The organism is Robertmurraya massiliosenegalensis JC6 (assembly GCF_000311725.1).
In the GTDB taxonomy this organism is placed as follows: Bacteria; Bacillota; Bacilli; order Bacillales; family Cytobacillaceae; genus Robertmurraya; species Robertmurraya massiliosenegalensis.
This window is the reverse complement of record NZ_HE978512.1, coordinates 137,893-195,563: the sequence shown is the minus strand read 5'-3', so window position 1 is coordinate 195,563 and position 57,671 is coordinate 137,893. Positions and strand designations below refer to the sequence as shown.

Here is a 57,671-nt window from a genome sequence, read left to right as displayed (position 1 = left end):
CTTCTTAGAACTAGAAATTGTTTTTAATGCGACCGATCAGGTGCAAAAGGCGATTGCGGAAACACTACAAGGGGACTTACTTAAGGTGGGAATTAAACTAAATCTTGTTGGAGAAGAAAATCAATCCTACCTACAGAGGCAAAAAGATGGTGATTTCAATCTCATTTTTAATAACACATGGGGTGCGCCTTATGAGCCTCACACATTATTTTCTTCGATGAGAAAGCCAGCTCATGCAGATTATCAAGCACAATTGGGATTACCGATGAAGGAAGAAATTGATGCGCTGATTGGTGAAGTACTAGTTACGACTGATGAAGAGAAAAGACAAGAAATTTACAGCTATATTATGGGGACATTGCATGAACAAGCGATTTATTTACCTATTTCATACTCAGCAGACATCGCAGTATTTCATCATGATATTCGTGGTGTGGAGTTTCCAAACATGAACTACACATTACCGTTGAATAAAATTTCCATTGCCCAATGATGACCTACATTTTTAAACGAGTAGTCAGCTTAATTCCTATTTTACTTGGGACGACGCTCCTTACCTTTTTGTTGATTCATCTTGTTCCTGGTGATCCTGCTGAGATTTATTTGCGACTTTCTCAAATTCCACCAACGGATGAGGCAGTCGCAATGATACGACAGGAATTAAGATTAAATCAGCCGTTATATGTTCAGTATTATCAATGGTTGGTAAACGCTTTGCAGCTGAATTTCGGAAACTCATTTACGACAGGAGAGCCCATCTTTGAAGAAGCCGTGTATTTCTTAATACCAACAATGCAGCTGACACTGTCTGCCGTTATTTTAACATTGTGCATCAGTGTGCCGGCAGGAATCTTTTCAGCAATATACAAGGATCGCTTATTTGATCGATTTAGTCGGCTGCTTTCATATATTGGGGCATCGATGCCATCCTTTTGGTTAGGATTCATATTGCTCTACATTTTTTCCTACAAACTAGGATTGTTCCCTTCAGGTGGAAGAGGTGGTTTTGTCCATTTAGTACTTCCTACGATAACGATGTGCTTTATTTACACGTTTACGTTTCCCCGGCTGCTGCGTTCTGGGATGCTAGAGTATATGAAACAGCCGTTTGTGATAAATGCTACGAGTAGAGGATTGAAAGAAAGTGTGATCATTGGAAAACATGTATTGAAAAATGCATTGCAACCTTATATTACGGCGTTTGGCATGAGCATCGGGCATATGATCGCAGGAACGGTCATCGTGGAAAGCATTTTTTCATGGCCGGGTGTGGGGCGATATTTTGTCACAGCGATTTTAAATCGAGATTATCCGGTCATTCAATTTTGTGTGCTTTTAATGACAGTGATCTTTGTCATTTTGAACTTGATTGTGGATATTATTCATGCCCATCTAGATCCTCGGATCCGGCTAAAAGGGGATTAGTAGGATGAACCAAACAAAAGGGAGACATCTTTTAAAAAATAGAGTGCTAGTTTTTAGTGGTACGATCATTGTTTTGATGATCCTTATCGCTGTTTTTGCACCGTATTTAGCACCTCATGACCCTAATTTAACGAGAATCGATTTGAGACTACAAGGTCCATCGAAAGAATTTCTTCTCGGCACAGATCACCAAGGAAGATGTATTCTGTCAAGATTGATTTATGGCACCCGTATTTCTCTAGGAAGTGCACTCCTTGTTGTGACCGCGACAATGTTCATTGGCCTTGTTGTCGGTGTTTTTGCAGGTTACAAAGGTGGCCGAATGGATTCTTTGTTTATGAGAGTTTGTGATATTCTTCTAGCCTTTCCTGGATTGGTGTTAATTTTGGCATTTGTAGGGATTATCGGACCTGGATTATTTAACTTACTATTGGCGATGATGCTGATTCAATGGGTTTCATATGCACGAATGATAAGGGGAATGGTCCTCACTCATAAGGAACAAAATTTCATCATGGCAGCGAAAATGGCAGGTACATCCGAATTCAAAATCATCACCCGCCATCTAGTACCGGGAATGATGTCAGAAATCATGGTCCTTGCGACCCTAGATATAGGTTCGATCATGTTATATATTGCAGGTTTTTCATTTCTAGGGCTTGGAATTCAGCCGCCAACCGCTGAATGGGGAGCGATGCTAAACGATAGCAGACCATTTCTAAGGAGTCATCCGTCCTTAATGTTTTATCCAGGGATGATGATCTTTTTCACTGTCATGGCTTTTAACTTATTTGGCGATGCTTTGCGGGATAAGATGGATTCGAAATTAGAATCGTAGGAGGGGAGATACATGTTAAGAGAGCCGCTATTATCTGTTCACGATTTAACGATTTTTGTTGAAGGACAGGCATGTAAACCCGTTCACGAAATTGTGAAGAAGGTCAGTTTCAACGTATTCCCTGGTAAGGTTTTAGGGGTATTGGGAAGTAGTGGATCGGGGAAAACGCTAACTTGCCATGCGATCATGAACCTTTTAAAGAAACCATTAAATGTGACAGGGAGAATTCAATATATAGGCACCGAAGTATTATATCTACCTGATCATGAAATACGAAAAATACGCGGTTCTGAGGTGGCGTTGGTGATGCAAAACCCCCATTCGTCATTGAATCCAGTCTTCACAATTGGAAGTCATATGGTTGAAACATTAAGAGCACACCAAAATATTTCACGTAAAGAGGCGAAAAAAATATCTCTACACTATCTTGAAAAAGTCGACTTTGAGCATGCTGGAGATATATTTAAACAATACCCCTTTCAATTGAGCGGTGGAATGTTGCAACGTGTTCTAATTGCTATCGCACTCATGTTAAAGCCATCGCTTATGATTACAGATGAACCAACTTCAGCTCTCGATAAAGTTACCCAAACCCATATTCTCAATTTGCTTGAAAAATTCAAACATGAATATGGGATGAGTATTTTACTTGTTTCACATGATTTCGATGTGATCTCAAGATTAGCTGATGAAGTAATCGTTATGCATGAAGGAATGGTCGTTGAAAAAGGACCATTATTAAAAGTTCTTAATCAACCGCAACACGCCTTTACAAGGTCATTGATTGAGGCAAGTAGTCGATTGAAAAGAGGGATAAAATGAGCTTGTTAATGGTGAGCAATGTGTCAAAATCATATCGATTAGAACATTCATGGTTTAAGAAGTCTAAACAAATTAAGGCTCTTCAAAATGTATCATTAACGCTAGAACATGGAACTTCTATCGGAATTGTTGGACGAAGTGGATCCGGTAAGAGTACATTAGCAAAAATAATCATGGGGATCGAGAAAGCGGATCAAGGTCATATTCTTTTCAAAGGGATTCCGTTTACGAATTTGGATAAAAAATCTTTCATCAAAATGAGAAGACATGTTCAAATGGTATTTCAGGATCCATGGAGTTCATTAAATCCAAGAATGACCATCGGAAGAAGTATAGCGGAACCGTTAGAAAATTATTTTCAGTTATCCGCAATTGAAAAACGGGAGGAAGTAAACAGGTTATTAGAAGCAGTAGGACTAATGGCAACTGATGCAGACAAATATCCAAGTCAATTTAGTGGTGGGCAATTACAAAGAATCAATATTGCTAGAGCAATTTCGTTGAAACCTGACCTGCTTGTCCTCGATGAAGTAGTTAGTAGTTTGGACACCGTTAGTCAAGTGCAAGTGTTAGAGCTTTTACTGAAACTACAAAAACAATATAATCTCTCTTATTTGTTTATTTCGCATGATTTGCAGGCTGTTACATATATCTCTGATCATTTTATCGTGATGGATGAAGGGAGAATCGTGGAGGAAGTATTCGGTCTTCAACATACAGAAAATTTGGAACGCTCTTTATCTAAGAATCTAGTATCGTCCGTACCGTTAGCCCATTAATTGTAAAGGATGGTGTTTAGGATGGAATCTAAAGCAAAGATTGCCATAAGAGAAGTGAAAAAAGATGACATTCCTCAAGTGATTGATTTTGTGCAACGGGTCTTCGAGGAAGTTTTTCCATTTCCTCTTCGTGAATCCTCAAAAAATCAACTGTTAAAAATGGAAGAAATCTATGTGAATCAAGCTAATGCCTTTTTTGCAGCAGCATTTGCTGAAAATGAGCAAATACTCGGAACGATTGCTGTCCATCCTTACGATGATCGAATTCTTGTTATGAAAAATCGATTTGAGTTAGAAACAACATATGAAATAACGAAATGCTATATTGAAAGGCACCATCGTCGCTTCGGAATTGGCACCATGCTTTGGGAGCATGCTTACCAATTTTGTCAACGAAATGGAAACGGTCAAACTCTCTATTTACATACTCATAAGTTCCTCCCAGGTGGTTATCCTTTTTGGCTTTCCAAAGGCTTTTCTGTCTTGATCGATGAGAAAGATGCTCTAGAAACGATCCATATGGAAAAAAAGGTTGAAAGGGGCTGTGGAACATGTATGTGAAAAAAGCAGAGAAATTAAAAATGCTTCATGATATGCTCTTGATTCGCTTTTTTGAAGAAGAGGCAAAAGTTCTTCTTGAGGCTGGGGAAATATCAGGAGAGCTACACCCATATATTGGCCAAGAAGCGGTTGCAGTAGGCATCTGTTGTGCCCTGGAAAAAGGGGATTTGATCACGAGCACTCATCGTGGGCATGGACACATCCTTGCAAAGGGAGCTGATGTGAATAAGGTGATGGCAGAGTTAGGCGCAAGAAGTACCGGGTATTGTAAGGGAAAAGGTGGATCGATGCATGTAACAGATTGGGAAGCAGGTGTTTTAGGGGTAAATGGTAGAGGCGGTCAAGGTGTTCCTATTGCTCTGGGGGCTGCATTTGCTAACCACTATAAACGAAATGAATGTGTAGCAGTTGCTTTTTTTGGGGAAGGTGCATCAAATGAAGGGGTGATCCATGAAGCGCTGAATATGGCATCGATATGGAAGCTTCCCATTATTTTTGTCTGTGAAAATAACCAATATTCAGGGCGAACAAAGGTAACTGAGAGTACGAGTATTGAAGATATCGCTGACCGTGCCAATGCGTATAGCATGGAAGGAATTGTGGTAGATGGGATGGATGTTCTGACCGTGTATGAAGCAGCGAAGAAAGCGGTGAGATATACAAGAAGTAGGAAAGGACCAGTTCTAATGGAATGTAAAACATATCGATATGGCGGTCATTTCTCTCAGGAAGACGAATGTTCTTCTACACCTTATCGAAGTAAGGCAGAGATCGATTTCTATCGAAAATTAGATCCTATTGAACAATTAAAATATGTCCTAGTGGAAGAGCGTATTCCTCGAGAAGTGTTCGTGATGATCGAGAACAGAGCAAAACAAATGGTACATGAGAGCATTGCTTTTATGAGGGAATCACCTTATCCAACTTTCGAACAAGCTTATGAAGATGCCTATGATTTGCCTGTGAAAGGGTGGTTATAATGGCGAGAATAAGTTATAAGGATGCCATCATGGCAGCTATTCGCGAAGAAATGGAAAGGGATTCGACAATCTGTTTAATTGGCATCGATGATCCTTCTTCATTGGCAAGTACAACTGAAGGGTTAAAAAAGCAGTTCGGAAAAGATCGTATTATTCATACCCCCCTATCGGAGCAAGGTTTTACAGGAATGGCGATAGGAGCGGCAATGGCAGGGTTACGACCTATTGTTGAGTATAATGGAAGTACTTTGCAATTTGTAGCGATGGAGCAACTCGTCAATCAAGCTGGAAAAGGTAGATACAGATCAGGGGGGCAAGTAAATATCCCGCTCGTTGTTCGGATAATAGGAATAAAAGATAGCATGAGCGTGGAACAATATGATAACGCTTACTCCTGTTTGCTCCAAATGGGATTGAAGGTGGTCGTTCCAGCAACTCCTGCTGCTGCAAAAGGCCTGGTAAAGCAAGCAATTCGTGATCAAGATCCAGTTGTTATCTATGAACCTGCACTTTGTTCTGACTTAATCGATCATGTTTCAGATGAGGAATATATGATTCCCTTAGGAGTCGCTGAAATCAAGTATGTTGGTACGGATTTGACGGTAGTGGCTGTTGGTCATCTCGTAAATACTGCTTGTGAGGTTGCTATCGAGCTAGAATCAAAAGGAATTTCAATTGAGGTGATCGATCCAAGGACATTGTTTCCTTTAGATGTAAAAGCTCTGTTAAAATCTGTTCAAAAGACGGGTAAACTTGTCATTGTTGATGATGGTTCAGTTTTTTGTGGCTTTGCGTCAGAAGTTGCTGCGATAATCTCTGAAGCAGGATTTCAATACTTGAAGGCTCCGATAAAGAGGATCACTCGAGCTCAAATACCAGTTCCATATTCGCAAAAGCTAGTAAAAGAAGTAATTCCTCAAAGAGATGAAATCATTAAAGCCATTACGAGTTTGATTCTTATACAAGAAATATAGCCATCCAATTAGCTAGCCCAACCACAAAACGAATGGTAAGGGATAGCTTTTTTTGTGATCCCCAAAAAGCTATCCCTCAGAAATGCTCCTTATGAAATATATTCATGTATATATTAAAAGAAACTATTTCTATTCTTCTTGAAGATAGAGGAAAATAGAAGTATGAATGTGAATATTTTCACATAAAGGAGGGAAATCGGTAATTCTGCAATAACATGCTATTATTCTTTAATTGGAGGCAGTATTATGGCTGAAATAAAAGTTCCTTATGGTAAAGATTATATGAAAGCAACCATTCCTTTTGAGTATGAACATGTTTCGATTTCAGAAGAGGTATTAAATCATACGAGTGAGGAAGAAGTATTAAGGGCAATTGAGAATCCAATCGGCACATCATTAGAGAAGTTTCAAGGTGCAAAAAAAGTAGTCATAGTCACAAGCGATGCAACCCGTCCTGTTCCTAATCATGTCATTATTCCAATTCTAGCAAAAAAATTAGAAGAGTATGGTATTTCAAAAGAGCAAATTACGATTTTAATCGGTACTGGATTACATCGTGTTTCTCCTCCTGAGGAATTCGTTGAAATCTTAGGAGAAGAAGTCGCAAGGGATTTTAAAGTCATTTCGCATGATTTTCGTGATGAGGCCAATCTTGTAAATATCGGAGTCACAACTCGAGGGACGCCGGTTGTATTAAATCGTCATTATGTGGAAGCGGACGCAAAAATCGCTCTCGGTGTTCTCGATCCCCATCAATTTGCTGGGTTTGCCGGGGGAGCAAAAGCAGTCGCCATTGGAGTTGGAGGAAGTCCTCTCGTCTCCCATAATCATTCCATGTTACCCCATCCTAAGGCAGCGCTAGCAAATTTGGAAGGCAATCCTGTACGAGAAGATATTGACGAAATTGGCGGCATCGCTCGCGTTGATTTTATTGTGAATGTCGTTCTAAATAGTCGTAAAGAAGTGGTTAAAGCTGTAGCCGGCCATTATTTTGAAGCCCATCGAGCAGGAGTCAAAGAGGCACAAAAAATACTTCAAGCAGAGGTAAAGGAACCGGCAGATCTCGTTATTGCCGCATCAGGTGGGTTTCCGAAAGACTTGAATTTATATCAGGCACAAAAAGGACTTCTGCATGCAGCAGTTGCCGTCAAGCAAGGAGGAACGATTATTCTTGTAGCCGAATGCAGGGAAGGAATCGGTTCTGAGAAATTTAAGGAAACGATGGCCTTAGGAGATACGGTTGATAAAGTGTTAGAAGAATTTGCAAAGATGGAATTCTTTGTTGGAGGACATAAAGCATTTTTGTGGGGGCGCTCTCTTCAAAAAGCACGGGTTATTATTGTTTCAGAAGGAATTGATGAAGAGGATGCTCGTCTAATGAAGGTTGAAAAAGCGTCAAGCATCGAGCAGGCGGTTGAAATGTGTAAAGACTCCTTGCCAGAGAATCCGATTGTTGCCTGTATTCCGAAAGCGCCATCTACTGTACCTATCGTCAAACAATTAGTACTACATTAATAGGATATTCGGGAGGAATGCATGACAATGTGCCTCCCGAATCTTTTTAAGACATAATAGGGGTGACTAACGTGGAGACTCTTCAAATTAAGCAAAAGAATGAGAGGCTAGAAGAAATATTGCGAGAAATGGGAAAGGTGCTTATTGCATTCTCAGGTGGGGTGGACAGTACATTTTTATTGGCAAAGGCGAATGAGGTCCTCGGTAAAGAGCATGTTCTTGCCGTAACCGCACGATCAGAAACGTTTCCAGAACGAGAGTTGAATGAAGCACTTCAATTGATCGATGATTTGGGTGTCTCACATACAACGATTACCATTAAGGAACTGGAGAACAAGAATTTTGCTTCTAACACTCATTTACGCTGTTACCATTGTAAAACAGGTTTATTTACAAGAGTGAATGAATTGGCTCAGGAGCTTGAGTATCCCTATATATTAGATGGAACGAATGCTAGTGATGTCAATGATTTTCGGCCTGGAATGAAAGCACTTTCGGAAATTGGCGTGAAAAGTCCGCTGAAAGAGGCTGGACTTACCAAGGACGACATTCGAATTCTCTCAAAGGAAATGAATTTACAAACTTGGGATAAGCCGTCTTTTGCGTGTCTATCTTCAAGGATTCCATATGGCACTGAAATTACGCAAGAAAAAATTACACAGCTCGATATTTGTGAAAACTTTTTATATTCATTAGGAATAAAGCAACTTCGTGTTCGTCATCATGAAAAAATTGCCCGGATTGAAGTAGATGAACAAGATTTTTTGATTGTTGTTGAGCATCGTCACGAGATTCAAAAACAGTTCAAGGAACAAGGATTTTTGTACGTAACCTTAGATTTAACAGGCTATCAAACTGGCAGTATGAATATAGAAGTTTCCTAAGGAGTGGCTCATATGGATAACAGCAAGCTTGAAAGGATTCTACAAAGCGTAAAAAATGGAGAAACATCGATTGACGATGCTAAGTCAATGCTCACTCAATTTGAAGACTTAGGATTTGCCAAAATTGATTATAATCGTCCTTTAAGAACTGGTTTTCCTGAGGTTATTTATGGAGAAGGAAAAACTTCGGAGCAAATTATTTCGATCTTCCAGACCCTTATCAAAAAAAATGGGCGGGTCCTGGCGACGAGAATTAGCAAGGAAAAAGCGAAGGAGATTCTATTTTATATTCCTGATGCGGCTTATTATGAGGATGCGAGGGCGGTCATTTGGATAGGAGTCAATGAACCGGTAACACTGTTTGATGGTTATGTAGCGGTCCTATGTGGAGGGACTTCTGATATTCCAGTTGCAGAGGAAGCAGCTGTAACTGCAGAAGCGATGGGATGTGTTGTGCAACGAATCTATGATGTTGGTGTTGCGGGTATTCATCGACTTTTTCATCATCTCGATACGATTAGAGGAGCTTCAGCGATTATCGCAGTGGCTGGAATGGAAGGGGCATTACCAAGTGTTGTATCTGGATTAGTAGCAAAACCGCTATTTGCTGTTCCAACGAGTATTGGCTATGGAGCTAATTTTAATGGAATTTCAGCTTTACTATCGATGCTTAATGCATGTGCTCCTGGAATTAGCGTTGTGAACATTGATAATGGATTTGGTGCTGGATATAATGCAGCACTTGTTTTATCGATGGCTGTAAAGAAGGAGGAAGTCTATGAAAATACTACACTTTGATTGTTTTTCAGGGATTAGTGGTGATATGACGATTGGAGCCTTATTAGATGCCGGAGGTGATTGGGATTATTTACTTCAGGAGTTACAAAAGCTTCCGATCACTGCAGAGTATGAATTAGAACATCAGAAGACTGTGAAGAGCGGTTTAAGTGGGACGAAGTTTTATGTGCACTTTGAAGAAGCGAAGAGCCATCGTCATTATTCTGATATCGAGAAGATGATTCAAGAATCAGAGTTAACATCACTAACAAAAGAAATGTCTTTAAATATCTTTCGGAAAATAGCTGAAGCAGAAGCGAAAATTCACCATGTCACCTTGGAGAAGGTTCATTTTCATGAGGTAGGGGCGATTGATTCAATTATTGATATTGTAGGTACAGCCATTTTATTAGAAAATCTTGGAGTAGAACAAGTGACCTCTTCTCCTGTTCCACTTGGGTCAGGAAAAATGGTAATGGGGCATGGTTTGTATCCGGTGCCAGCACCAGCAACATTAGAAATACTTAAGGACATTCCAATAGAAAAATCAGATATAGTAGGTGAGTTAACAACACCTACTGGAGCAGCGATTATTAAGGCTTTAGCAACCTCATACGGATCAATTCCATCGATGATCGTCGAGAAGGTGGGATACGGTGCAGGCGAAAAGAGCTTCCCAGATCGTCCTAATATGCTGCGAATGATCATTGGAAGTGAGAAAAAATAAATGAAATGATGTGAATTAAATTATTTTTCTTCTCTAGGGACCATGTGGTTTTGCTGAAATCGATCGATCGCTTGTTGATAAATGGTCCCTAATGGAAGATGAAATTGCAGGGCAATTCTTCTACAATCTTCATACTCCGGTGATAACTGGACAATCTCCCCTAAGTGTCTACCAATCTTAATGTTTACAGCTCCCCATGGTGTGTGTACCTGTTCAAATTTCCTTTCTATCCGATGACAAGTTACGGGATAATGGCGTATCCCAAAGCTTGTTGTTTCTGTAAAAATGATCTGTGTTAACTTTGGCAGCTTTGACTGATGTGCAAGAACGGAAAGTTTGTAGGCCGGTCGATTTTTTTTCATGATAATCGGCGTGAAGTATACATCATTTGCTCCACTTGAAAGAAGCTTTTCCATCGTATAGCCCATCCATTCCCCTTGGCAATCATCTATATTTGCTTCAATCATGAGCATCTCATCGTCATCATGTTCAGCGGTGGTGTTTCTAGGTTCATATTTCATCATCATTCACCTCAAAGTTGTTCGTCTCTTTTTCTTTTTTAAATTGATGGGAGATATAGTCAATAACCTGTTGGCATTCTGGTGAAAGAATGTGATCTTTTTTCCAACATAGGAGAACATCTAGAAAAACAGGGTCTTCTAATGAGAGGGGAACAATATTTTGGTTCTCTTTAATAGCCATATTTGAAAGAATCGTAATTCCCAATCCTGTTTCAACGAGAGATTTCACCGTCACTACTTCATTTGATGTGAATGTGATATCAGGAATGTACCCATGTTTTTTACATTCCGAAAGTACGAGATAATTATGCAAATACGATTCCGAAAGAAGAATGAACCGTTCCCATTGTAAATCCTCTAGTGCAATCTTTTTTAAATGAGCAAAAGGATGATCTTTTGAGACACATACTTTCAACTCATCGCGATGCAATGTAATATATTTTAAATCTGGAGGTTCAGTACCGCATTTATGATAAATAAAACCTAGATCTACTTGTCCTTTTTTAATTAGTGAGCGCATATCATTCGTGCCATTTTCTTGTATTTCAAATTGTAAAGAGTGAAATTGAGTTACTAATTTCTCATAAATGGGTGGAAAAACAGCGGCACCAATAATGGGGGGAAGCCCTAAACGAATTTTTTTGTTCTGGAAATTTTGCACGGCTACGACGGATTCATCGATATAATCTAATATCCCCTCTACTTTTAATAAGAAAATTTGACCTTCCGGAGTAAGCGTGATTTGCTTACTGCTTTTATTTCGATCAAACAGCTGTACTCCAATTTCTTCTTCTAATCGATGAACGGCTTTCGTAATCGTTGGCTGCGATATATGAAGTACTTGACCTGCTTTCGTAAAACTTCCAGTGTCACAAACGGATTTAAAGTACTTTAAGTCTCTTAATTCCACATTTCCATCTCCTTTCGCAGAATTGTCCACTTTTTATCTATTAATGAGGTTATTCCTTAAATTCATATGATGTGCAATAAATGTCGAGCTATTATGCATAAAGAAGCTAAGTAGTCATTCTCCTAAGTATATTTTAGATGAATAAAAATGCTGTAACGAGAATGAAAATAGCAGTTATGTGACCGATTTATAAACAAAGTGTGAATATATGATTCTAGCCTATAAATCAATAATAAATAGCTATTTAACAAACAAAAAAAAGTATGTGAAAATATGAGCGTAATCAAAAATACCTAAAGAGGTGAAAAACATGGCAGTCCCAGCAAGTAAAATGAAGACTGTTATACCAACGCAACAAAAGAAAGAAAATAAGGGGGGATTAAATCTAAAGAATCTCATTATTACCATTGCGGTAGGTTTGGTTCTGTGGTTTATTCCCGTACCAGAAGGGCTCGATCCAAAGGCTTGGCATCTACTTGCCATCTTTGCAGCCACAATCGTCGGTTTCATTATTAAACCACTTCCAATGGGACCACTTTCAATTGCGGCGATTACGGTAACGATCATTACCGGAGTCTTGGATGATAAAACAGCTCTATCTGGTTTTTCTAACACAACCATTTGGTTAATCGTTGTAGCGTTCTTTATTTCAAGAGGTTTCATTAAAACAGGTTTAGGTTCAAGGGTTGCGTACATGTTCGTAAAGGCATTCGGTAAAAAGACTCTCGGACTCTCCTATGCATTGTTATTCAGTGACTTGGTGCTTTCGCCAGCAACACCGAGTAACACGGCGCGTGGAGGCGGAATCATTTATCCAATTGGAAGAAGTTTATCTGAAACATTTGGTTCTAAGCCAGGTGACGGAACAGAAGGAAAAATCGGTACCTTCTTAACATTAACAACATTTCATGGAAACAATATTACTTCAGCAATGTTTATGACTGCAATGGCAGCTAACCCACTGGCTGTTACTCTTGCAAAAGATTTAGGTGTTAACATCACGTGGGGCGGTTGGGCGATAGCAGCTTTAGTACCAGGTATTTTAAGTTTAATTCTTATTCCCTTAGTTATTTATTGGATGAGCCCACCAGAAATAAAGAGCACACCAGATGCATCTTCATGGGCATCGAACAAGCTTAGAGAAATGGGTTCAATGGCAAAGGGAGAAAAGTTAATGCTACTCGCGTTTGGAGTTGTATTACTTCTTTGGATCTTTGGTGAAAGTCTATTAGGTTGGGGCGCAACAGTAGTCGGACTTATTGGCTTAACTCTTCTATTATTTACTCAAGTATTGAATTGGGAAGATGTTAAAAATGAAAGAGGCGCATGGGATACGTTAGTATGGTTCGCAGCGCTAGTTATGATGGCAACCCAGTTAAATGAATTAGGTTTAATTCCATGGTTTAGTGAAAAAATGGGTGGAGCCGTTAGTGGTACAACGTGGATAGTAGCATTCTTAATTCTCGGTCTTGTCTATTATTATAGCCATTACATTTTTGCCAGTAACACTGCACACGTAAGTGCGATGTACACAGCCTTTTTAGGTGTCATGATTGCAGCTGGTGCACCACCAATGCTTTCAGCTTTATTACTTGCTTTCTTTAGTAACTTATTCTCAGGTCTTACACACTATGGTAATGGTCCAGCTGCTGTACTATATGGTGCTGGATATGTAAACCAGAATAAATGGTGGAGCGTAGGTTTTGTCATATCATTAGTGCACATTGTTATCTGGCTCGGTATCGGTGCAGCATGGTGGAAACTTCTCGGTCTTTGGTAAGGCTCATTAGGCAGACAGAATAGGCAAAAACTTGTAATACATTGTGAAAAAAGTTCAATCTTTTCGATAGAATTCCAATAATTAAATGGAGGCGTTCTAAAATGACAACTGTAGTAAAACTGAAAGAAATTCAAAAAGAAACGATCGTAGACGCAGTAAGAGAAATGTGTATAAATGCTGCTTGCGATCTTCCTGAAGATGTGGAGAGTGCTTTAAGAAAAGCGGTTGAAGTGGAAGAATCTGAATTTGGTAAATATAGTCTTGAGAAAATTGTGAAAAACGTTGAGATTTCTCGCGAAACACACTCTCCTATGTGCCAGGACACTGGAATGACGGTTGTTCTAGTTGAATTGGGTCAGGATGTTCATATCGTAGGTGGAACATTAGAAGAGGCCATTAATGAGGGGGTTGGACAAGGGTATACAGATGGCTATTTGCGAAAATCTGTTGTAAAGGATCCAGTTTTCCATCGTGATAACACAGGCAATAATACACCTGCTGTTATTCATACATCATTAGTGCCTGGTGATCAGTTAAAAATTCAAATCCTTCCTAAAGGTGCAGGTAGTGAAAACATGGGAACGTTGAAAATGTTAAAACCTGCAGAAGGCCTTGAAGGTGTAAAACAATTTGTGATTGATTCATTAACAAAAGCAGGTGGAAATCCTTGTCCTCCAGTAATTGTAGGTGTAGGAATTGGTGGAACGATGGATATGTGTACACTACTTGCGAAAAAAGCTCTTGCACGTAAAGTGGAGGAACCAAATCCAAACCCTGAATATGCCGAATTAGAACAAGAGCTACTTGAAAAAATAAATAAATTAGGGATTGGACCTCAAGGTTTTGGTGGGAAAGTTACTGCTTTAGCTGTCCATATTGAAACATTCCCAACTCATATTGCCACACTACCTGTAGCAATTACATTAAACTGTCATGCAGCAAGACATAAAGAAGTTATTTTGTAACGGTAAGCTTCAGTAAATGAATTAAGTCGAGCACGACTCCTATAATGATGGAATTAAAAATAATGAGAAGGTGATGAAGGATGGTAACAGCAACTCTTAAGAAGTTAACAACTCCTCTAACTAGGGAGGCAGTGAAGGATTTTAAAGCAGGAGATATGGTGTCCATTACCGGTACGATTTACACAGCTCGTGATGCAGCACACAAACTAATCGTTGAAGCACTTGCTCGAGGTGAAGAGCTTCCGATGGAATTAAAGGATCAAATTGTTTACTATGCTGGACCGACACCTGCGAAGCCAGGAAGAGTCATTGGTTCATGTGGACCTACAACAAGTGGAAGAATGGATGCCTATTCACCAAAACTTATTGAACAAGGCTTGACTGGCATGATTGGAAAAGGACCACGTAGCCCAGAGGTTGTTGAAGCAATGAAGGGACATGGAGCTGTTTATTTTGCAGCTATTGGTGGAGCAGCGGCGTTAATTGCAGATAGTGTAAAATCTGCTGAGGTGATTGCTTTCCCAGAGCTGGGCCCAGAAGCAATTCGTCGTTTAGAAGTGGTTGATTACCCATGTATTGTTGCGATCGATAGTGAAGGAAACAACTTATATCAATTAGGCGTGGAACAATATAGAGTAGAAGATTAATTTCCGTAGTAGGGGAAGCGTGTTTTGCTTCTCCTACGATAAATTTTTTCTTACTAAAAGTAATGTAAAACAACCGAACGTATTAAAAAGTTGATAAAACGTTAGTAAATCATGTATGAAATAGATATTTTCATAATCTTATCCCTAATTATTTGTGCTAAAAACTTCAATTATTACAACTAAATTTGGTTAGGAACGGCTCTTTCCACAGGGATTTACACAGTAACAATCAAAGCAATAACCTTTTAGAAAAGGGCCTTTTCATAAATGGTTAACAATCAAGTCGATTTCACCATGTACGAAGGTGAATTAAAAAATGAGCATTCTAGTAGATTGCCAGCGGTAAGTACTATGTTAACATCGTTTGTTTTTAATTCGCAGTGCCATTCATTCAATCTATAGAAAAGAGGTATCAGCATGCTTTACTATGATGTCATAATTGTTGGCTCCGGTGGTGCAGGAATGAGAGCTGCACTTGAAGCTGGTCAAAATAATAATTTACGTGTTGCTGTTATTAGTAAAACATATCCAACAAGGTCCCATACCGGGGCTGCTCAAGGTGGAATTAATGCGGTGCTAGGAAACCGTGATTCAAGTGACACAACTGAATTGCATTTTAAAGATACGGTAAAAGGAAGCGACTTTTTGGCCGATCAGGATGCAGTCGAATTTTTTGTTGAGGGCATGCCAGGTGCTATTAAAGAGCTTGACTATTTTGGTGTTCCGTTCTCAAGGGATGAAAATGGGAAAGTGGCTCAACGTCCTTTCGGGGGTGCATCAAAGCCAAGAGCTTGTTATTCAGCAGACCAAACAGGACATGTTATTTTACACGCTTTATTCGAACAAAGTCTTAAGCATAATGTTGAGTTTTTAAACGAATGGTTCCTTTTATCTATCGTAGAAACAGATAAAAAGCTAGATGGAATTGTAGCGATGAATTTCCGTACAGGTGAAATTGTTCCAATTGCTGCGAAATCAGTTGTGATTGCTACAGGTGGATTTGGACGGATTTATTGGAGTAGAACAACCAATGCTTTCAATATGACAGGTGATGGAGTTGCTACCTGTCTGGATGCAGGGATTGCGATCAAGGATCCTGAGTTTGTTCAATATCACCCAACTGGAATGGCAAAAACCGGTACACTCCTTTCTGAAGCATGTCGGGGGGAAGGCGGCTATCTCATTAATAACAAAGGTGAACGTTTTATGGAACGTTATGCACCTGAAAAAATGGAATTGGGACCACGCGACCTCGTTGCACGCTCTATTGAAACGGAAATAAAAGAAGGCCGTGGATTTGGTGAAGGTATTACAGCATATGTTTATATGGACCTTCGTCATCTAGGTAGAGAGAAAATTATGGAACGTCTGCCACAGGTACGTAAGCTTGCGTTGGAATTTGAAGGAGTAGACTTAATCACCGATCCTGTTCCAATTCGTCCAAGCTGTCACTATGTAATGGGTGGAATTGATGTAACGGATTATAAAACAGGCGGAACGCTTATAGAAGGTGTTCATGCTGCTGGTGAATGTGCATGCGTATCCCTACATGGTGCCAATCGTCTAGGAGCGAACTCTGTTGCGGATGCTGTATTTTATGGAAAAGTTGCAGGAGCAGGTGCAAGAGATGTGGCACTTAGTCGTGCATATGGAAATGCGAAAAAAGTAGAAGATGCAGCGAAAGATTGGAAATCTAAATTTGATACGATGCGCAGCAACAAAAAGGGGAACGTCAATCTATATGAAATTCGTAATAAAATGGCTGAGACACTTTGGAATAACGTGGGGATATTCCGTGTGGAAGAAGAGATGCAGCAAGCACTTACTGAACTTAACCAGCTAATAGAAGACTATAAAAATACCTATATAGAAGACGGTTCTGAAAACTATAATACTGCTTTTCTACAATATATCGAAGTAGGCAATCTCTTAAGTCTAGCAAAAAGCGTGACCTTGGGTGCACTCGCACGTAAAGAAAGTCGTGGCTCTCATTCACGGATGGATTATCCAAATAGAAATGATGAGGATTTCTTAAAACACACACTCGTCTACAAAGAAGGCGAAGAATTTAGAATTGAATATGCCCCAGTTTCGATTACAAAGTATCAACCTGAGGAGAGGAAGTACTGATGAGAACAATTACTTGTAGGGTTCAACGATATGATGGTAAAAGTAAACGCTGGATTGAAGAGTATAAAATTCCCTATGAAAAAGGCATGACCTTACTGACTGTTCTTACGACGATTAAAGAAGAATATGATCAAAGTTTCACTTATACCTCTGCTTGTCGTGCTGCCATTTGTGGCAGCTGTGCGGTTCAGATAAATGGTCAGGCATTTTTAGCTTGTAAAACCCCTTTAGATGATGTCCTAGAAGCTTTAATGACAGATACTCTATTTTTTGAACCACTTGCTTCCTTTGAAGTTATCCGGGATTTAGTCGTTGATTGGGAACCGAAGTTTGAAAAAATGAAAAAGATCAAGCCATGGCTCAATCCATCAAGTGATGGTAGTAGAGAAGAAGGATTTATTCAATCTGAACGAGATTTTCATAAAATCAATGCTGCTTCTGACTGTATTTTATGTGGTGTCTGCTCTTCTTCTTGTAGCGTTTTAGAGTCTTCTAGTGATGACAGCTACTTAGATCCATTTATTTTAAATAAAGCATTCCGATTTGTTATGGATTCAAGAACGGCTAATCCAGAAGAACATCTTCGAGCTGTTTTGGATAATGATCTGTGGAAATGTGTTCACTGTATGGAGTGTGTCACTAAGTGTCCAAAAGAGATTGATTTGACTAGTGAGATCGCTTCTCTTCGCAGTATGACGATGGAAATGGGTGAAACGAAAAACCTAGGAGCCCGCCATGCATATGCCTTTTACAATGATATTAAAAATAAAGGCCGCTTAAATGAGGCTACTTTGCCAATGAAAACAGAAGGAGTCTTCACGACCATGAAAAAACGTGTTCCGTTGGCAATGAGAATGATGGCAAAAGGGAAAATCAACCCGCTTGAAATACCAAAAGAAGTTGAAGGAATTGAAGATGTTCGTAAAATATATGCCTATGTGCAGCAAGGGGTGCAAGAATGAAAAAGTTAAAATACGCTTTCTTTCCTGGATGTACACTGGAATCAGCTGCTAAGGAAGTTAAGATGTCAACAATGAAAGTAGCGGAGGCACTTGGAATCGAATTGATCGAAATACCAGGCTGGACTTGTTGTGGTGCAAGCCATGTTCAAGATATTGATCAGAACCTTTCTACCTCCATCAATGCAAGAAATATCGCATTAGGCGAACAATTGGATTTGCCTATTTTAACTGTTTGTAATACATGTACGCTTATGCTTCGTACAGCTAAAGATCAGCTTGATACAAAGGAAGATGTGAAGACAAATGTCAATCGTGGTCTTTCAGAATCTAATTTAGAATATAAAGGTACTTCTGATGTGACCCATTTTCTTTGGGCAATGATTAAAGATTATGGTCTTGAGAACTTAAAGAAAAAGGTGGTACGTCCATTAACAGGCTTAAAGGTAGCGAATTTCTATGGATGCCATATTGTACGTCCGCCAAAAATTATGGGCTTTGAGAATCCGTTAAATCCACAATCCATGGAAATGGTTGTAGATGCACTCGGTGCTGAATCAGTCGATTTTGATAAGCGTTTATCATGCTGTGGTTTCCATGCCGTGTTCCCTGCTGAAAAAGAGGTTTTTAAAATGGTGGAAAATGATTGCGTATCAGCAAAAGATGCCAAGGCTGATGTCATGGTTACGCCATGTCCGCTTTGCCAAATGCAAATGGATATGTATCAACCAGATATTCAAAAAACAGCATCTACGGATATTACCATGCCAGTTATTCATTTACCACAGCTAATTGGTTTAGCACTTGGATTCAGTCCAAAAGAACTTGGAATTAACCACCATATTGTCAATGCTATTCCAACACTAAGAGAAAAATTAAGTGTGTAAGAAGGGTAGACATGAAAATAAAAAATGTTGATTATATTGAGGAAGAAGAGGTTTTTGAAAAGAAGGTAAAACTCGTTACGATCCCAACTGATGAAAATGCGTGGCTCGTAAATTTTCATGATGACTGGATCCATGATCATTATGATGGAAGTAAAATTTACTACGGAACCGTGTATTCACCTTTTGAAGCTTTTTTTCCTCTATCAACGCAAATTAGTGGTTACTTCAAAGATGATGACACAAAAAAATGGATTAAAGTGACGAATGGAATCGCTCAAATCCGAAATGATGAAAACAAACCGATATGGTGGGACAGCCTTGAACACTTAATTCGTGATGAATTGATGAGGAGCCAATCAAACTAATATGAGAAGCACAAACCAAAGAAATGATGGTTTGTGCTTTTTGGTTTGATCTAAAGGATAAAATAACCAATAGAGGTCATAATAAAACCTAAATAGTGCATAGGGTGAACATTGTGTATGAAAACTCTTTTAGCCATCATTATGTTAATTTCGATACTTGTCATTTTTTTATTTCGCAACATGCAACGAAGCTTCCCTCAATTAGAAGTGACGATTTTGTTTTTCTTCGTATCTTTTTTATGTCAACATATTAATTTTAAAATATCGACTGCCTATGAACGATTATTTTTAACAGCAGAATACATTCCCCGAATCATTGGCTTTCTCCATTTCGGATGGATCATTCCTGTATTGCTTGTCTGGGCTCTTTATCGGCAGAAACGGGCTCACACAATTTGGTATGTACTAGGTTGGTGCTGCTTGGAAGTCCTTTCGAAATTTCTCTTTTTAAAAGTGGGAGTTGTCCAGTGTGATTCGGAATGGGTTTTCATGATTGATGTAATAATGTGTTTGTTAATTGTAATTATCTCGTCTTTATTTCAGCGATATTACGATCATTTGTTAAAAAGAGAGAGTGTTGCCGTTGAGTAAAATAATGGATTTACTTGAACCGCTAGCTCCGAAGAACTTTGATAAAAATGAGCTTTTTGTCTTGTCCATTCTCGTACTTGTATGGACACTTCTTTATCTTCTCCAAAAAAGTGAGCGAGTTCTATTAAAAAGTGAAGTCATCGCTCTTCTCGTTTTTAACGCTTGGTTTGGAACACTAGGCGACCGCCTTTTAGCTGAAAAGCCTCTAGATTTGTATGATACTCTTGATTATCCTTATGGAGAATTTTTTGATTCTGTTTTACAGGTAGGTGTTTATCCTGTTCCAGTGGTCATTGCGATTTATTTTTATAGAAAGCATCAGATGAATAAATGGCTGACGATTTTTATTTGGGCCCTTATATTGACCTATTTGGAATGGGTATCGAACAAGTATTTTGATGTCTTTCATTTTAAAAAGTGGATGACCTTTTATTCCTTTTTCTTTTATGCTTTTGCGGTGAAATTAAACATTTCTCTTTTTAATCACATCATATCACGTCGGAATTCCTAAGAAGTGAAAGGTGGTCTTTTCTCCATCATTTCTGCACATTTACTTGTTAAAGTTAGTGCTGTGACAAATATCTCAGTTATAAAGAGATAAGGAGGAAATGAAAAAATGTTTGAAAAATTAAAAGGTACTTGGGTACTCATTTTAGTTGCTGCCATCTTCATGTTAGGGGCTTGTTCAAATTCGAATGAAGAAGATGCAAACGATGGGGAGCACACAGAACAAACAGCAGACACTGGCCACAGTCATATGGAGATGTCAGGAACAGGCGAAGTTCCTGAAGGATTAGAAGTTGAAGAGAATCCAACTTATGAAGTTGGAAGTAAAGTGATGATTGAAACGGATCATATGGAAGGAATGAAGGGGGCTGAAGCGACTGTTTCTGGTGCCTATCATACAACAGTTTATTCGATTTCGTATACACCAACGAACGGTGGAGAAAAAGTGGAGAATCATAAATGGGTTATTCACGAAGAATTGATGGATCCAGGTGAAGCACCATTGGCTCCGGGAACAGAAGTAAAAACCGATGCTGCACATATGGAAGGAATGGAAGATGCAGCGGTGACCATTGATACAGCTGAAGAAACAACCGTCTATATGGTCGATTTCACGACTCCTGATGGAGAAGAGGTTAAGTACCATAAATGGGTAACGGAAGACGAGTTATCCCCTGCTGAATAAAGTTTAAGAATCTGTCTCGATGGAGGGGCAGATTTTTTTTATAAAAATAATTGACAAAAGATTGAAACGGGAGTAGATTGTGTGTATTCATTGAAAATCTGATATCCACACCTTTTAATCGCTGAATCTAAATTAGAGCGGGGGAACCAATTTTGATACAGTTTCTAATTGTATCTTGGGGTGAATCTTACGTAGTAAGAGGGGGTACTCTCAATCCCTAATCCGACAGCTAACCTCGTAAGCGTTATGTGAAAATTCGAGAGAAGGGTCAAAGGATCTTACCTAGACCATTCTATTTGTGATGGTCTTTTTTCTATGGTGTTGGAAATTTTTCTGAAGGGAAAATCAACATGATGATAAAAAAGAATCGGCTAAGTCCAGCTCAGTTAATGGTCAGTTTCTATGTGCTAGCTGTGATTGTTTCGATGATTCTCCTAAGCTTACCGATTGCGTTAAAGCCGGGAGTCAGTTGGAACTTTCTTGATGTATTATTTACGGCAGTCAGTGCCATTAGTGTTACAGGTCTCTCGGTTGTTTCAACGATAGATACCTTTAGTACACCTGGAATATTCATTCTCATGTTTATTCTTCAATTTGGTGGAATTGGAATTATGACACTTGGCACTTTTGTGTGGATTTTACTTGGAAAAAAGATTGGGTTGAGAGAAAGAAAATTAATTATGACAGACCAGAACCAATCGCATTTATCCGGCTTGGTAAAATTAATGCGTCAAATTTTGGTTATTATTGTCTTAATAGAACTGGTGGGGGCAGCGGTTTTGGGGACTTATTTTCTAACCTATTTCCCTACTTGGCAGGAGGCGTATTTGCAAGGCTTATTTGCTTCTGTCAGTGCGACGACGAATGCAGGTTTTGATATAACAGGCAATTCACTTGTCCCATTTGCCCAAGATTACTTTGTCCAATTTATCAATATCATTTTATTAACATTAGGAGCAATCGGTTTTCCGGTCCTAATCGAATTAAGGGATTATGTTAGAAATAAAAAAGCCAAAATAGGTACTCATTTTTCTTTATATACGAAACTCACGACGGTGACATTTTTTTCATTAATGATATTTGGAACGATTGCCATTTTACTGTTTGAAGCCACCCATTTTTTTGCCAATAAAAGCTGGCATGAGTCATTTTTCTATGCTTTTTTTCAATCATCTACGACAAGAAATGGTGGTTTGGCAACGATGGATGTAAGCGAGTTTTCAGCGGGAACGTTAATGATCCTTTGCTTTTTGATGTTTATTGGTGCTTCACCAAGTTCTGTAGGTGGGGGAATAAGAACGACGACTTTTGCCGTTGTTGTTTTGCTGCTGGTTTCGTTTGCTAAGGGACAGAAGAGCATTAAAGTTTTTCGACGGGAAATTGATGAGGATGACATTCGTAAATCAGTGGTCGTCAGTTTTCTTGCTTTTATGATTTGTTTCATTGCAACGATCATTTTGTTAGAAACTGAGCCATTTTCCATTTTGGAAATTATGTTCGAGGTAAGCTCTGCATTTGGAACGACCGGACTTACGATGGGGATTACACCAGAGCTTAGTTCGATTGGGAAAATTGTCATTACTGCACTCATGTTCATCGGAAGAATCGGAATCCTTTCCTTCATTTTCTTGTTTCATAGTGGAAAACAGGAAGAGAATTATCACTATCCGAAGGAAAAAATTATCGTGGGGTAAAGTAGTGGTTGCGATGATGCAACCACTTCATTTTGCCCATTTGTAGCCGACTCCCCAGACGGTTTGTAAATACTCATCTGCGGCAAAGCCAGCCTTACGGAGCTTGTCTCGTAAATTTCGGACGTGCGAGTCAACGGTTCGGTCCTCGGTCGCCACCTCATAGCCCCAAATTGTGATAATCAAGTGCTCCCTCGTAAACACTTTATTTTGGTTACTTAAGAACAGACTCATCATTGCGAACTCTTTCGGGGTAAGCGGAATATCTTTCCTATTGTACTGTAATTGATAGGAATCGTGGTCTAACACGAGTCCTTTAAAGACGAGTTTGTTTGATAAGCCATTATGTCTCCTCAAAACGGCTTCGATTCGAGCCGTAAGTTCCTCTTCATCAAAAGGCTTCGAAATATAGTCGTCTGCACCACCTTTTAATCCTTTAACAATATCTGATTTGTCACTCATGGCGGTTAACATAATGATCGGAATATCCCAATATTTTCGGATTTCAGCACAAGCTTCCCAGCCATCCATTTCAGGCATCATCACATCCAACAAGACCAGGTCAGCTGTTTCAAATTCTAAAAAGGCAATCCCGTCTTTAGCTGATCGCTTTTTTACACATTTAAACCCAAGGGGTGTTAAATACAAGGATAATAAATCGAGCATCATCGGTTCATCGTCAATTAATAAGATTGTCTTCATTTGTTTTCTCCTTAAAAAGAAGTTCAAACTTTGTACCGACGCCTTCTTTGCTCGTAACAGAAATTTCGGCATCATGGGCATGGACGAGTTCTTGTACGATTGCGAGGCCAAGACCTGTACCACCAAGAGAACGGGTTCTCGACTTATCGATCCGATAAAATCGATTAAAGATAAAGGGAAGATCCTTTTCAGGGATGCCTTTTCCGCTATCTTCTATGGTTAGATGAATGAGTCCTTTCCCTTTCCATGCCTTTAGTTCAATTTTAGCGCCGTCTGTAGAATACTTTATCGCATTATCCAAAAGATTAATTATGATTTGCTCAAGCTTTGTCGGATCGGCCATCAAATTAATTCTTGGCTCACACTCTAGCGTAAAGTGAATATTTTTTTCTGTAAGAGCGGGTGTGAGTTTTTGCACTATTTTTTCTAAAAAAGGAAATAATTCAAGATTTTGTTTGTGGATCAGAAATGTATTTTGGTCCATTTTTGCCAATTCAAATAGCTCTTTAATAAGGCTGGATAAGCGATTGGTTTCGTCAGAGATAATTGTTAAGTACTTTTTTTGCTCTTCTTCACTTAAATTTCGTTTTCTGACAATATCGGTATAGCCCTTTATGTAGGTAAGTGGCGTTCTGAGTTCATGTGAAATGCTGGCAAGAAATTCGCTTCTTTGCTGCTTTAAATAGTTTAATTCAGTAGCGAGTGACTCGATCGACTTGGCCAAGTCACCTAATTCGTCTTTTGATGCTTTCGGAAAAGAGACGGAAAAATTCCCTTTACTAATTTGATAAGTTGCTTCCTTCATTGTGATTAAAGGCTTTGTAATCCCTTTTGAGAGAAAAATAATGATAATGAAGGTGAAAATGACAGACAGGATGCCTGCGAGAAGAAAGTGTTCATTTAAACTATTCATTAACAAATGGACTGACTTAGTATTTTCAAACATAAAGATATAGCCCATCAATTTGTTCTGAAGATAAATCGGACTAATCGTTGCAATATACGGTTCTGTCTTCCAGTTGTTTTCAATTACTTGTCCTTCTCTGGAAATTTGTTGCTCTGGAAGTGGAATGTATTTTTCAAATTGCTCGATCTCTTTAGAGGCCTGAATGATTTCCCCACTTTGATTGGTAATGACGACATCTGTTCGAGATTCCGACTCCATCAAGACGACATGATCAATCGTATCTTCATTAAAATGCTTTTCAAGCACGGAGCGATGTGAATTCCCTCGCGCTTGAAGGGCTTCGATTTCCTCTTCAGCCCGTATATCAGCAATTCCCTTATGCAGGTAGAATAACAATGACGTTATAAGTGAAAAAATAATAACAAAAAATAGAATTCCTAGTTTGATTGATAAATTTTTCAATAGGATCACCTAAACTGATTTCAATATTGAATTAGTGTACCGCAAGAGTGTGGAGAATACGTGCAGATTTTTAGTCTGATACGTTTAGTTCGTAATGATAAAATTGGTCATCTCGAACATAGCCGTGTCTTTCATATAATCGTTGTGCTGAATGATTGTCAGGTGCAGTGCTTAGGCTGATGCTTTTGGCGCCCGTTTGGAGAGCAAACTCTTTCGCTTTCAGTAAAAGCATTGCTCCTACACCTTGTTTTCTTGCGTCCTTTTCTACAAACAGGTCATTCAAAATCCATGCTCTTGCCATCGAGATTGATGAGAAGGTAGGATAAAGTTGTGCAAAGCCTAATGGTCTTTCACTGTTTTTCACGATAAATATAGTAGATTCCTTGTTTTCTAGACGTTCGCTAATGTAACTCCTAGCTCCTTCTAGATCGGTCGGCTGTTGATAAAATTGGCGATACTTATCAAATAGAACGGCGACTTCTTCTAAATCCTCGATTGTTGCTTGTTCGATTTGCATAGGATGCTCCTCCATCGTTTTTTAATGATTTTAACATATATTGGGCAAAAAAAATCGAATATGGGGATACTTCCATACTCGAGTTTGATTAGAATAGAGAGCGGGGCGATGGATGACGGCTTTCTAGGTTTATCCGTAAGTCAAATAGACGTAATTCCGGAAAAAGCGGATGTAATTCCGTAACTTTATCAATAATTCCGTAACTTCGGCCGCTAATTCCGTAACTTTCTCACTAATTCCGTAACTTCCACCGCTAATTCCGGAAATCGCCCCTTATTGTATCATCTGTAAAAACTGTCGTGTCCGTTCTTCTTTAGGATGGCTGAAAACTTCAGCTGGAGCCCCTCTTTCGACAACAATCCCGTCTTCCATAAAGATCACTTCATCGGCGACTTCTTTCGCAAAACGCATTTCATGGGTGACAACGACCATGGTCATTCCTTCTTTTGCGAGATCTTTCATGACTTTGAGCACTTCACCAACCAACTCAGGGTCAAGGGCGGAGGTTGGTTCGTCAAAAAGCATGACGTTTGGTTCCATTGCTAAGGCGCGGGCGATGCCCACTCGTTGCTGCTGGCCTCCGGAAAGTTGAAATGGGTAAATATCGACTTTATCGCCAAGGCCTACTTTTTCAAGCAATGCCACTGCCTTTTTTTGAACCAAATTTCGATCGTCTCTTTTAACCGTTAAGGGCCCTTCCATCACATTTTCCAACGCTGTTTTATGTGGAAACAGATTATAGCCTTGAAAAACCATTCCTGTTTGCCTTCTAAAAACAGAAATGGCCTTAGTGGGAACTCGGGCAGAAAAATCTAACGTTTGATCGCCAATCGTCACGATTCCTGTGGTCGGAACCTCCAATATATTTAAGCATCTTAAAAGGGTTGTTTTCCCTGAGCCAGAAGGGCCGATCACAACGACTACACGACCCTTTTCAACGTGAAGGTCAATTCCTTTTAAGACCTGTAATTCTCCGAAGCTTTTTGTCAATCTGCTAATGGAAATCATTTCTATACTCTCCCTTATTGCGCTGTATATCGATCAAGTCGAGTCTCCAGTTTTCCCTGTCCAATGGATAAAATAAAGCAAATTATCCAGTAGAGAAGGGCTGCTTCACTGTATAAAAGCAAGAATTCATAATTGGTTGCGGCGATTTCCTGCGCCCTTCTAAACATTTCTGTTACTAAAATGAGTGAAGCGAGGGACGTGTCCTTCACTAAGCTAATGAACGTGTTCGACAAAGGCGGGACTGACACTCGAGCTGCCTGCGGAAGAACGATTCTTCGCATCGCCTGACTATAGGACATGCCAATCGAATAAGCGGCTTCCCATTGGCCTTTGGGGATCGATAAAATGGCGGCGCGGATAATTTCGGACGCATAGCCACCGATATTTAAGGAAAATCCGATTATTGCCGATGGAAAGGGGTCAATCGTGATGCCAATCGTCGGCAATCCGTAAAAGATGATAAAGAGTTGGACCAATAAAGGCGTCCCACGAATAGCAGAGACATAGACTCTTGCGATAATTTCAAAAGCTTTAACCCCTGAAATTCTTGCTAAAGCAGTTAATACTGCTAATACAAGGCCAAACACAAAGGTTAAAAGCGTTAAGGGAATGGTATATAAAATAGCCCCCTCCAATAGTGGCAGGAGGGAACTTTTGGCAATAGCGATAAGTTTTTCAATCCGATCGGGGTGAGCGATAATACTATTCAAGTACATTTTCGCCAAACCATTTTTCCGAGATTTCTAAATAGGTACCATCATCAATCATGCCTTGTAAGGCTTTGTTCGCTTCTTCAACGAGGGTATCGCTTCCTTTTCTAAACATTAAGCCACTTTGAGAAGCGTCTGCGCTTTCCGCCGCAATTTTTACCTTGGCATCAGGTCGTTGCTTTAAAAAGTCGAGAACGGTCAATTTATCATTAATGGTAACGTCAATTCGTCCTGAATTTAATAGTTCAATCGCTTGATTGAATCCTTCTACTCCTACTATTTCAGCCCCATATTGTTTGGCAATATCTGCATAATTACTCGTCAAAGATTGGCCTGATTTTAATCCTTCGATGTTTTCAAAGCTTTGAATGAATTCATTATCCTCAGGCACAACAAGGACAGCAGCTGACGTTATATATGGAGCGGAAAAATCATATTTCTCTAGACGATCTTCACGAATTCCGACTTGATTGGCGATCATATCAAACCGTTTAGCGTCCAATCCAGCAAATATTGCATCCCATTGTGTTTCAAAAAATTCAGGCTCAACTCCGATACGTTTGGCGACTTCACGAGAAATTTCTACATCAAATCCTGTTAAATCACCAGCATCATTATGAAAGCTAAAGGGAGGGTAAGTACCTTCTGTTCCAATTCGAAGTTTGCCACTGTCCTTAACTTCAGCTAATAAATCTCCATCCCCGTTGTCAGCATTGTCTCCGTTTCCACAACTCGTTAAAAGAAAAGATAAGAACAGAAAGAAAATGATTCGAGATATTTTCATGCCTTCTTCCTCCTTATTTCTGTTTATTCCTATCATTTGTTTCTTCCAAATTTTTATCCATCCGAGCATCTAAATTGACAGGAGCCAAAGCGGATTGTTATTTTAACTCTGGACTCTGTTGCATGTAGTCGCACGACAAAGGGGAAAATGTATCGATAGGTCCAAAACTAAATCGCTTTTCTATAGGAGGGAAATTAATGTCAGAAAAATTAAACATTGGGGTTATTTTAGGTAGTACACGTGAAGGACGCGTAAGTCCACAAGTAGGAGAATGGGTAAAAGGTATCGCTGATAAGCGTGGGGATGCAAACTACGAAATCGTTGATATTGCCGATTATAAATTACCATTTTTAGGAGAAGGAGATGCACCTGGGATTGCCGCTTGGAATGAAAAGCTTGCTAGCCTAGATGGATTTGTCTTCATTGTTCAAGAGTATAATCACAGTATTACAGGAGCTTTAAAGAATGCGATTGATTTAGCTCGTGAGGCATGGAATAACAAAGCTGCAGGGATTGTCAGCTATGGTTCAACTGGTGGGGCTCGTGCCGCTGAGCATCTACGTGGAATTCTAGGAGAATTGATGGTTGCCGATGTACGTACACATCCAACATTATCTCTATTTACTGATTTTGAAAACTTCTCTGTGTTCAAGCCACAAAATATTCATGATGAAAACATCAACTTAATGCTAGACCAAGTAACAACTTGGAGCCGTGCATTAAAAACCATTCGCCAATAAAGAAAGGAGGCTGACGCAAAGTCAGCCTCTTTTTCTTTATTGTCTAGCAATTAATAATGTGGATAAAATGTTCGTATAAACAGTATCGGTATGAAATGATAACAGGAAAATTTCCGCTTAATGAGCAAGCATCATGAAAAAGAGCCAAAATAACAGGAAAAATTCCTGCTATTCCCTCAAAAAATGCCAAAATAAACGATTTTGCTCTCCATAAGCGGAAAATCTTCCGTTATTTCCCCTAAAAGGGACTCCATTGCCGAGATAACAGGAAAATTTCCGCTTAAGTGATGTTTGGAACGAATGAGACAAACCGGAAGCTTCCTTACATTTTGTAGTCCTTTTTTCTCATTTAGAAGGCGCCCGATCCGCCACCACCGCCGCCGGCTCCACCACCTGTCGAGATCGAGGAGCTGCCTGAAGACGAATCAGCGGTTGTGTTTTTATAGGCTGAGTGAAAGCTTGAAGAAGCCATTGGTCCAATAAGCATTAGCGTATGAAGATTTGCGGTAGAAGGATCCCAGACATTGTTTTGCTGAACAGGAGTCCTAAATGACTGAATAAATTCCTCATTGGCTTCGATAATTTTTTTGTCATTCATGCCAACACCATAAATATAGGAACGCATTTGTTCATCGCTTGTTAAGCTTTCCCATTCTTTCATGGATACTTTTGGTAGTTGTTCTTTCATACGCCGCCATTCATGTGTCATCATAAGTCCATTCCAAGTTTTTGGTCTGTACATTAAGGCCAGTATGAGGTAAACGATAAACAAAACTAGTAAGGCAAAGAACCATCCGAATAATTCGAATCCTAGTGTAACGAAACCAAAAACTAATTGAAGGATGCCTATCGTGCCAAGGAAAGACCGGATCTTTCCACTTTTCTCGTATAACTCTTGCTCTTTTACTTCATTTTGAACAGCTTTTTGCCATTCCTGCATCTTCGTTTGGTATTTTCCATGATTAAGTTTGTTTTTCGAGTATTTTTGTAAGTCCTCAAAACGAAACTCACCGTTTGAGCCGATGTCATGAAAGAGAAAATGAATCAGAATCTCTTCATGCTTGATAGGAGTATACGTATTCACTAAGCGAAACATGTCCCCAGTTTTTGTTACATATCCTTTTCGTACTAGATCGAGAAGGGCAGCAGATATGGCTTCTGTTGGAATATGTCCTTTTGTAAAATAAATCATTGCCGGTATGCTTAATGTTTGCTTTGGGATGAAAAATGCTTGATGTATTTTCCGCTCTACATCGATCTTTTTTCCACGTGCGCGCATGCCAGCGACGAAAGAAAATAGGAGTAAGAAGATAAGCGAGCCAATTACAACAAAGAATGAAATATTGTTAAGTCTTTCCTGCGTGGCCGCTCTTGCTGCTGCTTTTTCGTAAAGCTCTGTCCGTGCTTGGGCAATGTCGTCTTTTATCACCTTGTCCGCAGCCACGTTAGCTGCCGGAAAAAGGGAAGCTGGATAGGCAACGCGAATATCTCCATTCTCCCCATCAGGAACTTCTCCTAATTGAAAAAGAACAGAACCATCTTGTTGAATCATTTCTCGATCAAATGCTTCATCATAACCGAATGCCAATACATCATTTGTCGCCGCTGGAGGGTGGATGACGATGGTCATTTTTTCATAGGTTGATTCATTTCGGTCATCAAAGAAGGGCCAATAGAACTCTGCCACATCTGTATACACATCGACACCATTTTCAATCGTATAAGTCAACTCAACGGTGATGGTTTCATCAGAACCTTTGCGGTGAATTTTATACAATTCCTCCTCTTTTTCAATCTTTAATGATTTGCCATTCTCGCTTGCTTTAAAATCGGTAATCTTTGTTCCTTCTTTGGGGAAAATCTCTCTTGTGATCCCGTTAAAGTCTCCGTCAAAGGAATAGGTATGAACTTCCTGGACATGGACCTCACCATTTTCTTGTAAAAAAGCGTCTATATGAACAGCTGTAATCGAATAATCGACTGCATATCCGACTCTTGGAAGGAAAAAGAACATCAAAATCATGACGAATAAAGTTAAAATTGCTTTTCTTTTCATTAAATCGATCACCTACCTTCTATATTGATGGCTGTTTTCGTACGGATGGTCCTAGCGCTGACCATTCCGATTTATAAGTAGCGAAGTACCACGGATGGAATTGTTTTTGCTTGCCAGTATAAATAATGATGGTAGCAACAATATTTGAGAAAAGAGCTCTATTAATTTACGGTCCATTAACGAAAAAGTTTCATATCTCATTGTTAGTATGTATCTCCGTTTTGAAAAAACTCCACTATATGGAAAATGTAATCGCTTAAATAAAATAAATAGTAAAAATGCTTAAAAAATTCATATTTTAGTAAAGTATTTCCTCTATAAGTTTCTCGTTTTGACCGATATAATTCTTAATATATCGATCGATTCGCAAAGATTTTTATCGGCATCTTTTTAGAATTACTAGAATAGTCATGCGAATTTCATAAATGAGAAGGAGTAGAGAGAGATGAAAAAGTTATTTGCAAAATGGAGATTGAGTTTAAAAGCCAAACTTTATATTATATTTTTGGTCTTTTTAATTGTCCCAACGTTTATTGTTAGTTTCTTTTCTTATGAGAGTGCGGAAAAGGAGCTTGGGAACGAATTACTTGAAGGAGCGAAAGGGAATGTTTCCTTATTAAATTCAAATATTGATTATACCTTTTCCCCAAAATTACATGATGCCGAATATTTTTCCCAACAGTTAAAGTCTGGACTTTATGAAGATCTCAGTTCCACTTCAGAGTTAAAGACGATGTTAAAGCAATATATTGATACCCATCCAGAGGTAATGGTTGTATATGTGGGGACAGCTGATGGACGGATGATAACTTATCCTGAAATCGATTTACCAGCTGATTTTGATCCGAGGACTCGCTCATGGTATACCGATGCAGAAGGCGATAAAAGTAATACGGTAATCACTTCTCCTTATATTGATGCGGCTTCAGGTGGGATGGTTGTTTCGGTTGCGCATTCGGTAGCAGACGGTTCAGGTGTATTCGGAATGGATATTGATATTCAGACGATGCAGGAAATCGCAGAAGATGTCGTCATCGGTAAAGAAGGTTATGCGATATTATTAGATTCAAGCAAAAACTTCGTTGTTAGCCCAAATGCAGAAGTCGGAGCACCGGCAGAGGAAAGCTTTTACGAAAAGCTATATGCTGAAGAAACAGGCAACTTTGAGTACGTTCTTAACGGTGAGAAGATGGAGATGACGTTTGTCACGAACGAAACGACAGGCTGGAAGATCGCCGGTACATTTTATGAGCAAGAGATAAAGGATACGGCCAAGCCTATTCAAAATATGTCTCTCATCGTACAAGCCATATCGCTTGTGATCGGCCTTGTGATTGTCTTTCTAGTTGTTCGCTCGATTACAAAGAGATTAAAAGATTTACAACTGAAAGCATATAAAATTGGTGCTGGAGACTTAACAGAAAATATAGAGGCAAAAGGAAATGATGAAATTAGTGAATTGGCTCATTCCTTTAGCGATATGCAACAAAACTTGCGCAATTTATTAGGGAAATTAGAAGAGAGTTCTGTGCAACTGTCGGCCTCAGCGGATCAATTAACGGCAAGTTCTGAGCAGACGAGCCAGGCTACGGATCAGGTGGCAACGGCGATTGTCGAAGTGGCAAGTGGGGCGGAGCAACAAACGCAATCGATAGATGTAACGGTCGAAGCCATTAATGAACTTTCACAAGGTTCAACGCTTATTGCTAAAAGTTCCCATGCAGTTACTGAGCTAACAAAAGCAACAACAGAAAAAGCAGAAGAAGGCGGCCAATCGGTTAGCAAAACGATGGAGCAAATGAAGTCGATTGATGCTTCTGTTCAAGAATCCAATGAAATTATTAAGCTTTTATCACAACGTTCTAACGAAATTGGTTCAATTTTAGAAGTGATAACCGGAATTGCCGATCAAACGAATCTCCTTGCATTAAATGCAGCAATTGAGGCAGCGAGAGCGGGAGAAGCTGGAAAAGGATTTGCCGTCGTTGCTGATGAAGTAAGAAAGCTGGCGGAACAATCGCAAGTTTCTGCCCAGCAAATTGCAGAGCTCATCCAGACGATTCAACGAGATACCGAGTCGACTGTCGAGAAGATGTCCCATGTGACAGATGATGTGAAGGACGGTCTTAATGTCTCCAATGAAGCAATTCAAAAATTCAATGAAATTTTAACAAGTATGAAAGATATTACACCGCAAATGGAGTCGATTTCTGCGACAGCAGAGGAAATGTCTGCAGGCTTGCAGGAAGTGGAAGTCGTGGCAAATGAAGTGGCCGATTTTGCGAAAAATAATGCAGCAACATCAGAGGAAGTGGCGGCTTCAACGGAAGAGCAATTAGCTTCCATGGAGGAAATCTCGATTTCAGCTAAGTCTCTCGCACAAATGGCAGAGGAATTGCAAGAGCTTATTCAAAAATATAAATACTAATAGAACGAGAATGCGGTCTTCTTTATGGAGACCGCATTTTTGGTGGTTTCCAATATATAGAACGTGTTTACATTATTTCACAAAACTGTTTAATAGGACTTCTTTAACAGGTATAATAGAAGACATAGATAACATCGTTCCTTAAGGGGAGGAGTAATCGGAATCTTAGAAAGCGAAAGCAAGGGGGAGAAATACATGAGTCAGTATACGTCAACAGGGATTCAAGGACTTGACTTTCTACTTAATGGCGGATTTCCGACGGGTGCTTCGATTTTAATAGAAGGGTTACCTGGAACAGGAAAAACGAATTTAAGTATGCAGTTTCTCTATAATGGTGCTGTACAATATGATGAGCCAGGAATATATATTACATTTGAAGAACTACCTGGACAATTATATAAAGAAATGAAAGCGTTTGGTTGGGATATTCCAGCATTAGAACGTGAAAATAAATTGAGAGTAATTTGTATCTCGCCACAGGTGTTATTAGAACAAATGGAAAAGCAGGATGGGTTGTTTGAGCAAATGATCCGTGAGATTGGCTGCAAAAGAGTGGCGATCGACAGCATTAGTCTTTTTCAGATTGGTGATGAGAGCGTTGAAAAGAAGAGGAAGACGCTTTATAAGCTTCGTAATATTTTAAGAAAGTTCAATTTAACATCATTGCTCATCCAAGAGCAAACGTCCACGATGGATCCTGAAACATCCTATATTAATTATGTTGTTGATGGAGTCATTCGCTTATCACTGACAGATTACAAAGAGCATTATCGAAAGCGAACGCTTGAAGTGTTAAAAATGAGAGGTCGGAAGATTATAGAAGGGGAGCATATTTACCGGATTACCGATCAGGGCATTCATTTATTACCTGCTTTTTCAATGGTTGAAGACAAGGCACATATGTATAACTCTTCAGCGGTCACAACGGGGATTGCGAAACTCGATCAACTTCTGGATGGAGGGATTCCTGAAGGATCGGCATTTATTTTAGATACGAATAGTAAAGCGAATTATAAATACTTAGCCGTATCGATTGCCGCAAATCGCCTGTTAGCAGGAGAAAATTTAATCATTCTATTATCAAGTCTTTCAACGATTAATGATTTGGAATTTCTTTACGGACTTTACGGGGTAAATTTAAAAGAGTATGTGGCCAAAAAGAAGATTTACTTCATTGAACATTATAATCGTCCTGCTCCATCAGGCTTTGAGGGTGCGATTTTGGATGTATCGAATTTAAATAATGATGAGTATAGAGAGAGACTAATGAATGGTTTAGATCCGTTTATCAATGCAAGCTTGAATCAACATGAAAAGTGGTTTGTTTACTATGATTTAAATACAATTGTTTCCCAGAGAGGTAGAACATTCCTTGAAACCTTCTATGCGGAAGAAATTTCTAGACTTAATTCAGCAGGATTCAGCGTTCTCGCATTGTCCAATTTTACCGAGCTAGGACCGCAATTATCAAGCTTTATTGAACGTACCTCAAATGGAGTTATCAAAACATGGGTTGAAGGAAGCTACCAATATGTCCAGTTATTGAAATCACCAATGGGCAAAATGTCAGCTCCATTGCTTATCGAGAATATAAATACTAAGCCATATATTAATCTGATATAGGAGGGGGAAACGACATGATACATTTTAATCCCCTGAAAGTGGAGTGTACCCTTTTCTTCGAAGAAAATCCTTACACGTTGGAGACAGCTGAAGGACTTGCATCGAGGTTAGGAAGAAAATCAACCGAGCTAGTACTCATTTTAGAGCATTTGGTAAGTGTCTCGATTCTTGAAAAGATTGGTGATGGAGATCAGGCCATTTATCGGTATGTTCAACCTGATAACTTCCAAATTCCGAGGGAAGTCGTATGGGAGTAGAAAATACCATCCAAAGCCTTCAGAATGGCTATGCCCATTTACTTGATATAATGATTGTCATGGTCGATGAAAATCGCTCTCCCAAGACGGAGACTTCGTACTCGAAAAGGGAGTATGAGGAATCATTTTCAATGCAAATAGTGAGGGCCATTCCAAACTTAGCGAAAATAAAAAGTAGTATTTATGTGGATATTTTGCCAGGTTTAAAGGTGCTCGTTTCACCCGTTAGGATAAGTGAACTGGAGAGGTATTATTTAATTGGCGGTGTAATCCTAGTGGATGAAACTGTTGAGGTTGTGAAGCGCTACTTACAAGAACATGCAGAGGGGAAAGTCTTTCTTCAACATTTGGATTTGTTAAAAATTGTTACGAAAGAGGAAAAAATAAACATTCTCGCTGCTTTTCAGCAATTGTCTCAATCGATTCAAGCGATCCATCATACTCAACTGAAAATGGAAGCTTATCAAAAGAAAATTTCCCAAGCAAAATTGGCTGTTGGGTATCTTACCGATGAACGATTCAATTTAGATCTTCTTCTCCAACAATTTAAAGACATACATCCAGAACTAAGCTTCGTTGGAATCGCTGTTTATAAGGAAGAGGAGAATTTCTCGGTCCAGCATTTTATTGGCAATACCCACGCCTCAGTGATAGGAAGCGAGGTTGCTTTAGGGGAAGGTTTTTTAGGACAAGCGCTCGTAACAGACGAGTACATGTATTGGACGCACTTACAAGACGATCCACGTTTGCTCCCATATAATAATTTTGGTCTAACACCCAAAAGCTTATTTTGCCACCCGATCAAAATAGGAAAGCAAACGAAAGGGCTTTTATATGGAGGGAGTGAAAAGGCAGAGGGGCCATTTCATGCTGAGGATATTAGCATTCTCGCATCTTTTATCGGTGTTTTCATGGTGCATCAAAGCCTACGGGAGAGCTTTAATCATCATCTTCTTCAGCTATCTACATTTAATGAAATATTCAGTGTGATGACGAAAGTAAATAATATGAAAAGGGTCCTCTATATTTTAATTGATATGGGGATGAATATTTTATCTGGCTCCTTTGCTTGTGTCCTTTTTAAGGAAATGCAAGAGGAGAATAAGTTATCATTCTTATCAAGAGGAATGAAAAATGACCATTTACATCAATATGGTCGTGACTTAGGAAAAAGATATTTTGGCAGCATGCCGCTAGAAGATACGAAGGGGAGTTTTCACCAACTGGATAATGGAAGTCTCGTCTACGAAATGCCGATTACATTTCGAAATGAAGTATTTGGTGTGCTTAGCATTGGCGTACGAAGCAAGGATGAAGTCAATCCATATATCCCCTTTTTATCAAGTTTGGGTATCGCTGGCGGAATCTCGCTGTACTTGTTACAAAAGGAATCTGTGCAACAATCGGATGAAAAAACGGTCCATCTTCTATCAAGAATGTTGGAAAAACAGGAACCAGGAAAATTTGAACGGAGTGTACAAGCCCAAGAGCTCATTGGTGCATTTGCCCATGAGCTAGGCTTATCGATTCAACAAATCAATGCATTACGGAATGCGTGTACACTTGCTTTCTATGAACAGGACGTGTTACTAGATTCCCTTTCAGAAAAAGAAACGATGGAAATCATGGAGCACTATTTCCAAGCAAAAGTGATGAAAAGTGTTGAAAATAGATTAGCAAAGATCCTTTTTATTGTTCTCCATCATGTTGGTGAGAAGATCGATATTCAATTAAAGCAGCGTCTTATCGATGAACCGCTTTTCCAACAGTTTGAGGAATGGGAATCGAAGAATTATATGGCTGAAATTGAAATTTCAATGGGAGCAGAAACCCCAGTGGAAGTAGGATTAGGAAAAGATGAGATGAAGGCAAGATTAAATCTTTCGAATCGGGAGATGGAAGTGTTGCATCAAGTTTTAAAAGGCTTGAACAATCGTGAAATTGCTCAATCTCTTTTTATCAGTGACCATACTGTAAAGAATCATATGACGAATATTTTGCAAAAGCTTGGAGTTACTGACCGCTCCCAAGCGATTGCAAAGGTGTATCAAATGGGCTACACGCCCCAATAAAAAACTGCTGAGGATTATAATCTCAGCAGTTTTTTTACGTCTAGGATCCTATTCCTAGTGAGGAAATAGGGAGACTAGGGGGATAGTTATAAACCAGTGTTTCTTGCAAAATGAAGATACGAGTGGTTAAAGAAACTCGATCGGAGGAGAGAGGATGGAAGAATCACTACTGTTAAGTTTAGTTGTCTTATACATTCAAAAGGGATGGGATCCTCATATGCTCTCTGCAAAGTATGGGGTTACTGATACCCAATTGGGAAAATACTTAACCCTTTTAACTGAGAAAAAATTGATTTTTAACATAAGCGGGACGTATATATACATCCTTCCCGAAGAGGCTTCCTATCGTAAATAGGTGGGAATAGGAACATTGTCCTAAAAGAAAGAAAATAGAGGAATTGGGAATTAGAGGGGATTACTAAAAGTGTGAAAATTCTCCAAAATAAGGGTAACAAGAACAGGAAGTGTTCAAGAGGAGGATGGACATGGAGCGAGTAAAGGAAGGGGAAAAAATTCTTAAAGAAATATCTGAGCATAAAAGAAAATTGGTGCGTATTGCAGCGGATAAGGGGCTACATAGTTCTGAGACGATTCGCTGTAGCCAGGAACTCGATGAGTTAATCAATTCATTTTATCGATGCTTACATACCAATTATGAAAATAGTCGGTAATGACTTCAAGAAAATGGAATTTACCAATATTTACAGCATATGGAGAACGGAAAAATTCTTATATGATGAAAGAGTAGATAAGTTCGGAGAGTTAAGTTAGAAATTATGTTTACGAAAGGGAAATGAAAATGGGATTATTAAATCTATTATCTCCTAATCAAAAAGATAAAAAGAAAAAAACTAGTGACTTTTTTTCACTTTTTACCGACAATCCAGAAGCGATCATTATTCTCGACTTTGAAGGTGAAATTGTTTCCATAAATAAAAACTTGAGTTCCCTCTTAGGATATCGAATGAAGGAAAAAGATCAACTTGAGACATATTTATTTCAATCAAGAGAACATGATAAAGTTCGGTATCATTTTCATAAGGCGACGCAAGGATTTTCTACTTCTTTTGAGATGTCTATACAGCAAAAAAATGGACATGCCCTTCCAATTAAGATTGAACTCGTTCCATCTGAGACCTTTATATTTGCTGTATGTAAGGATATGACAGCAGTTAAGAGCTATGAAAATAAAATTACTCGAATCAGCCATCAATTAGAAGACTCTCAAATGATTACAAATATTGGGAATTGACAGTGTGATGTCAAATCAAATAAAATCCATTGGAACAAACAATCTTATAAGATTATGGGAATTTCTGATGAAGAATTCGAGGTTACGAGTGACGTTGTATTACGTTTTGTACATCCACATGATAAAAAGAAATATCGTGAAAATTTCCGCTTCATTTTAGAAAAGAAAGAAGATCTTGATTTCGAGCATCGCATCGTCCGTGCAGATGGTGTAGAGCGAGTTGCTTTCATAAGAGCGAATGTTATTTTGGATGAAGATGGGGAAGTTGAACGCATTTTCGGGACAGTTCAAGATATTACTGAAGTTCGTACGTTAGAATTGAAATTAGAGGAAAGTGAAGGACGATTCCGCTCGGTTGCTGACCACTTGTCAGTCGGAATTTGGTCCCATGATCTGATAAAAGACGAAATGACGTTTTGTTCAAAAGGGTTAGGAGAAATTTATGCTATTCGTTTAGATGTGCTGAAAGAAGATCCACGAGCTTGGAGAGAATTTATTTGGCAAGGAGATATTGGTGGACTAGAGAGGAATGAACGCCTCTTAGAACTTGGAGAAGAGATTAATGAACAGTTTCGTATTGTTGCCGCCAATGGACAAATTAAATGGCTTGATGGTCAAATTATTCCGCATCTTGATCGCGAAGGAAATCTTGTTCGTTTAGATGGAATTGTTAGAGATGTTACTGAAAAAGCCAATTATACCGAATCATTAGCCTTTATTGCGGATCATGATTACTTAACAAAATTACCAAACCGAAGATACAATGAGAGAAAACTACAAGAGTTAATTGAAGTTTCTAGTAGCAAAAACGATGCATTTTCTGTTTTTTATCTAGATCTGGATCGGTTCAAAGAAATAAATGATACCTTTGGGCACGAACTTGGAGATAAATTCCTTGTCAGTTTCTCAGAGCGTATGCAAAGTTACTTAGGTCCAGACGTGTTTCTTGCTCGTATTGGTGGAGATGAATTTATCATTTTGTCAAATGAGACAAAGCGATTAGAGGATGCGATGGAGCTTGCTAATGCTATCATCGATGAGGTAGAAAAGCCATTCTATTTGGATGGATATGAACTTCTAGTCTCGACAAGCATCGGAATCAGTATGTACCCGATGGACGGGAAAGATTGTCGGACACTGTTAAGAAATGCTGATGCAGCGTTATTCAAAGCAAAAGAATCAGGGCGAAATAATTGTCAGGTATTTTCTACGTCAATGAATGTCGAGTCCTTTAAGCTCTATCATTTAGCAAAGGACTTAAAGAAATCCCTTATTAATGAAGAACTATATGTGGAGTATCAACCAAAGGTCAATCCTAAGACATCTAGAATCGAAGGTGTAGAAGCCCTTGTTCGTTGGAATCATCCGGAATGGGGAATCGTTTCCCCAAATGAATTTATCCATTTAGCAGAGGAAACGGGATTTATTTTTAAAATGGGAGATTGGGTCACTAGAGAGGTTTGTGAAACTTTAGGAAAGTGGAAAAAGCACGGACTTCCACTGATCCCGGTATCTGTTAATGTTTCACCGAAGAAATTGTTAAAAGCAGATTTCGTGGCGACACTTAAGCAAATGATTCAAACAGCGGAAATCGAACCTAGTCTAATTGAATTAGAGCTAACAGAGCAAACGATTATAATGAATACAGAAGCAACGAAACATACTATTACCGAATTAAAACAGTTTGGTGTGAAGATAGCCCTTGATGATTTTGGGACAGGCTATTCATCAATGTCTTATTTAAAGGATTTGGATATTGATACGTTAAAAATTGATAAATCCTTTATTGATGGTGTGACATTGAAAAATGCAAATGATGCGATCGTTAAAAGTTTGATCTACTTATCGAAGGATATTGGCATCAATATTGTTGCTGAGGGAGTGGAAACAAGGGAACAACTTAACTTTCTTCTGCAACAAGAATGTCAACAAATTCAAGGCTATATTTATAGCAAACCTGTACCAGCTAAAAAGCTTCAATCCTTATTAAAAAAGGGATACATTGAACCTCTGCATACAAGTGCAGTAGCTGAGGCGATTAAAAATAGAAGAAAATACTATCGTATTAGTTTAGATACACCACTTACGGCAGAAATGACGATCGTTAAATTTAAGAATAAGGAAGTAAAGCTCGGTTCTTCAAGAGCGATCATCGAAAATTTAAGTCTTGGAGGGCTTAAATATCTATCCAACATTAACTTACCTATTCAAAAAGACATGGTTATCATGATTACGACAGAGATCCTTGGCATGGAAGTCAAATTTTTTGGATGTAATGTGTGGAAACTTGAAGAAAATGACCTTCACGAATATGGCTTTGAATTCATTCTTAATGAAGTGGAACGGGATCGACTGGCACCACTATTCAACAAAATGCTCCTCCAACTAAAAGAAAGCGCAATACTTCCAGATTCAAGTGTTTTGCAGGACAAGATGAGTGCTTATTTGAAGGGGTAAACAATGATTGCTTTTGGTGTCCTGAGAAACATTCAAGGGACACCTTTTTGTCTATCCTTATTTTGAAATGAGGTTAAAAAGTGAACGTGATTTTTAAAAATAGGTATTTTTACCTATTTACGAAAGGGTTTGTCCATCTTTATTACTACTGTCGAAAAATGTTATAATTAGTCTAATTGTGGTGTAATATCTCAAAAATGGTTGGCTTATGGAAAAGTAGTGTTAGCAGGTCCGTTGATAGTAAGTAAAAGTCGAGAAAAGGAGGATGAAAGATGGGGCTATTCAATTTATTTTCTCATACTCAAAAAGATATTATCGATACATCTAGTAAGTCTTTCTCGCTTTTTACAGACAATCCGGAGGCTATTTTTATCGTAAATTTTGATGGGGAAATTGTCTCTCTAAACAAAGCGTTAAGCACACTTCTAGGATATCGAATGAAGGAAAAAGCACAATTAGAACAGTCTTTTTTTCAAGCAAAGAAAAGTGAGAAGATTCGGTATTATTTTCATAAGGCGAGCCAAGGAATCACAACAACATTTGACATGAAGATGGAAAAGAAGTCTGGTCAAGAGATTCCAATTAAGATAACACTTATTCCCTCTGAAACTTATATTTTTGTGGTCTGCAAGGATATGTCAACTGTAAGAGACTATGAAAAAAAGATAACCCGAATGGAACAGCAATTAGAGGAGTCGCAAAAGCTTACCAATTTAGGAAGTTGGGATTATGACGTAAAGTCAGATAAGACGAATTGGAATGATCGACTCTACGAGATTTTTGGGATTGAAAAGAAAAATGGTGAAATAAATTGGGAGAAAACTCTACAATATGTACATCCTGATGATAAAGAGATTTATTGTGATAGCTATAAAAAAACACTTGAAGAAAAGCGAGATTTCGATTTTGAACACCGCATTGTTCGAGATGATGGTCAAGTACGTGTCATTTTCGTTCACTCGAATGTCATTCTTAATGAAGAAGGAGAAGTTGCACGTATTTTCGGAACAATACAGGATATTACGGAATTCAGGGAACTTGAAACTAAGCTTGAAGACAGCGAGGAACGCTTTAATTCAGTGGCAAATCGTTTAAAGGTTGGCATTTGGTCACATGATCTGATTGCCAATGAAATGGTTTTTTGTTCAAAAGGATTCGGGGAAATATTCGATCTTGATATAGAAAAAATGAAAGTGAATCCAATGCTTTGGAAGGAATCTATCTATATAAAAGATCGAGAAGAGATTGAAAAGAACTTCTTGCTTTTAGCACGTGGGGAAGAAATAGAACACCAATTTCGAATTACGGACAAGAATGGACAATTGAAATGGGTGGAAGGGCAAATTACTCCTTTTTTGAATCAAGTCGGAAAATTGATCCGTGTGGATGGGATTGTTAAGGATATTACAGATATGGTTCAGCAAAAAGAGACTCTTGCCTTCTTATCTAATCATGATCATCAGACGAATCTCCCAAATCGGAGGTATTACGATAGAACATTACAACAGTTTATCTATCAGTTAAATGGGCATGATGAAAAACTAGCCGTTTGTAAATTAGATATTGACCGTTTTAAATTCGTGAATGAAACCTTAGGATACGACATCGGAGATAAATTATTAGTGAGTTTTACCGAGCGGTTACAATTGATTATAGGTAAAGAGCCATTTATTGCGCGTATCGGTGGAGATGAATTTGCCATCATTTTTAATAAAATTGAGGGATTAGAAGACGCCCTCAAGATGGCGAAGGTCATTATTAAAGAGATGGAAAAACCATTTTATATTGATGACTATGAATTATTTATCACGACGAGTATTGGTATTAGTATATATCCAGTAGATGGAGAAGATTCTCGGACCCTTTTAAGCAATGCAAATGTTGCCTTATATAATGCAAAAGAATTAGGGAGAAACGATTGGCAGCTATTCTCGCCTTCCATGAATGTAGAGTCCTTTAAGTCCTATCATTTGGAGAAGGATTTAAGAAAATCACTGATGCACAAAGAGCTATATGTGGAATACCAACCAAAGGTGAACCCTAATACTTCAAGAATTGAAGGGATAGAGGCTCTTGTGCGCTGGAATCATCCAGAGTGGGGAGTGGTTTCACCATCTGAATTTATTCCTTTGGCAGAAGACAGTGGTTTTATTTTTAAACTAGGTGATTGGGTGATGCAGGAGGTTTGCGAAGCCCTTGGCAGATGGGTAAAGCAAGGCCTTCCCGTTGTTCCTGTGTCTGTCAACGTATCGCCTAAGAGATTATTGAAATCAGATTTTGTTCAAACCGTTCAAGAAATGATTTTTGCTGCGGGAATCGATCCAAGCTTAATAGAATTAGAACTGACAGAACAAACGATTATAAGAAATACAGAAGCGACCAAACAAATCATTTCAGAACTGAAAGCATTTGGCGTCAAAGTGGCACTGGATGATTTTGGGACAGGCTATTCATCGTTGTCGTATTTGAAGGATTTGAATATGGACACTTTAAAAATTGATAAATCTTTCATTGATGGCATTACATTGAAAAAAGAAAATGATGCGATCGTCAAAAGTTTAATTTATTTGTGTCGAGAGATCGATATTAATGTAGTCGCTGAAGGCGTAGAAACGAAAGAGCAACTAAACTTCTTGCTTCAGCAGGAGTGTCAACAAATACAAGGGTATATTTATAGTCGCTCTGTATCGGAGAAAAAAATTAAATCTTTGCTGAAAAAAGAATATATTAAACCATTACAAATAAATGCGTCAGCTGAAGCGATTGAAAATAAAAGAAAGTTTTATCGAATACGGCTAAGTACTCCCTTAACAGCTGACATGACCATCGTTAAATTTAAAAGTAAAGAAGTGAACTTAGGTTCATCTAAGGCGATCATCGAAGATTTAAGTCTTGGAGGATTAAAATTTATTTCAACTATTAACTTACCTGTTCAAAAAGATATCGTCATTCAGATAAGCACACAAATTTTAGGAATTGAAGTTAATTTTATTGGCATCAATGTGTGGAAACTTGAAGAAAATGATATATACAATTACGGTTTTGAATTTATAATGAATGAAGTAGAGAGGGATCGACTGGCACCATTATTAAATAAAATGGTCATCCAACTAAAAGAAAGTGCGATACTTCCAGATTCAAGCATTTTGCAGGAAAATAAAGTTACTTATTTAAAAGGATAGCATTTGATACGGTCAGCAGAAACTTTAATCGAGGAACTGCTGGCCTTTTTGTTGTATGAGTATCCTCTCTTGTCTATCCATTCGAAAAAGGCTATTCTTAGTTTAGTAGCTATGTATCTAGTATGAAGAAGGTGTAGATAGTGTTTACGAAAATGATAATGGCACTTATTTTACCAGGACTTCTTGTCGTGTTATTTAGTAGGGTAACCTACAATCGCTATATAGGTCTCCTCTTGACAGTCGCATTAATCGCAGCATCTGTCTATAAAGGCTACACAAACTCTTTTCTATTAATCGTGATCGACGCCCTCTCTCTAACAACTGGTTTTTGGTATGCGCATCAAATGTTGGTGAGGGGGAGGAAGTAAAGACTTACAAAGACATTGAGCTAGCGACCAATGGAATTACGCTATGGTCGTTTTTTATTTGGTGAACAGGCCAGACCAAATCCGCAATAAACCGTCAAACACCCGCAATGATTACCGATTTACCCGCAATAAATCCCCAAACCCCCGCAATTATCGTCAAAACACCCGCAATCAAGCGCAAAACCCCCGCAATGATGCCTATATCCTCGACAATCACCACCATCAGTACAACCCAATTCATGAAAAACGCAGCTTCCCCACCAAAACTGAGCCAAACTTATAAAAAAAACGAATATCCGTTCGCATATTGTTGGTTAGTTTCTGGATGTTTGTGGTAGAATGGGAATATGAGTTTTTCGGAATGAGTGGAGAGGGAGGCTTTAGTGTGAAGGATCAGTTTGAATTGGTTTCAAAATATTCACCTCAAGGGGATCAACCGGAGGCAATACGAAAACTTGTTGAGGGAATAAAAGAGGGGAAAAAGCATCAAACCTTGCTTGGAGCGACAGGAACGGGGAAAACATTTACGATTTCCAATGTGATTAAGGAGATCAATAAACCGACCCTTGTGATTGCTCATAACAAAACGCTGGCAGGACAACTTTATAGTGAGTTTAAAGACTTTTTTCCTGATAATGCCGTTGAGTACTTTGTCAGCTATTATGACTATTTTCAGCCCGAGGCATACGTTCCTTCCACTGATACATTTATTGAGAAGGATTCAAGCATCAATGATGAAATCGATAAGCTACGTCACTCAGCAACCTCATCGTTATTTGAGCGGAAAGATGTCATTATTATTGCCAGTGTGTCATGTATATATGGATTAGGTTCGCCTGAGGAATATCGGGAAATGGTTCTTTCGTTAAGAACAGGGATGGAGATAGAGCGGAATCAGCTGCTCCGTCGCTTAGTTGACATTCAATATGAACGAAATGATATTAACTTCCAACGTGGTACCTTCCGAGTAAGAGGCGACGTTGTCGAAATATTCCCAGCATCAAAGGATGAGCATTGCTTACGTGTGGAATTTTTCGGTGATGAAATTGATCGCATTCGTGAAGTCGATGCATTAACCGGTGAAATTATGGGAGAAAGAGAACATGTTGCGATTTTCCCAGCATCCCACTTCGTAACCCGTGAGGAAAAAATGAGAGTGGCGATTGAGAATATTGAAAAAGAACTAGAAGAACGCTTAAAGGATTTGCGCGATAACAACAGGCTTCTTGAAGCCCAGCGCCTCGAACAAAGAACCCGCTATGATCTCGAAATGATGCGAGAAATGGGTTTTTGTTCCGGAATTGAAAACTATTCAAGACATTTGACATTAAGACCGTCCGGTTCAACACCGTATACATTGCTTGACTATTTTCCAGAGGACTTTCTTATGGTCATAGATGAGTCACATGTTACGTTGCCACAGGTGCGTGGAATGTTTAATGGGGACCAGGCTCGGAAACAGGTGCTCGTAGATCATGGATTTCGTCTGCCTTCAGCACTTGACAACCGTCCTTTACGGTTTGAAGAATTTGAAAAGCATATTTCTCAAGCTGTATATGTTTCTGCTACACCGGGTCCATATGAAATTGAACATACTCCTGAAATGGTGGAACAAATTATTCGACCAACAGGGCTTCTTGATCCAACGATTGATGTGAGACCAATTGAAGGACAAATTGATGATTTAATCGGCGAAATTCAGGAACGCATTAAACGAAATGAACGTGTTCTTATCACGACATTAACCAAGAAAATGTCTGAGGATTTAACCGATTATCTAAAAGAAATTGGTATAAAAGTAAATTACCTGCACTCTGAGGTAAAGACACTTGAACGGATTGAGATCATTCGCGAGCTTCGTCTTGGAAAATACGATGTTTTAGTCGGGATAAACCTTCTCCGTGAAGGTTTAGATATTCCAGAGGTTTCCCTTGTTGCGATATTGGATGCAGATAAAGAAGGCTTTCTTCGTTCGGAGCGTTCTCTTATCCAGACGATGGGACGGGCTGCTCGTAATGCCAATGGACATGTCATCATGTATGCAGATCGGATGACGAATTCAATGGAGTTAGCAATTAGTGAAACGAAGCGTCGTCGTGCAATTCAAGAAGAATACAATCGAAAGCATGGCATTACGCCAACGACGATCAAAAAGGATATTCGAGAAGCGATCAGAGCGACGATTGCTGCTGAGGAAACAGAAGATTACAACACACCAGCAAAAAAACTTGGTTCTTTGACAAAGAAAGAACGAGAAAAAGTGCTTGAAGATATGGAAAAGGAAATGAAGGAAGCGGCAAAAGCGCTCAATTTCGAAAGAGCAGCTGAGTTGCGTGATTTAATTTTAGAGTTGAAGGCGGAGGGATAACGAAACGATGGCAATGGAGAAATTAGTTGTAAAAGGAGCTCGGGCCCATAATTTAAAAAACATTGATGTGACCATCCCGAGAGACAAGCTTGTTGTACTGACAGGACTTTCTGGTTCAGGGAAGTCCTCTCTCGCTTTTGACACGATTTATGCGGAAGGACAACGCCGTTATGTTGAATCATTGTCTGCCTATGCACGACAATTTTTAGGACAAATGGATAAGCCAGATGTAGATACAATTGAAGGTTTATCGCCGGCGATATCGATCGATCAAAAAACAACGAGTCGAAATCCTCGTTCAACCGTTGGAACGGTAACTGAAATCTACGATTATTTGCGACTATTATTTGCAAGGGTTGGGAGACCAACATGTCCAATCCATGGAATTGAAATTACGTCCCAAACGATTGAGCAAATGGTCGATCGCGTGATGGAATACCCGGAGCGCACAAAGTTGCAAGTTCTTGCCCCAGTTATTTCTGGACGTAAAGGCAGTCATGTAAAAGTATTAGAGGACATTAAAAAACAGGGCTATGTCCGTGTTCGTATTGATGGTGAAATGTACGATTTAGGCGAAGAAATTACCCTTGATAAAAATAAAAAACATTCCATCGAAGTGGTCATTGACCGAATCGTCGTCAAAGAAGGCGTAAGTTCTCGTTTAGCTGACTCATTGGAATCAGCTTTGAAACTTGGTGATGGGAAGGTACTCATTGATGTCATCGGGGAAGAGGAATTATTATTCAGTGAACATCATGCTTGTCCTCACTGTGGATTTTCGATCGGTGAACTAGAGCCGAGAATGTTTTCGTTTAACAGTCCTTTTGGAGCTTGTCCTGATTGTGACGGATTAGGTTCGAAGCTTGAGGTTGATAAAGAATTGATCATTCCCAATTGGGATCTCACGTTAAAGCAAGGGGCGATTGCTCCATGGGAACCGGTCAGTTCACAATATTATCCGCAATTGCTTGAGGCCGTTTGTAATCATTACGGAATTGATATGAACACACCTGTAAAGGACCTACCAGATCATGAGATCGAAAAAATCCTATACGGATCCGAAACGGATAAAATCTATTTCCGTTATGAAAATGATTTCGGACAAATCCGGGAGAATTACATTCAATTCGAAGGTGTGATCGGCAATGTAGAACGTCGTTATAAAGAGACAAGCTCTGATTATATTCGAGAGCAGATGGAAAAATATATGGCGGAACAGCCTTGTCCGACTTGTAAGGGTAAGAGACTGAAGAAAGAAAGTTTAGCCGTTCTTATTGATGGAGAAAACATCGCTTATGTCACATCTCTTTCGATCAGAGAAGCATTTGATAAAATGGATAGCATTACCCTTACTGAAAAAGAAAAGCAGATTGCCAATGCGATTTTTCGTGAAATTCGGGAAAGACTTGGTTTTCTCGTCAATGTTGGTCTCGATTATTTGACCCTCGATCGAGCAGCTGGAACATTATCAGGTGGGGAAGCGCAGCGGATCCGATTGGCGACGCAAATTGGTTCCCGTTTGACAGGTGTTCTCTACATACTAGATGAACCATCGATTGGGTTACATCAACGAGATAATGATCGTCTCATTGGCACACTTAAAAATATGCGTGATATTGGCAATACGCTCATCGTCGTTGAACATGATGAAGATACGATGCTTGCTGCTGATTATTTAATTGATATTGGTCCAGGTGCGGGGGTCCATGGCGGAGAGGTTGTCTCTGCCGGAACGCCAAAAGAAGTGATGGACGATCCGAATTCTCTTACCGGTCAATATTTATCAGGGAAAAAATTCATCCCACTTCCGATTGAACGGAAAAAGGATGATGGACGTTTCCTTGAAATTAAGGGAGCGAAGGAAAATAATCTCAAGAATGTAAGTGTTAAATTCCCTCTCGGCATGTTTGTTGCGGTTACAGGTGTTTCTGGTTCAGGAAAAAGTACGCTTGTTAATGAAATTTTACACAAAGCGTTAGCTCAAAAGCTGAATCGAGCGAAAACAAGACCAGGACAGCATAAAGAGATTAAGGGAATAGAGCATTTAGATAAGGTAATCGACATCGATCAATCGCCAATTGGCCGAACTCCTCGTTCCAATCCTGCCACTTATACTGGTGTGTTTGACGATATTCGTGATCTGTTTGCAGCGACAAATGAAGCAAAGGTTCGCGGGTATAAAAAGGGACGTTTTAGTTTTAACGTAAAAGGTGGTCGCTGTGAAGCATGTCGTGGCGACGGAATTATTAAAATTGAGATGCACTTCCTTCCAGATGTATACGTACCATGCGAAGTATGTCATGGGAAACGTTATAATCGGGAAACGTTAGAAGTGAAATACAAAGGGAAAAGTATTTCCGATATTTTAGAAATGACGGTCGAGGACTCACTCGAATTTTTCGAAAATATCCCTAAGATTCAACGAAAAATGCAAACGATATATGATGTCGGATTAGGATATATTAAGCTTGGGCAACCGGCTACGACGTTATCAGGTGGAGAGGCGCAGCGGGTCAAGCTGGCATCTGAACTTCATCGTCGTTCAACGGGGCGCTCTCTCTATATTCTTGATGAGCCGACGACAGGACTTCATGTTGATGATATATCAAGACTATTAGTTGTTTTACAACGTCTTGTTGAAAATGGCGATACCGTTCTGGTCATTGAGCATAATTTAGATGTCATTAAGGCAGCTGATTATCTTGTTGATTTAGGGCCTGAAGGTGGGGACAAGGGAGGCACAATTGTTGCGACGGGAACACCAGAGAAGATAGCGGCAACTCCTGCATCTCATACTGGAAAGTACTTAAAACCGATTCTTGAGCGCGATCGTCAAAGAATGAAAGATTTGATTCAAGAAAAAGAAGAAAGTGTCGTAAATTAACTCCCAAAGTTAGCGGAATTCGGACTGTAGATAACTCGAAAATTTTCGAGTTTGTCTACAGTCTTTTTATTTTTTTTGCATAAGCATATATCATGAGCCATATCTTTCTCGAGTAGTCACCATAATTAGGTCGCATGAGTCCTTCATGAGACCAAATTACCTCTTGCTCAACTCAGACATGCAGATTCGAATCTCGATGCCTTTCTTTTGTCGATATTCTGATAATGTGATAGCAATCAGATAGCACATTAATAGCTTAAAACTAGCAAAAAGCTAGCACTCAAAATAGTAAAAAATGTAATCTTTATCACTGTATAAATTTGTCTAGTTTACTATATTAAGACAAGGAGGTGATAAGGATGAAAGTGAATTATCCAGTGAAGGAAGAGACAGACATTAAAGAAATTAAAGCCATGTTAAAGCCATTCGGTGGAAGATGTGCTAAATTCGTCGAAGGTAATCTCGAATATCAAATTAAAGAAGAGAAAGAAGACGAAGCCTATACCCTTCTTAGAGAAAAAGGAATCGTCGAGTAAAGTCAGGTCATGTGGCCTGGCTTTTTTTATAAATGCTTGTACCAAATCTTCCATTCAACTTCTTCTTCGAATTCAAAGAAGCGAGCATTGTCATCTGCCATCTCTCCCCGAGTGAATCCTAATTCATAGCCTAAATCAACGTTTTCAAAACGATAAACTTCATTTGGTATTCCAGAATCCATTATTAAATAGCAATTGGTTACAGCCCAGTATTGGTTTTTCTTCGTCACCTCAGCTACCCAAAAATCTTGATCATTCATAAGACCTTTAAAAGCAACAAAGGCCAAATCATCACCTGCATTTAAAATTCCATAGAGCTTAAAGTCTCTATTTTGTTCTTCTTTTTGTAGATTTTCCATCGCTTCTTCCACCGTATTTGCTTTTATGGCCATGGAATCGATCCTGCAACCACCTAAAAAAAGTGAAATAAAGATCAGTATAAAGGCAACCTTTTTCATCCTTATCCTCCTCTTTGTCATTTCGATTATATTAATAATACCATAAATATCCAGTGTTACTGTTATACTTCTGTGCCAGCATTGTCAAGCCGCAATTGAACATTTTGTTACAGGATTTTACTTACATTAATTACATAATAGTATCAAAAGTTTCTTATCTAATTTGCTAGAGCAAAGAAAAATATAATTATAGTTAGTTAACGGATAGGAGGCTTGGCAATGGAGTTAAGACAATTAGAGTACTTTGTTGAAGTTGGTAGACTAAAAAGTTTTACACATGCTGCAGAATCATTGCATGTATCGCAGCCGTCCATTTCGAATTCTGTTCATAAATTAGAGCATGAATTGGGGGTGAAGTTATTAGAGAGAACGACAAAAAGTGTAGCACTTACTCCTAAAGGTGATATATTCTTAACTCGAATTATTGATATACTTTCTAACATTGATGATATAAAAAATGAAATAACTGATTCAGATAATCGCGTTGTCAAAATTGGTCTTCCACCAATGATTGGAGCGCAAATGTTCCCAAACATATATAAGGAATTTAAAAGAAATCATCCGCTTATAGAATTTGATGTGATAGAAAAAGGCTCAGTGGCCATTAGAAATCTGATTGAGAAAGATGAACTGGAGATGGGATTCATTATCCTTCCGGAGCACTCTGAGAAATTAGAAATGATGCCATTGGTTCAGGATCAACTTGTTATATGTATGCCGAAAAATCATCCTCTTCGAAGAAAAAAGAGTCTTCAGTACAGCGAATTGATCAATGAAAAATTCATCATTTTAACAGAGGAATATGTTCACCATAATATTTTCTTGAATAGATGCTTTTCTTCTAAAGTGGAGCCCAATATCATTTTTACTTCAGATAAAGTAGAAACGGTCAAGGCGATGGTTGCAAAAGGCTTAGGCTTATCATTATTAATGAATGTTTTTGTGAGAGAACATCATGAACTAATCGCTGTTCCACTAAAAGAACGAATAAATATAAATATAGGTTTGGCTTGGAAAAAAGGAAAAGTTTTATCAAGTGATTGTAAAAAGGTGATTGAATTTATCAGTGATTACTATCATGAAGAATTGAAGAATAAAGTATTGAAATAAATGCAGTTATTGTAAGAAATTTGAAAGATTACTATAATTGTCTTTTTTTAAATTAAAGTTTGTGAAGTATTTCACTTATAATTAAATTATATAAAGAAATAATGATAGCTTATAACTAAATTAATTGATAATTCACAAAAGATAGGAGGCGAAAATGTTGAAATCATCTTGTTGTAAAGCCGAATTACTCAAAAGTAGTAGGACAGATCTTTTCCATGGAGCAGATGATGATTACGACCTAAGAGTACCAGTTTTAACATGTAGTAAGTGTGGTCATCAAGAAATGCTAGTGTTTAGTGGAGAGAAACTAGTCAATAAATCAACGAATATTGCCAGTTAAAAAATGAGAAAAGTAGACAGAATGTGAAGGATTTCAAAGGAAAAATTTTTGAAATAGTGGCTTCAGATTATCTGGTCTGAGGCCATTTCTATTTTTTGGGGGAAATAAGGATAATGTTCAGTAATTGCACTTATATGCTTTCATTTTTGTTCTAAACATTATGTTATTCTATTGCTAGAAATTCACTATAGCAAGAATAAAGAAGGTGCCCCCAGAAAAATGAAAAAAATAAAGCTAAAATATATGGTCATTCTTCTTGTGAGTGTTGTCGTCACTATCTCTATTTTGATCACTGGATATTTTATTAACCGCACTGTATCAGAGCGAATTGTGGCCAGTCAAAAAGAGAAGGCATTCAACATCTCTAGAACGGTAGCGCTAACTCCTAGCATAATAAATGCCTTAAATGATAAAGAAAATGAAGCATCCATTCAAGAGCTAACTAAAAAAATTCAGACATCCACTTCTGTTGAATTTATCGTAGTGATGGATATGAATGGCATAAGAAAATCTCATCCAGATCCGAATAAAATCGGAGAGAAATTCGTCGGTGGAGACGAGAAGGATGTCCTCAAAGGGAAAGAATATGCTTCCGTATCTGAAGGTACACTTGGGAAATCATTGAGGGCCTTTACACCTATTTTTAATGAAAATAACAAGCAAATTGGGGCTGTTTCAGTTGGGATTACGCTTGACCGAATTGAATTAGTGTTAAGCATGTTACGTAAAAATATATTTATGGGAATAGGGATTGGCGTCATTTTCGGAGCAATCTGTGCCATCTTCTTATCCTTTTTAATAAAAAGAGTGTTATTTGGCTTAGAACCACCTGAAATTGCCATGATCTTTAATGAAAGGCAAGCTCTTATTGAATCTGTGCATGAGGGCATTATCGCTGTGGACAAGGATGGATATATCACTTTGGTGAATAAATCTGCTATGAAATTACTTGGAAAATCGTGTCTGAATCAAGAGCTAATTGGCAAAAAAATAGATTCTTTAGCAATACATTCGAAGCTAAATTTGGCACTTAAAACGGGTAAGCCTTATCTAGATCAAGAACAGGTAGTTAATGGAAAAGAGATTATGAGCAATACAGTTCCCATTTTCGTACATGGTGAGATTGTCGGGGCCGTCAATACGTGGAGGGACAAAAGTGAAATAAAGCATCTTGCTGAGAAACTGACAGGGGTGCAATTATATGCAGATGCTTTAAGAGCTCAATCACACGAATACATGAATCAGCTTCATTGTATCCTTGGGATGATTCACCTAGAAGAATATCGAGAGTTAGAAAAATTCATTGAAAAAACAGTAGAAGATACTCAAAACGATATAAGCAGTATTACAAAAAAACTAAAGGATCCTGCACTAGTTGGTTTTCTACTCGGGAAATTAAGCCATGCAAGAGAAGTAGGAATTCAGTTTAAGTTGACCATTAATCATGCCTTTCCACAATGGAGTGACCCAAAGTTTTCTCATGACTTAATCACGATCATCGGGAACTTAATTGATAATGCTATTGATGCTGCCCAGAAGAGCGAAAATAGGGAAGTGGCTCTCAAATTAGAATTCCTTAATAAGGACTTAATCATAGAAATGAAAGATTTCGGAAATGGAATAGCAGAAGAACATCAAACCATACTTTTTGAAAAAGGATTCTCAACAAAGGGAGAAAATCGAGGCTATGGACTATTCTTATTGAAACAGACCGTAGAAAGGTTAAAGGGGAGAATACAGCTATCTAGTTCGAGCAAAGAGGGTACGATATTTACCATAAAAATATCTTGTCAAAGCGAAGGTGAAACCGATGATTCAAGTATTGATCGTTGAAGATGATCCAATGGTGGCAGAACTGAATAAGCGCTATGTGGAAAGCATAGATGGATTTGAAGCAATTGCAATTGCCCATTCGGTAAAGGATGCAAAAGAAATCCTCAAGACAACCGATATCGATCTCATCTTACTAGATGTATATATGCCTGGAGACAATGGACTGACCCTATTACCTTATGTTCGAGAGTTAGAGTTAAGTATCGACGTCATTTTGATTACAGCAGCTTCTGATATTGATACGATTCAAAATGCATTGAGATTTGGCACGATTGATTACTTAATTAAACCTTTTACTTTTGCTAGATTAAAAGAGGCCCTTATTTCTTATCAGCAAAAGCTGGAATTCTTAGAGTATCATCCTCATCGAATTAATCAGCAGGAACTGGATGATCGGTTGTTACAAAAGGAGAGAATGTCAACTTCACATCAGCTTCCAAAGGGGTTGACGAAGCACACTCTGAATTTAGTGTGGGACGAATTGCAAAAGATTGGCGAAAATGAATTTTCAACAGCTGATATTGCAAAGAGCACAGGCATTTCGAGGGTGTCGATCCGCAAATATTTAAACTTTCTCGAAGAAATCGGTGTTTTAGAAACACGAGTATCGTATGGAACAATTGGTCGCCCGATTAGTCAGTATGTGTTTAATAAGCGAAATAGCAATGTTATTTTAGAGTATTTATAACGATTAGGAGTCCCTGCAGGAATCGGCTTGCAGGGATTTTTATTTTTACGTAATGGAAAATGAAACCTTCAACTTGGTCTTAACGTACAAATAGGAAAGGGTTATTTGTCATTCTAATACGAATTTTTGTAAAGGATATGAAAGATTTAGTTAGATATGAGGAGGATTTCACGATGCAAGAAGAGCGAAAACGAATATTGAACATGGTGCAAGAGGGAAAGTTAACCGTTAATGAAGCTTTGGTATTATTGGAAGGGCTTGATGCTGCAGAAAGCCAAAAGAAAAGCAAAGATGAATTGTTGTGTGAACTGTCAACATCTGTGAAGTTTGAAGAGGCGAAGAAGGAGGAATCTTTTTCCAATCAAAAACATCATTCGACAAAGGATAAAATTTTTGAATTTGTTGATACAGCGATTCAAAAAATTAAGGATTTTGATTTGGACTTAAATTTCGGAAGCTCCGTTGATATCTCTCATATTTTCCAACAAGGGGATGTATATTTAAGAGAGGTGGACGTGGACTTAGCGAACGGTTCTGTAAAGATTGTACCTTGGGAGCAGCAAGATGTTCGTGTCGAGTGTGAGGCAAAAGTGTATCGAGTTGATTCTCAAGATGAGGCGCGAAACACGTTTTTAAAAGATGTGATTTTTGCGATTGAAGGACAAAAGCTTCGATTTGCGTCACAACAAAAGTGGATGAAAATCCATGCTACCCTCTTCATTCCACAAGCGCAATATGAAAATATAAAAGTGAGAATGTTTAATGGCTCGATTGAAAGTGAAAACTTACAAGTAGAGAAGTATAATGTAAAAACAGCGAATGGAAAAATCAATATGTCTAACTTAACAAGCAAATACGTGGATGCGGAAACAGCAAACGGGCAAATTGAAGTTCGTAATGGTAAAATAGATGATCTAGAAGCAGAAACGATTAATGGGGCGATTAAAGTAGACGGTGGTTTCAAGAGAATAGAGCTACAGTCTTTTAATGGAAATATTAATTGTAATGTTATTGATGCTAGCTGTGAGCGAATTGAAGCGAAAGTGACAACAGGTGGAATTAAGTTGTATCTCCCAGAAACAGCAGCTATCGCAGGTGAATTGAAAACCAATCTAGGGAATTTCAATGTAGATTATACCGGAATTCACATTATTGAAGATAAAAGTGAAGTTGTCCAAAAACAAATTCGTTTTGAACCAAGTTCTCCAAGTGATCATGTCACAAGAGTGGATGCAGATACGAAAACTGGTTCTGTAACAATTAAACGGGTGAAGTAGTAAATCGTATTTAAAGGATGTTGAATATGAGATGGATTATTGGAATTTTAATTAATGCGGTCCTATTTATTGCAATGGCAGGATATTTTGAGAATTCTCTTTATATTGAAGGATTTGGAGCGGCAGTTGGAGCTAGTTTTGTGCTAGCGATCCTCAATATTTTAGTGAAGCCGATTTTAATTATTCTTACCTTGCCAATTACAGTCTTTACCCTCGGATTGTTTTTGTTTGTGATAAATGGGGTAACTCTCCTTTTGACAGATGCACTCATTGGTGAGGCATTTCAAATCAACGGATTAGGAATGGCCATTCTCATTTCAGCAATCATGTCGATCGTCAACCTTGTCATTCAAAATGTTATTTATGATAAGAAGGATAAAAGAAGATAGTTAAATTATAGGGAAAACAGCGCACCTTTATTATCGGGGATGCGCTGTTTTTGATGATGCCTGCGAAATGCAAGTGGTCTCATGCGCCATCTGTGCGCCCACTTGCTATCTCCATCGAAATCTTTAATCTAAAGCCCTCGCTCAATAAACTCTGACTCAGAGATGACCTCTAAGCCATTCCTCTTCAGCAGGGCAGCAGTTACACCAGTTCCAGCTACTATCTTTCCACTAAATGTACCATCATAAATGTGGGTGCTTCCACATGAAGGGCTATTTTCTTTTAGAACAATCATAGTTGCTCCTAACTGCTGAGCTTTTTCCAAAGCCAAATACGCACCTTTAATAAATTGCTCGGTGACGTCGATACCAGAGCAGGAAACTATTTTTGCTTTTCCATCCAGTACATCTTCTCCGCTGCCACCGATAATTTCTGCAGGTTCCCGTGGGGTAGACAAACCGCCAAGCACTTCAGGGCAGACGGTCATTGCCTCCTTTTTAGCAACTAAATCACGAATACGCTCATCTAAGCAATGTGTTCCATTGTACCTAACGTTCAATCCAGCCAAGCAAGAACTGACTAAAATCATGACACTCGTCTCCTCATCGGAAAATTTCATCCTCATTTTAACATACAAACGATGCGAAACTAGAATCATTCATGAACAAGAATGGGGAGTGGGAAACGGGACGGGGAAAATAGAAGGAGAATTTCCGCTTCATGAGCAAATCTGATGAAAAGTAGCTTATATAGGCGGAAAAACTTCCCCTTATCGGTTCAAAAATCGTAAAAACATGTGTTTTTGAACACGATAGGCGGAAAAACTTCCCTTATCTCCGCCACAACTAGCTCTATATTTCATTTAACAGGAAACTCTCCTGTTAGCACAAGGCTTCAAAATCCATGATGCAAAGTGAAAAAAGAAGAGAAGAAAAACAACCCTATTTTCTCCTCTTCCTTTATATAAGGGCCATTTTAGATAGCACCCCAGCCTCTTAACGATTACCTTTCCGAAACGATGCTTACTGGAAAACCTTCCTCCTTTAGCTTAGTCAATAATTTGTCAGCTGTTGCTTTCTCCTGAAAAGGACCAGCTACTACTTTATACTGTGCCGCTGTTTGACTAGGAACAGGAGTGGCACTAGCTTTCAAGTTAAGTCCAAATTGTTCCCGTAGCCCTTTAACAATGGCCTCTGCACATGTTTTTCGGTACACATTTGAACGAAGGAGCTTGAGATCCGCTTTGTTTGTCATGAAACCACACTCTACCAATATGGCGGTCATCTTCGTCGCTCGTAATACATGGAAATTGGCTGTTTTAACGCCACGGTCTCGGAGTCCAGTA

56 protein-coding genes, 1 pseudogene and 1 riboswitch (1 of these 58 running past the window's edge) are annotated in these 57,671 nt (G+C 38.7%); of the genes and pseudogenes, 44 read left to right on the top strand and 13 right to left on the bottom strand.

Going from position 1 to position 57,671, the window contains the following annotated elements:
* The 12 genes from nikA to larC all read left to right on the top strand — a co-directional run.
* Positions 1 to 493, top strand: partial view of a nickel ABC transporter substrate-binding protein gene (gene nikA, locus BMSHG_RS07185; protein WP_019153760.1) — the 3' portion only. Its footprint begins 1,121 nt before the window's first position; 493 of the gene's 1,614 nt are visible here — the last part of the coding sequence; the start codon falls outside the window, past its left edge; the stop codon is at positions 491 to 493.
* Entirely contained in the window at positions 490 to 1,425 is a 936-nt protein-coding gene (gene nikB / locus BMSHG_RS07180; protein ID WP_019153759.1) for a nickel ABC transporter permease, read from the top strand. Before nikA ends, nikB begins: the two co-directional genes overlap by 4 nt.
* A gap of 4 nt (positions 1,426 to 1,429) precedes the next feature.
* Complete coding sequence (nikC, locus tag BMSHG_RS07175; RefSeq protein ID WP_019153758.1) at positions 1,430 to 2,263, top strand: nickel ABC transporter permease subunit NikC; 834 nt, start codon at positions 1,430 to 1,432, stop codon at positions 2,261 to 2,263.
* 12 nt (positions 2,264 to 2,275) lie between these two features.
* A complete protein-coding gene (locus tag BMSHG_RS07170) occupies positions 2,276 to 3,085 on the top strand; it encodes an ABC transporter ATP-binding protein (protein ID WP_019153757.1) in 810 nt (269 codons plus the stop codon).
* Positions 3,082 to 3,864 carry an ABC transporter ATP-binding protein gene (locus BMSHG_RS07165; protein WP_019153756.1) on the top strand — a complete coding sequence of 261 codons (783 nt, stop codon included), beginning with the start codon at positions 3,082 to 3,084 and terminating at the stop codon, positions 3,862 to 3,864. The genes BMSHG_RS07170 and BMSHG_RS07165 overlap by 4 nt, the downstream gene beginning before the upstream one ends.
* Positions 3,865 to 3,885: 21 nt before the next feature.
* Positions 3,886 to 4,425: a GNAT family N-acetyltransferase gene (locus BMSHG_RS07160; protein WP_019153755.1), complete on the top strand. Its 540-nt coding sequence runs from the start codon at positions 3,886 to 3,888 to the stop codon at positions 4,423 to 4,425.
* Positions 4,416 to 5,405, top strand: a complete 990-nt coding sequence (locus tag BMSHG_RS07155; RefSeq protein WP_019153754.1) for a thiamine pyrophosphate-dependent dehydrogenase E1 component subunit alpha — start codon at positions 4,416 to 4,418, stop codon at positions 5,403 to 5,405. The genes BMSHG_RS07160 and BMSHG_RS07155 overlap by 10 nt, the downstream gene beginning before the upstream one ends.
* Complete coding sequence (locus BMSHG_RS07150; protein WP_019153753.1) at positions 5,405 to 6,379, top strand: alpha-ketoacid dehydrogenase subunit beta; 975 nt, start codon at positions 5,405 to 5,407, stop codon at positions 6,377 to 6,379. Before BMSHG_RS07155 ends, BMSHG_RS07150 begins: the two co-directional genes overlap by 1 nt.
* A gap of 246 nt (positions 6,380 to 6,625) precedes the next feature.
* On the top strand, positions 6,626 to 7,894 hold the full coding sequence (locus BMSHG_RS07145) for a nickel-dependent lactate racemase family protein (protein WP_019153752.1): 1,269 nt from the start codon (positions 6,626 to 6,628) through the stop codon (positions 7,892 to 7,894).
* Between the two features lie 71 nt (positions 7,895 to 7,965).
* Entirely contained in the window at positions 7,966 to 8,778 is an 813-nt protein-coding gene (gene larE, locus BMSHG_RS07140) for an ATP-dependent sacrificial sulfur transferase LarE (protein WP_019153751.1), read from the top strand.
* Positions 8,779 to 8,790: 12 nt separating this feature from the next.
* Positions 8,791 to 9,576, top strand: coding sequence for a nickel pincer cofactor biosynthesis protein LarB (larB, locus tag BMSHG_RS07135; protein WP_019153750.1), 786 nt, complete (start codon positions 8,791 to 8,793; stop codon positions 9,574 to 9,576).
* Entirely contained in the window at positions 9,557 to 10,282 is a 726-nt protein-coding gene (gene larC / locus BMSHG_RS07130) for a nickel pincer cofactor biosynthesis protein LarC (protein ID WP_019153749.1), read from the top strand. The genes larB and larC overlap by 20 nt, the downstream gene beginning before the upstream one ends.
* A 20-nt stretch (positions 10,283 to 10,302) precedes the next feature.
* On the opposite strand, the gene larC2 is transcribed toward larC, so the two are convergent.
* Both larC2 and BMSHG_RS07120 read right to left on the bottom strand, forming a co-directional pair.
* The gene (gene larC2, locus BMSHG_RS25880; protein ID WP_019153748.1) at positions 10,303 to 10,803 is read right to left on the bottom strand and encodes a nickel pincer cofactor biosynthesis protein LarC2; all 501 of its coding nucleotides are present in this window, start codon (positions 10,801 to 10,803) and stop codon (positions 10,303 to 10,305) included.
* Positions 10,793 to 11,713, bottom strand: a complete 921-nt coding sequence (locus BMSHG_RS07120) for a LysR family transcriptional regulator (protein ID WP_019153747.1) — start codon at positions 11,711 to 11,713, stop codon at positions 10,793 to 10,795. The genes larC2 and BMSHG_RS07120 overlap by 11 nt, the downstream gene beginning before the upstream one ends.
* Before the next feature lie 331 nt (positions 11,714 to 12,044).
* On the opposite strand from BMSHG_RS07120, the gene BMSHG_RS07115 reads away from it, so the two are divergent.
* The 11 genes from BMSHG_RS07115 (at position 12,045) to BMSHG_RS07065 (ending at position 22,923) form a co-directional block, all read left to right on the top strand.
* Positions 12,045 to 13,493: an anion permease gene (locus BMSHG_RS07115; protein WP_235776349.1), complete on the top strand. Its 1,449-nt coding sequence runs from the start codon at positions 12,045 to 12,047 to the stop codon at positions 13,491 to 13,493.
* A gap of 101 nt (positions 13,494 to 13,594) precedes the next feature.
* Entirely contained in the window at positions 13,595 to 14,458 is an 864-nt protein-coding gene (locus BMSHG_RS07110; RefSeq protein WP_019153745.1) for a fumarate hydratase, read from the top strand.
* A gap of 80 nt (positions 14,459 to 14,538) precedes the next feature.
* Positions 14,539 to 15,105, top strand: a complete 567-nt coding sequence (locus BMSHG_RS07105; protein WP_019153744.1) for a Fe-S-containing hydro-lyase — start codon at positions 14,539 to 14,541, stop codon at positions 15,103 to 15,105.
* A gap of 417 nt (positions 15,106 to 15,522) precedes the next feature.
* Entirely contained in the window at positions 15,523 to 17,235 is a 1,713-nt protein-coding gene (locus BMSHG_RS07100) for an FAD-binding protein (protein ID WP_019153743.1), read from the top strand.
* Positions 17,235 to 18,197: a succinate dehydrogenase/fumarate reductase iron-sulfur subunit gene (locus BMSHG_RS07095; RefSeq protein WP_019153742.1), complete on the top strand. Its 963-nt coding sequence runs from the start codon at positions 17,235 to 17,237 to the stop codon at positions 18,195 to 18,197. The genes BMSHG_RS07100 and BMSHG_RS07095 overlap by 1 nt, the downstream gene beginning before the upstream one ends.
* Positions 18,194 to 19,081 (top strand): CoB--CoM heterodisulfide reductase iron-sulfur subunit B family protein, encoded by an 888-nt coding sequence (locus tag BMSHG_RS07090; protein WP_019153741.1) that lies wholly within the window; start codon positions 18,194 to 18,196, stop codon positions 19,079 to 19,081. The genes BMSHG_RS07095 and BMSHG_RS07090 overlap by 4 nt, the downstream gene beginning before the upstream one ends.
* Positions 19,082 to 19,092: 11 nt before the next feature.
* Positions 19,093 to 19,446, top strand: coding sequence for a hypothetical protein (locus BMSHG_RS07085; protein ID WP_019153740.1), 354 nt, complete (start codon positions 19,093 to 19,095; stop codon positions 19,444 to 19,446).
* Positions 19,447 to 19,563: 117 nt separating this feature from the next.
* Positions 19,564 to 20,037, top strand: coding sequence for a hypothetical protein (locus BMSHG_RS07080; RefSeq protein WP_019153739.1), 474 nt, complete (start codon positions 19,564 to 19,566; stop codon positions 20,035 to 20,037).
* Positions 20,030 to 20,548 (top strand): CBO0543 family protein, encoded by a 519-nt coding sequence (locus BMSHG_RS07075; RefSeq protein ID WP_019153738.1) that lies wholly within the window; start codon positions 20,030 to 20,032, stop codon positions 20,546 to 20,548. The genes BMSHG_RS07080 and BMSHG_RS07075 overlap by 8 nt, the downstream gene beginning before the upstream one ends.
* Before the next feature lie 105 nt (positions 20,549 to 20,653).
* Positions 20,654 to 21,229 (top strand): YdhK family protein, encoded by a 576-nt coding sequence (locus BMSHG_RS07070; RefSeq protein WP_019153737.1) that lies wholly within the window; start codon positions 20,654 to 20,656, stop codon positions 21,227 to 21,229.
* A gap of 109 nt (positions 21,230 to 21,338) precedes the next feature.
* A riboswitch (cyclic di-AMP (ydaO/yuaA leader) is annotated at positions 21,339 to 21,487 on the top strand.
* A 92-nt stretch (positions 21,488 to 21,579) separates the two neighbouring features.
* The gene (locus BMSHG_RS07065) at positions 21,580 to 22,923 is read left to right on the top strand and encodes a TrkH family potassium uptake protein (RefSeq protein ID WP_019153736.1); all 1,344 of its coding nucleotides are present in this window, start codon (positions 21,580 to 21,582) and stop codon (positions 22,921 to 22,923) included.
* Between the two features lie 27 nt (positions 22,924 to 22,950).
* Here the strand turns inward: BMSHG_RS07065 and BMSHG_RS07060 are convergent, their stop codons facing one another.
* From BMSHG_RS07060 to BMSHG_RS07030, 6 genes are all read right to left on the bottom strand, one after another.
* Entirely contained in the window at positions 22,951 to 23,622 is a 672-nt protein-coding gene (locus BMSHG_RS07060; protein ID WP_019153735.1) for a response regulator transcription factor, read from the bottom strand.
* Positions 23,600 to 24,991, bottom strand: a complete 1,392-nt coding sequence (locus BMSHG_RS07055; protein ID WP_019153734.1) for a HAMP domain-containing sensor histidine kinase — start codon at positions 24,989 to 24,991, stop codon at positions 23,600 to 23,602. Before BMSHG_RS07055 ends, BMSHG_RS07060 begins: the two co-directional genes overlap by 23 nt.
* Positions 24,992 to 25,061: 70 nt before the next feature.
* Complete coding sequence (locus BMSHG_RS07050) at positions 25,062 to 25,508, bottom strand: GNAT family N-acetyltransferase (protein WP_019153733.1); 447 nt, start codon at positions 25,506 to 25,508, stop codon at positions 25,062 to 25,064.
* Positions 25,509 to 25,781: 273 nt separating this feature from the next.
* Positions 25,782 to 26,516, bottom strand: a complete 735-nt coding sequence (locus tag BMSHG_RS07040) for an amino acid ABC transporter ATP-binding protein (RefSeq protein WP_019153731.1) — start codon at positions 26,514 to 26,516, stop codon at positions 25,782 to 25,784.
* A gap of 14 nt (positions 26,517 to 26,530) precedes the next feature.
* Positions 26,531 to 27,232 carry an amino acid ABC transporter permease gene (locus tag BMSHG_RS07035; RefSeq protein ID WP_019153730.1) on the bottom strand — a complete coding sequence of 234 codons (702 nt, stop codon included), beginning with the start codon at positions 27,230 to 27,232 and terminating at the stop codon, positions 26,531 to 26,533.
* Positions 27,219 to 28,010 (bottom strand): amino acid ABC transporter substrate-binding protein, encoded by a 792-nt coding sequence (locus BMSHG_RS07030; RefSeq protein ID WP_019153729.1) that lies wholly within the window; start codon positions 28,008 to 28,010, stop codon positions 27,219 to 27,221. The genes BMSHG_RS07035 and BMSHG_RS07030 overlap by 14 nt, the downstream gene beginning before the upstream one ends.
* Positions 28,011 to 28,207: 197 nt before the next feature.
* Between BMSHG_RS07030 and BMSHG_RS07025 the strand changes: the two genes are divergently transcribed.
* Positions 28,208 to 28,750: an NADPH-dependent FMN reductase gene (locus tag BMSHG_RS07025; RefSeq protein ID WP_019153728.1), complete on the top strand. Its 543-nt coding sequence runs from the start codon at positions 28,208 to 28,210 to the stop codon at positions 28,748 to 28,750.
* 349 nt (positions 28,751 to 29,099) lie between these two features.
* On the opposite strand, the gene BMSHG_RS07020 is transcribed toward BMSHG_RS07025, so the two are convergent.
* Positions 29,100 to 30,806 (bottom strand): DUF2207 domain-containing protein, encoded by a 1,707-nt coding sequence (locus tag BMSHG_RS07020; RefSeq protein WP_019153727.1) that lies wholly within the window; start codon positions 30,804 to 30,806, stop codon positions 29,100 to 29,102.
* A gap of 445 nt (positions 30,807 to 31,251) precedes the next feature.
* On the opposite strand from BMSHG_RS07020, the gene BMSHG_RS07015 reads away from it, so the two are divergent.
* The 11 genes and pseudogenes from BMSHG_RS07015 (at position 31,252) to BMSHG_RS06970 (ending at position 44,445) form a co-directional block, all read left to right on the top strand.
* On the top strand, positions 31,252 to 33,234 hold the full coding sequence (locus tag BMSHG_RS07015; RefSeq protein ID WP_019153726.1) for a methyl-accepting chemotaxis protein: 1,983 nt from the start codon (positions 31,252 to 31,254) through the stop codon (positions 33,232 to 33,234).
* 195 nt (positions 33,235 to 33,429) lie between these two features.
* A complete protein-coding gene (locus BMSHG_RS07010) occupies positions 33,430 to 34,857 on the top strand; it encodes an ATPase domain-containing protein (protein ID WP_019153725.1) in 1,428 nt (475 codons plus the stop codon).
* Between the two features lie 14 nt (positions 34,858 to 34,871).
* The gene (locus tag BMSHG_RS07005; RefSeq protein ID WP_019153724.1) at positions 34,872 to 35,114 is read left to right on the top strand and encodes a hypothetical protein; all 243 of its coding nucleotides are present in this window, start codon (positions 34,872 to 34,874) and stop codon (positions 35,112 to 35,114) included.
* Positions 35,105 to 37,186: a LuxR C-terminal-related transcriptional regulator gene (locus tag BMSHG_RS29025; RefSeq protein ID WP_019153723.1), complete on the top strand. Its 2,082-nt coding sequence runs from the start codon at positions 35,105 to 35,107 to the stop codon at positions 37,184 to 37,186. The genes BMSHG_RS07005 and BMSHG_RS29025 overlap by 10 nt, the downstream gene beginning before the upstream one ends.
* Positions 37,187 to 37,340: 154 nt before the next feature.
* A complete protein-coding gene (locus tag BMSHG_RS06995; protein ID WP_019153722.1) occupies positions 37,341 to 37,541 on the top strand; it encodes a hypothetical protein in 201 nt (66 codons plus the stop codon).
* A gap of 130 nt (positions 37,542 to 37,671) precedes the next feature.
* Entirely contained in the window at positions 37,672 to 37,857 is a 186-nt protein-coding gene (locus tag BMSHG_RS06990) for an aspartyl-phosphate phosphatase Spo0E family protein (RefSeq protein WP_019153721.1), read from the top strand.
* A 128-nt stretch (positions 37,858 to 37,985) separates the two neighbouring features.
* Positions 37,986 to 38,438, top strand: a complete 453-nt coding sequence (locus BMSHG_RS27040; RefSeq protein WP_019153720.1) for a PAS domain-containing protein — start codon at positions 37,986 to 37,988, stop codon at positions 38,436 to 38,438.
* Between the two features lie 18 nt (positions 38,439 to 38,456).
* Positions 38,457 to 39,629 (top strand): annotated as a pseudogene (locus tag BMSHG_RS29250) (diguanylate cyclase domain-containing protein); the annotation flags it as partial.
* Positions 39,630 to 39,653: 24 nt separating this feature from the next.
* Positions 39,654 to 40,895, top strand: coding sequence for an EAL domain-containing protein (locus tag BMSHG_RS29245; protein ID WP_262362268.1), 1,242 nt, complete (start codon positions 39,654 to 39,656; stop codon positions 40,893 to 40,895).
* A gap of 272 nt (positions 40,896 to 41,167) precedes the next feature.
* Positions 41,168 to 44,077, top strand: a complete 2,910-nt coding sequence (locus BMSHG_RS25875; RefSeq protein ID WP_019153718.1) for an EAL domain-containing protein — start codon at positions 41,168 to 41,170, stop codon at positions 44,075 to 44,077.
* A gap of 140 nt (positions 44,078 to 44,217) precedes the next feature.
* A complete protein-coding gene (locus tag BMSHG_RS06970) occupies positions 44,218 to 44,445 on the top strand; it encodes a CsbA family protein (RefSeq protein WP_019153717.1) in 228 nt (75 codons plus the stop codon).
* Between the two features lie 94 nt (positions 44,446 to 44,539).
* Here BMSHG_RS06970 and BMSHG_RS28175 read toward each other — a convergent pair whose 3' ends face one another.
* Complete coding sequence (locus BMSHG_RS28175) at positions 44,540 to 44,686, bottom strand: hypothetical protein (protein WP_019153716.1); 147 nt, start codon at positions 44,684 to 44,686, stop codon at positions 44,540 to 44,542.
* A 144-nt stretch (positions 44,687 to 44,830) separates the two neighbouring features.
* Here BMSHG_RS28175 and uvrB point away from each other — a divergent pair, with 144 nt between their 5' ends.
* From uvrB to BMSHG_RS28665, 3 genes are all read left to right on the top strand, one after another.
* On the top strand, positions 44,831 to 46,813 hold the full coding sequence (uvrB, locus tag BMSHG_RS06960) for an excinuclease ABC subunit UvrB (protein WP_026073358.1): 1,983 nt from the start codon (positions 44,831 to 44,833) through the stop codon (positions 46,811 to 46,813).
* 7 nt (positions 46,814 to 46,820) lie between these two features.
* A complete protein-coding gene (gene uvrA, locus BMSHG_RS06955) occupies positions 46,821 to 49,697 on the top strand; it encodes an excinuclease ABC subunit UvrA (protein WP_019153714.1) in 2,877 nt (958 codons plus the stop codon).
* 359 nt (positions 49,698 to 50,056) lie between these two features.
* The gene (locus BMSHG_RS28665; RefSeq protein ID WP_019153713.1) at positions 50,057 to 50,233 is read left to right on the top strand and encodes a hypothetical protein; all 177 of its coding nucleotides are present in this window, start codon (positions 50,057 to 50,059) and stop codon (positions 50,231 to 50,233) included.
* A 26-nt stretch (positions 50,234 to 50,259) separates the two neighbouring features.
* Here the strand turns inward: BMSHG_RS28665 and BMSHG_RS06945 are convergent, their stop codons facing one another.
* Complete coding sequence (locus BMSHG_RS06945) at positions 50,260 to 50,691, bottom strand: hypothetical protein (RefSeq protein ID WP_019153712.1); 432 nt, start codon at positions 50,689 to 50,691, stop codon at positions 50,260 to 50,262.
* 219 nt (positions 50,692 to 50,910) lie between these two features.
* Here BMSHG_RS06945 and BMSHG_RS06940 point away from each other — a divergent pair, with 219 nt between their 5' ends.
* The 6 genes from BMSHG_RS06940 to BMSHG_RS06915 all read left to right on the top strand — a co-directional run bounded on the left by BMSHG_RS06940 (position 50,911) and on the right by BMSHG_RS06915 (position 56,328).
* The gene (locus tag BMSHG_RS06940) at positions 50,911 to 51,801 is read left to right on the top strand and encodes a LysR family transcriptional regulator (RefSeq protein ID WP_019153711.1); all 891 of its coding nucleotides are present in this window, start codon (positions 50,911 to 50,913) and stop codon (positions 51,799 to 51,801) included.
* A gap of 154 nt (positions 51,802 to 51,955) precedes the next feature.
* Positions 51,956 to 52,141 (top strand): hypothetical protein, encoded by a 186-nt coding sequence (locus BMSHG_RS06935; protein ID WP_019153710.1) that lies wholly within the window; start codon positions 51,956 to 51,958, stop codon positions 52,139 to 52,141.
* 219 nt (positions 52,142 to 52,360) lie between these two features.
* Positions 52,361 to 53,974, top strand: coding sequence for a DcuS/MalK family sensor histidine kinase (gene dcuS / locus BMSHG_RS06930; RefSeq protein ID WP_019153709.1), 1,614 nt, complete (start codon positions 52,361 to 52,363; stop codon positions 53,972 to 53,974).
* On the top strand, positions 53,952 to 54,662 hold the full coding sequence (locus BMSHG_RS06925; protein WP_019153708.1) for a response regulator: 711 nt from the start codon (positions 53,952 to 53,954) through the stop codon (positions 54,660 to 54,662). The genes dcuS and BMSHG_RS06925 overlap by 23 nt, the downstream gene beginning before the upstream one ends.
* A 173-nt stretch (positions 54,663 to 54,835) precedes the next feature.
* On the top strand, positions 54,836 to 55,939 hold the full coding sequence (locus tag BMSHG_RS06920) for a DUF4097 family beta strand repeat-containing protein (RefSeq protein WP_019153707.1): 1,104 nt from the start codon (positions 54,836 to 54,838) through the stop codon (positions 55,937 to 55,939).
* Between the two features lie 26 nt (positions 55,940 to 55,965).
* Positions 55,966 to 56,328: a phage holin family protein gene (locus BMSHG_RS06915; protein ID WP_019153706.1), complete on the top strand. Its 363-nt coding sequence runs from the start codon at positions 55,966 to 55,968 to the stop codon at positions 56,326 to 56,328.
* Between the two features lie 128 nt (positions 56,329 to 56,456).
* Here the strand turns inward: BMSHG_RS06915 and BMSHG_RS06910 are convergent, their stop codons facing one another.
* Together BMSHG_RS06910 and BMSHG_RS25870 are read right to left on the bottom strand one after the other, a co-directional pair.
* Entirely contained in the window at positions 56,457 to 56,915 is a 459-nt protein-coding gene (locus BMSHG_RS06910) for a DUF523 domain-containing protein (protein ID WP_019153705.1), read from the bottom strand.
* 413 nt (positions 56,916 to 57,328) lie between these two features.
* Positions 57,329 to 57,671 (bottom strand): N-acetylmuramoyl-L-alanine amidase (locus tag BMSHG_RS25870; protein WP_034658618.1); only part of this gene is annotated, 343 nt, incomplete at its 5' end.

What these genes read in the sequence shown, in the direction of transcription:
- BMSHG_RS06990 (WP_019153721.1), top strand. Translation starts at nt 37,672, where the DNA reads ATGGAGCGAGTAAAGGAAGGGGAAAAAATTCTTAAAGAAATATCTGAG.
- BMSHG_RS06920 (WP_019153707.1), top strand. Translation starts at nt 54,836, where the DNA reads ATGCAAGAAGAGCGAAAACGAATATTGAACATGGTGCAAGAGGGAAAG.
- BMSHG_RS07050 (WP_019153733.1), bottom strand. Translation starts at nt 25,508, where the DNA reads ATGCAAATCGAACAAGCAACAATCGAGGATTTAGAAGAAGTCGCCGTT.
- BMSHG_RS06995 (WP_019153722.1), top strand. Translation starts at nt 37,341, where the DNA reads ATGGAAGAATCACTACTGTTAAGTTTAGTTGTCTTATACATTCAAAAG.
- BMSHG_RS07090 (WP_019153741.1), top strand. Translation starts at nt 18,194, where the DNA reads ATGAAAAAGTTAAAATACGCTTTCTTTCCTGGATGTACACTGGAATCA.
- BMSHG_RS06940 (WP_019153711.1), top strand. Translation starts at nt 50,911, where the DNA reads ATGGAGTTAAGACAATTAGAGTACTTTGTTGAAGTTGGTAGACTAAAA.
- BMSHG_RS07115 (WP_235776349.1), top strand. Translation starts at nt 12,045, where the DNA reads ATGAAGACTGTTATACCAACGCAACAAAAGAAAGAAAATAAGGGGGGA.
- nikC (WP_019153758.1), top strand. Translation starts at nt 1,430, where the DNA reads ATGAACCAAACAAAAGGGAGACATCTTTTAAAAAATAGAGTGCTAGTT.
- BMSHG_RS07060 (WP_019153735.1), bottom strand. Translation starts at nt 23,622, where the DNA reads ATGAAGACAATCTTATTAATTGACGATGAACCGATGATGCTCGATTTA.
- BMSHG_RS07100 (WP_019153743.1), top strand. Translation starts at nt 15,523, where the DNA reads ATGCTTTACTATGATGTCATAATTGTTGGCTCCGGTGGTGCAGGAATG.
- BMSHG_RS07155 (WP_019153754.1), top strand. Translation starts at nt 4,416, where the DNA reads ATGTATGTGAAAAAAGCAGAGAAATTAAAAATGCTTCATGATATGCTC.
- BMSHG_RS06945 (WP_019153712.1), bottom strand. Translation starts at nt 50,691, where the DNA reads ATGAAAAAGGTTGCCTTTATACTGATCTTTATTTCACTTTTTTTAGGT.
- BMSHG_RS06925 (WP_019153708.1), top strand. Translation starts at nt 53,952, where the DNA reads ATGATTCAAGTATTGATCGTTGAAGATGATCCAATGGTGGCAGAACTG.
- BMSHG_RS07070 (WP_019153737.1), top strand. Translation starts at nt 20,654, where the DNA reads ATGTTTGAAAAATTAAAAGGTACTTGGGTACTCATTTTAGTTGCTGCC.
- dcuS (WP_019153709.1), top strand. Translation starts at nt 52,361, where the DNA reads ATGAAAAAAATAAAGCTAAAATATATGGTCATTCTTCTTGTGAGTGTT.
- BMSHG_RS07025 (WP_019153728.1), top strand. Translation starts at nt 28,208, where the DNA reads ATGTCAGAAAAATTAAACATTGGGGTTATTTTAGGTAGTACACGTGAA.
- BMSHG_RS29025 (WP_019153723.1), top strand. Translation starts at nt 35,105, where the DNA reads ATGGGAGTAGAAAATACCATCCAAAGCCTTCAGAATGGCTATGCCCAT.
- BMSHG_RS27040 (WP_019153720.1), top strand. Translation starts at nt 37,986, where the DNA reads ATGGGATTATTAAATCTATTATCTCCTAATCAAAAAGATAAAAAGAAA.
- BMSHG_RS07010 (WP_019153725.1), top strand. Translation starts at nt 33,430, where the DNA reads ATGAGTCAGTATACGTCAACAGGGATTCAAGGACTTGACTTTCTACTT.
- BMSHG_RS07005 (WP_019153724.1), top strand. Translation starts at nt 34,872, where the DNA reads ATGATACATTTTAATCCCCTGAAAGTGGAGTGTACCCTTTTCTTCGAA.
- BMSHG_RS07020 (WP_019153727.1), bottom strand. Translation starts at nt 30,806, where the DNA reads ATGAAAAGAAAAGCAATTTTAACTTTATTCGTCATGATTTTGATGTTC.
- larC2 (WP_019153748.1), bottom strand. Translation starts at nt 10,803, where the DNA reads ATGAAATATGAACCTAGAAACACCACCGCTGAACATGATGACGATGAG.
- BMSHG_RS28175 (WP_019153716.1), bottom strand. Translation starts at nt 44,686, where the DNA reads ATGAATTGGGTTGTACTGATGGTGGTGATTGTCGAGGATATAGGCATC.
- BMSHG_RS07080 (WP_019153739.1), top strand. Translation starts at nt 19,564, where the DNA reads ATGAAAACTCTTTTAGCCATCATTATGTTAATTTCGATACTTGTCATT.
- BMSHG_RS06915 (WP_019153706.1), top strand. Translation starts at nt 55,966, where the DNA reads ATGAGATGGATTATTGGAATTTTAATTAATGCGGTCCTATTTATTGCA.
- BMSHG_RS07165 (WP_019153756.1), top strand. Translation starts at nt 3,082, where the DNA reads ATGAGCTTGTTAATGGTGAGCAATGTGTCAAAATCATATCGATTAGAA.
- BMSHG_RS07110 (WP_019153745.1), top strand. Translation starts at nt 13,595, where the DNA reads ATGACAACTGTAGTAAAACTGAAAGAAATTCAAAAAGAAACGATCGTA.
- BMSHG_RS07040 (WP_019153731.1), bottom strand. Translation starts at nt 26,516, where the DNA reads ATGATTTCCATTAGCAGATTGACAAAAAGCTTCGGAGAATTACAGGTC.
- BMSHG_RS07160 (WP_019153755.1), top strand. Translation starts at nt 3,886, where the DNA reads ATGGAATCTAAAGCAAAGATTGCCATAAGAGAAGTGAAAAAAGATGAC.
- BMSHG_RS07095 (WP_019153742.1), top strand. Translation starts at nt 17,235, where the DNA reads ATGAGAACAATTACTTGTAGGGTTCAACGATATGATGGTAAAAGTAAA.
- BMSHG_RS07145 (WP_019153752.1), top strand. Translation starts at nt 6,626, where the DNA reads ATGGCTGAAATAAAAGTTCCTTATGGTAAAGATTATATGAAAGCAACC.
- larB (WP_019153750.1), top strand. Translation starts at nt 8,791, where the DNA reads ATGGATAACAGCAAGCTTGAAAGGATTCTACAAAGCGTAAAAAATGGA.
- BMSHG_RS07035 (WP_019153730.1), bottom strand. Translation starts at nt 27,232, where the DNA reads ATGTACTTGAATAGTATTATCGCTCACCCCGATCGGATTGAAAAACTT.
- BMSHG_RS29245 (WP_262362268.1), top strand. Translation starts at nt 39,654, where the DNA reads ATGAATGTCGAGTCCTTTAAGCTCTATCATTTAGCAAAGGACTTAAAG.
- BMSHG_RS06910 (WP_019153705.1), bottom strand. Translation starts at nt 56,915, where the DNA reads ATGATTTTAGTCAGTTCTTGCTTGGCTGGATTGAACGTTAGGTACAAT.
- BMSHG_RS06935 (WP_019153710.1), top strand. Translation starts at nt 51,956, where the DNA reads ATGTTGAAATCATCTTGTTGTAAAGCCGAATTACTCAAAAGTAGTAGG.
- uvrA (WP_019153714.1), top strand. Translation starts at nt 46,821, where the DNA reads ATGGCAATGGAGAAATTAGTTGTAAAAGGAGCTCGGGCCCATAATTTA.
- BMSHG_RS07150 (WP_019153753.1), top strand. Translation starts at nt 5,405, where the DNA reads ATGGCGAGAATAAGTTATAAGGATGCCATCATGGCAGCTATTCGCGAA.
- BMSHG_RS07105 (WP_019153744.1), top strand. Translation starts at nt 14,539, where the DNA reads ATGGTAACAGCAACTCTTAAGAAGTTAACAACTCCTCTAACTAGGGAG.
- BMSHG_RS07015 (WP_019153726.1), top strand. Translation starts at nt 31,252, where the DNA reads ATGAAAAAGTTATTTGCAAAATGGAGATTGAGTTTAAAAGCCAAACTT.
- BMSHG_RS07170 (WP_019153757.1), top strand. Translation starts at nt 2,276, where the DNA reads ATGTTAAGAGAGCCGCTATTATCTGTTCACGATTTAACGATTTTTGTT.
- BMSHG_RS28665 (WP_019153713.1), top strand. Translation starts at nt 50,057, where the DNA reads ATGAAAGTGAATTATCCAGTGAAGGAAGAGACAGACATTAAAGAAATT.
- BMSHG_RS25875 (WP_019153718.1), top strand. Translation starts at nt 41,168, where the DNA reads ATGGGGCTATTCAATTTATTTTCTCATACTCAAAAAGATATTATCGAT.
- BMSHG_RS07085 (WP_019153740.1), top strand. Translation starts at nt 19,093, where the DNA reads ATGAAAATAAAAAATGTTGATTATATTGAGGAAGAAGAGGTTTTTGAA.
- BMSHG_RS07065 (WP_019153736.1), top strand. Translation starts at nt 21,580, where the DNA reads ATGATGATAAAAAAGAATCGGCTAAGTCCAGCTCAGTTAATGGTCAGT.
- BMSHG_RS07030 (WP_019153729.1), bottom strand. Translation starts at nt 28,010, where the DNA reads ATGAAAATATCTCGAATCATTTTCTTTCTGTTCTTATCTTTTCTTTTA.
- nikB (WP_019153759.1), top strand. Translation starts at nt 490, where the DNA reads ATGATGACCTACATTTTTAAACGAGTAGTCAGCTTAATTCCTATTTTA.
- larC (WP_019153749.1), top strand. Translation starts at nt 9,557, where the DNA reads ATGAAAATACTACACTTTGATTGTTTTTCAGGGATTAGTGGTGATATG.